Genomic DNA, 55,533 nt, shown 5'->3' on the forward strand with positions numbered 1-55,533 from the left:
AGCGAGACCTTGACGCCGTCAACCTTGTCCGAGTGCTCGCGGATGAGGCTGAGGAAAGTTTCGGTGGCGACAGAGACGTCGTCGGAACCCCAGTATCCTGCCAGCGCGGGGTCGAACATGGTGCCCAGCCAGTGCAGGATGACCGGCTGGTCAACTTCCTGAAGGAGCGTCGAGTAGACGTGCAGGTAGTCGTCGGCCCCGTTGGCAACCTTGGCCAGCGCCCGGGAGGCCATGAGGATGACCTTGGGTCCGGCTTCACTGACGACGGCGATCTGCTCGCGGAAGGCGTCGATGACAGCCTGGATACCTGCAGCCCCCGCAGGGAGTGCAGCGATGTCCAGCTGGTCGGTGCCGGCGCCGCAGGAAACAAGGTCGCGGACCGACTTGCCCGTAATGGCGGCGTTGCCCGCGGCCACCACGGAGGCGGCTTCCGCGCCCGTGCGCTTGATGAGCTGCTGGGTGGCTGCCCAGTCAAGGCCCATTCCGCGCTGCGCGGTGTCCATGGCGTCGGCAACGCCCAGGCCGTAGGACCACAGCTCGTGCCGGTACGCCAGGGTGGCGTCCCAGTCGAGCTGGGCGGGGGCGCCGGGGGTGTTGTCGGCTGCAACCTCGGGGATGACGTGTGCTGCGGCGTAGGCGCGGCGGGCCGCCAGCGGAGCGGTCGGCTTGACCCAGGAGGTGGCGGGCTGAAGGCGGTACTCGCGGGTGCCGCCGTCGTCGGTGGGAAGAATCAGTGACGTCATTAGAGGGTGATCTCCGGGATGTCGATGGTGCGGCGCTCTGCCGAGGACTGGAGGCCGAGTTCGGCAAGCTGCACGCCCCGGGCTGCGGAGAGCAGGCCGAAGCGGTGCTCACGGCCTGCGACGACGTCGCGCAGGAATTCTTCCCACTGCAGCTTGAAGCCGTTGTCCAGTTCAGCGTTGGCGGGGACTTCCTGCCACTGGCTGCGGAAGGATTCGGTGACGGGCAGGTCCGGGTTCCAGACGGGCTTGGGGGTGTGGGCGCGCTGCTGCGCAACGCACTTGTTCAAACCGGCGACGGCGGAACCGTGCGTGCCGTCGATCTGGAACTCCACCAGTTCGTCGCGGTAAACGCGGACGGCCCAGGAGGAGTTGATCTGGCCGATGACGTCGTCGCCGGCCGGGGTCTCGAGCTCGAAGATACCGTAGGAAGCGTCATCTGCGGTGGCCTTGTATTCCGTGCCTGCCTCATCCCAGCGTGCGGGGATGTGCGTGGCGGTCTTGGCGTTGACGCTCTTGACCTTGCCGATGATGCCTTCAAGGACGTAGTTCCAGTGGCAGAACATGTCCGTGGTCATTCCACCGCCGTCTTCCTTGCGGTAGTTCCACGACGGACGCTGGGCAGCCTGGACGTCGCCTTCGAAGACCCAGTAGCCGAATTCGCCGCGGATGGAGAGGATGCGGCCGAAGAAGCCTTCGTCCACCAGACGGCGGAGCTTCACCAGGCCGGGGAGGTACAGCTTGTCGTGCACCACGCCCGCGGTGACGCCGGCGTCCTTGCCGATCTGTGCCAGTTCGATGGCCTCTTCCAAGGTCTCGGCCGTCGGCTTCTCGGTGAAGATGTGCTTGCCGGCGCGCATGGCCTTTTTCAGGGTGGCGGCGCGGAGGCTGGTCATGGAAGCGTCAAAGATGATGTCAACGGTGGGATCGGCGATGACGGCGTCCAAGTCGGTGGTCCATTCAGAGACCTTGTGGAGTTCGGCGAGTTCGCGGATCTTCGCTTCATTGCGGCCAACGAGGATCGGCTCCACCTGAACCTTGGTGCCGTCTTCCAGGGTGAAACCGCCGGCATCGCGAATGGGGAGGATGGACCGCAGCAGGTGCTGGCGGTAGCCCATACGGCCGGTAATGCCGTTCATGGCGATGCGGATCGTCTTTGTTTCGTAGCCCATGTTTTCTCCAGTGCCTTGTGTGCCGGTCGCTGTGCGGAAGCCGGTGCTTGCAGTTCATGTGGGAAAGCGCATTCCCGTTGTCATCGATCATGCACCATGACGCGCCGGATTGGCAAGCGCTTTCCCAAAACTCTCGGAAGACTGACATAATTTCCCTAGCGCCAGTCCCGACGCTTGCAGACAAGGAGGGCCCCGTGGCCGCCAGCACATTGAGTGAAGTTGCCCGTTTGGCCGGGGTTTCCCTGGCCACCGCATCCAGGGTCCTCAACGGCTCGTCCCGGAAGCCCGCCGAAGACATTGCCGAACGCGTCCGCGAGGCCGCCGACAAGCTCGGCTACGTGCCAAACGCGCAGGCGCAGGCGTTGGCCAAGTCGAGTTCGGGCTTGATCGGACTGGTTGTCCACGACATCGCCGATCCCTACTTCTCTGCGATCGCGCGCGGAGTCCAGGAAGCTGCCCGTCAGCAGAACCGCATGGTGCTCCTGGCCACCACCTCCGGGGCTCCTTCGGATGAAAAAGAGGCCGTGGCCGCCTTCGCTGCGCGTCGCGCCGACTCGATCGTCATTGCCGGTTCGCGTTCCGTGCGGGCCGAGGACAAGCAAGGAAATGCTGAGCTGGCAGCGGAGCTGGACCGCTACTGCCGCAACGGCGGGCACGTGGGAGTTGTTGGCCATCCGGTGGTGGGCGCGTCCACGAGCGAGGGCTACCACGTGGTGAAAGTCCCCAACGAGGAACTGGCTGCCGGCCTCGCTGCGGAATTGTCCGCCACCCATGACGGTGCTTTCCTGATCATTGCCGGCCCCGAAGGGCTCTACACCTCGGACGACCGGGTCCGCGGTTTCCAACGTGGGCTGGCTGACGCCGGCAGGCCCGAAGCCGAGGTGATCCGCACAGGATTCAACCGGGCTGGCGGATACGAAGCCGGGCAGGCGCTTGCCGAACGGATCAAGTCTTCCGCGGAACGCCTTTGCATCTTTGCCGTCAATGACGTCATGGCCATCGGCGTTACCGCTGCCCTTCGGCCGGAGGGCGTGTGGATTCCCCGGGACGCCACCATTGCCGGTTTTGACGACATTGAAACCCTGCGCGACTTCCGGCCCGCACTGTCCACCGTGCACCTGCCGCTCGAGGATATTGGCCGGCTGGCTGCGGGAGATCCGGATACTCCGCCCGTCAGCGGCGCGGTCAAGCTCCGCCGCAGCACCGAAACTCCGGTGGAATCACAGGTATGACGACGGCGGGGCCACCAGCGCAGGCGCCCCGGGCGCTGACGGTGATTCCCGCCGTCGAACGTTCCACTGAAGCTGCACCAGCCATCCTGGTGCTTCCCGGCGGGGGTTACGCGAAGCAGGCAGAGCACGAGGCCGAGCCGGTGGCGGAATGGCTGGCATCGTTGGGAATCCACGCGTTCGTGCTGCGGTATCGGGTGGCGCCGGATCAGCACCCGGCTCCGTTGGAGGATGCCAAGCAGGCGATGCTGTGGATCCGCGGCGGCGACCATGGCCTGAAGGTTGACCCTTCGCGTGTCGGCGTCCTGGGATTTTCAGCCGGCGGACATCTCGCGTCCACGTTGTCCGTGGAGGTAGCCACCGGGGATCCTTCGCTGGATACCGTGGAGGCTGTGCCGGACCTCAGCATTCTCTGCTATCCGGTCATTTCGTTCGTGAATTCGGTCCATCAGGGGTCTGTGGACAACCTCGCTGGAGCGGGTGCCGCCCCTGGGGTCCTGCGGGAGCTCTCAACGGATCTTCACGTCACGCCGAGAACGCCGCCCGCTTTCCTCTGGCATACGGCCGACGACCAATCCGTCACCATCAGCCACAGCCTTGCTTATGCCGGCGCGCTCAGCCGGGCCGGTGTCCCGGTGGAACTGCACCTCTTCCCGCACGGCGTCCACGGTATTGGCCTGGCTTCGGGAACGGCCGGGGCTGATCAGTGGCCGGCGCTCTGCGCATCATGGCTCGGCCGGTGGGGCTGGGCTGCGTAACCGCGTTACGTAGTTGGCCTCAGTCCTCGCCCAAGGTGATCGTGTGCAGGAATGAGGCGTCGTTGATGACGTTGTCCGGAAGGTCGTCCTCGACGAATTCCAGCATGATGTCCAGGTCCTTGCCGTTTCCGCGCAGGACGTCAGTAACGGTCTGCCACAGCAACTTCCGGTTCCGCAGCGGGAAGCGTTCGGCAACCGGCCCCCAGGAGAAGCAGTGGACGCCCACCACGTGGGGGAGGACTTCGTGGAGGGACTCCAGCGCCTGCTGGTCTGAAAGTCCGACGGCGGGCTGCCAGTAAGTGCCGACGTTGGCATGGTTCACCCGGTGCAGTAACTCCAGGGTGGTGGCGGGGGAGTCGGTGAGGGTGTTGCCGTGATACTCAAACGCGATGGCGACACCCCGGGCGGCTGCGAGATCCGCAATCCGCTGCGTGTCCTTTACAACTGCGTCCCAGTGTTCCTGGCTGGCGCCGGCCGAACCCTGTTCGCCGGCCCACACCCGGATTCGCGGGGCGCCCAGTGCTGTAGCGAGGTCCAGGACCCGATCGAAATCCCCGAAGGCACCGCAGCGGTAGTACGAGCCGAGCGAGAGAACCGTGAGTCCCGCTGCTTCAGTTGCTCCCTTTGCGTGCGCCGCGGACTCCGCATCGCTGACGTGCACATCAGTGCCCCACTCGATGCCGGCCAGGCCCGCATTCGATGAAATGCGGACCACCTCGTCAATCCCGTGGGAGCGGAGAGTCACGGAACAGATGCCAGGCGTGAGGTCAGCCAGAGTGGTGAGGTCGATCATGCTTCACAGGATACCGGGAATGCGCTTACCCGGTAAGGTCGTATCGCCTGCTGAACAGAATGAACGCTGGGCTAGAGCTTGATCCAATAACGCCGGATCGCTTCGGTGACTCCCAGATCCGTAGCAAAACTCTCCGGCGGCCGGACGCTTTCAAGAACGCCGCCGCACGCCTCGATGGTGCGGGCGGACGCCACGTTCGGCTGTTTGCAGGTCACCAGCACGCGTTCCATGCCGAGGGAGCGACCCACTTGGAGGGCGCCTTTCAGTGCAAGCTTGGCGAGCCCCCGCCCCCGCGCGCTGGGCCGTATGCCGTAGCCAATGTTGCCTCCCACCTCAGTGAGGTAGTCATTGGCCAACGAGTGCCTGAGGCTGGCGGCCCCCAGGTACGCGTCGTCCTCGACAACCCAGATGGTGCTCTGATTGGCCAGGCCTTCAGGGGCTTGGAAGCTCTCCTTGGGCAACTCGTGCAGCAGGCGAACCCATTCCGCGAAGTCGCTGTTGTCGCGGAGATCCAGGTCGTATCTCGCAGCCACAAAAGCCGCCGAGCCATCCTGGTTAAGGGTGCCCCACTCGTCGTAGCTTTCCAGCCAGGACTCATGGAACTTTGCGGACGGCTGGACGAGCGTGGCGGGAGTCATGGGGTGAGCGTACTACGGTCGCTGGCTGCTTCCGGCGGCCAGACGGCTAGTTCGACTTACTCAGCGTCCGGCCCATGATGGCTTGCGTCAGGGCATCGATGACCTCGGCGTTGGCGAGTGGATTCCGGATCAACGTGAAGTCCACGTCGCCCACCGGCGGCAGCCCGAATCGCTGGGTGATGACCTTCAGGTCCTCGGGCACCAACGACGCCGGCATGACCGCCACTCCAATGCCGGCGCGCACGGCCGCGAGCACCCCGCTGATCTGCTTGGTGCTGCACGTGATCCGCCACGTCCGGCCCTCGGCTTCCAGGGCGTCGATGGCCAGTTTCCGGCTCAGGCTAGGCGCAGGGTAGGCGATCAGCGGCACGGGGGCGCCCGGTTCCAGCACTGTCTGCTCCACGCCGACCCACGCGAAGTTGTCGTGCCGGACCACCGTGCCTTCCTTGGCCCCGGCCACCCATTTCACGAACACCAGGTCCAGTTGCCCGGCGTTGAGCCGCTTGTACAGCTGATCGCTTTGGCTGACAGTGAGCTCGAGGTTGATCTGTGGGTAGAGCTGCCGGAACTCCCGGAGAATCCGGGGGAGGCCGGTGATGGCGAGGTCGTCGGCTGTCCCGAAGCGGAGGCGTCCCCGCATGGCCGAGCCGGAAAAGTAGCGGGCCGCGGAATCGTGGGCAGCAAGGATGTTGCGGGCAAAACCAGCCATGGCATCACCGTTGTCAGTAAGCCTGACTTCACGGGTATCCCGGGCCACGAGTACGCGCTTGGCGGCGGCCTCGAGCTTGCGGACATGCTGGCTGACCGTGGGCTGTGCGAGGCCCAGCCGCTCGGCTGCCTTGGTGAAACTCAGCGTTTCCGCGACGGCCAAAAAGGAACGGAGCTGGACAGGTTCGAACACGGAACTCCTCTAAGCGCAGGTCAACGCCGGGCCGGAGTACTGCGCCGTTTCCCCTCGTGCTGCAAGCAGATCATTGCATTCCGCAATGCTAGTTATAGGCGCAATACGCTTTCATAATTGCTGCTGGCAACCATAGCGTTAAACGCATCCCACCGAAACTCTCGATCCGAGGACTACTTTTGGCACCCCCACCGCCTTCAGCGGCAAACGTCAGCCAGCCCGTCATCGATTCCCTGTCCGCACCTCCGCCCGCGGACACCGTCACCCAGCCACTCGCCGTCGTGAGCGAAAAGCTGCCCTGGCGGCATACCTTCATCTCCCTGAAGGTCCCCAACTTCAGGATCTTCGCGATCGGCCACTTCATCGCCGTGATCGCCATCTGGATGCAGCGCATCGCCCAGGACTGGATGGTGCTGCAGCTGTCCGGTTCCGTCACCGCCGTCGGAATTACGGTGGCGTTGCAGTTCATGCCGTCACTGTTTCTGGGGCCATGGGGAGGCATGATTGCCGACCGTTTTGCCAAGCGCAAGATCCTCATCATCTGCCAATCGGCGGCGGCCGTGCTTGCCGCCGCGTTGGCGTTCCTGTCCCTGAGTCAGCGCGTTGAGGTCTGGCACGTGTACGTCATCGCCCTTGCCCTGGGCTTCGTGACGGTTCTGGACCAGCCGGCCCGGCAGGTGTTCGTCAACGAACTTGTTGGGCCCAAATACCTGCGGAACGCCATCAGCGTGAACTCCACGACGTTCCAGCTCGGCGGTCTGATCGGGCCTGCCCTGGCCGGTGTCCTGCTGACCGCCGTCGGTGCAGGCTGGGCCTTCGCCGCCAACGCTGTGGCCTGCTGCTCCACCGTTGCCATGCTGCTGATCCTTCGCAAGGACCAGCTGCACCTCAGCCAGCCGACACCCCGCAAGAAGGGCATGCTGCGCGAGGGGCTCAACTACGCACTCAGCAAGCCCACCATTTACTGGCCGTGGTTGATGGCCGGGTTTGTGGCCGTTTTTGCCATGAGCTTGCCCGTGTTGCTGGCCGCCTTTGCGGACCATGTGTACGACGCCGGTGCCGGAGGCTACGGCCTGCTGAACGCCATGGTTGCGCTCGGTGCACTGATCGGAGCAGTGGCGTCCACGCGGCGTCGACAGCTGCGGTTGCGATCGGTGGTGACGTCGGCGGGTTTGTATGGGCTCATGCTCTGTGTCTCATCGCTGATGCCCTCCATGGTGTGGTTCAGCGTCGCCATGGTCCTGGCCGGATTCTGGTGCCTTATGTTCCTCACTGCGGCCAATCAAATGGTGCAGACCAGCTCCAACATGAGCATCCGCGGCCGTGTCATGAGCCTGTACCTGGTGGTGCTGATCGGTGGCCAGGCCATCGGCGGCCCCATGATGGGGTGGCTGGCCGAGCACTTTGGTCCGCACCTTGCTGTCCTGATCTCAGGTGGCGTGCCGGCCATCGCCGCTGCTGTAGTCGCCGTCGTCCTTGCCCGGAAGTCTTCGCTGCACCTGAAGGTGGACCTGCGTGACCGGCGGCGGGTACTGCGGATCGTGCAGGAGACCCAAACGGCTTAACAGAGAAGGCAGCACCGGCGGCGAACCGCTGGCGCTGCCTTCCGCGTGGTGCTATGCCGTTGCGAGGTGCGGGTACTCCGCCGAGCGGCCCTGGAACTCCAGGACATCCGGGTTGCGGATGACGCCGTCGCGGATTTCGATGGCCCGGGAGATGGTCTCGTTGGCATCCCATCCGGCAGGGCCCGCCGCAACGGTGTCCAGGAATGGGAGCAAGGCTTCGCTGATTTCCCAGCTGGCTGAGTTCCAGAGATACGACGGGCTGTGGTCCACGGCGTAGTAGTTGACGTGCCCGCCCACACGGAACATGGGTTCGTCGAAGGTGGTGGTGCGTGCCCAGCTGAACCCCATTCCTTCGTCGCAGGAAACGTCCACAATCAGGCTGTCAGCCCGGAATTCCGTCAAATCCTCCGTGCGAAGGTACGTCAGCGGGGCGTTGGGGTCCTGAAGAGTGCAATTGACCACGATGTCCGCGGCGGCCAGGAACGGCGCCAAGGGCTTGCGCCCCTTGTCCGTGATGACTTCGCTGAGGAAAGGTGCGTTGCTGTCATGATCGAACTGCACAATCCGCACCGAGTGAATGGGTGACCCGACGGCGGCGACGCCACGGTTGGTCAGGACCTGGACGTCGTGGACGCCGTGGGCATTCAGTGCAGTGACGGCGCCACGCGCAGTGGCCCCGAAGCCAATGACGACGGCGCTCAGCCGGCGGCCGTAGTCGCCCGTGGAACCCGTGAGTGCCAAGGCATGAAGCACAGAGCAGTACCCGGCGAGCTCGTTGTTCTTGTGGAAAACATGCAGGCCGAAGCCACCGTCGCCGGCCCAGTGATTCATGGCCTCGAAGGCGATGAGCGTGAGCTTCTTGTCGATGGCCAGTTGCGTGATGGCCCGGTCCTGGACACAGTGCGGCCAGCCCCACAGCGTTTGGCCGTCGCGGAGTTCGGCCAAGTCCTGGGCCTGCGGCTTGGGCAGGAGGATGACGTCGCTGCCGGCGATCAATTCCTGCCGTGTACCGAGCCCACCCACCAGCGATTCCAGCGTGCTGTCAGAGACGCCGAACCGCTCGCCGTAGCCGAATTCAAACCTGAGCTGTTGGCGCACGTCCGGATCGATGCGCTCCAGATGCTGGGGATGGATGGGGAGGCGGCGCTCATTGGGCTTCAGCGAGGAAGCGAGAACGCCTATGCTCAGCTGGGCGGTTGGCGCGGTCACTTCTTGTTGCCGGTAGAGGGCTTTGCGGCCTCGGTGGCGGAGGACTCGGAAGCCCTCTTATCCGCACGTTTTTCCTTGATGGACTTACTGGATTTCTTTGATGCGGTTTGGCGCGGTGATTTGTCGCCCATGATGGCTCCCTTAGAGCGGAGCCGAAATGGCTCCTGACTCCTGACGATACACCTAGCACGGAGAAGCAGTGGCCGGGGTCACTGCCCTTGGGTCACTGCGCCGGCTCGGCCGCAGGACGTCCATGGGTGACGCGGTGGGTCACACGATCCGCGGTATCGTCCAGCGATGCCGCCTTTTCCACCGGCTCCAGGTAGAAGCGCGCGCTGTTGATGATGCCCTCGTCCACGCCGAAGATGATGACGCCCGTCATTTCGTGCGGCGTACCATCCCGCCACGCACCCTTCAGTTGCAGCTCGGTCCAGATGGAGCTGCCGTTGACGCTGTGCGAGAGGAGATGCGCCTTGATGTCCGGAACACCTGTGAAAAGTTGTTCCCAATTGCTGCGGATAGTGTCCCGGCCAGTGAAGCCCCTGGTGGGATGCGCCGGCGTTTCGTTGACGTAGCCCGGCGCAAAGCAGGCCGCCAGGCCTTCAAGATCGTGCTTGTTCGTGGCTTCCAGCAGGCGGTTGATGACGGCGAGCGGGCCCGCCTCACCAGCGTCGGTGAGAGTCATTGGAGGACCTCCCGGATAGGTGGATGTACGTACGAGTCTAGGCTCGTGAGACCCTCCGGTCGACGGGTGCGCGGCCCCGTTTGGTGAGTACCGCCGTCGGGCATTCAGTCCTTGGACGCAAAGAAACCCCGGATGGTGGGATCCGGGGTTTTCCTTGAGCGGGCGACGGGAATCGAACCCGCGTATCGAGCTTGGGAAGCTAGCGCTCTACCATTGAGCTACGCCCGCGCTGCCCGGGAATTTTCGCCCCGAGCGAGTCCTAGCTTAGCGCAGTTGTGGGGCTGCTCATGACAGGCGCGTCGGCCGCCTACTTGAACAGTTTCAGGCCGTTCCATCCGGAACCCACCTGACGGTACGTTGTCCACTGTCCCCGGCCCAGGCCGTAGTTGTACAGGTTACCGTCGGCGGTCTGTGCGGTGATGCCGCGGGTGCCCGCGCCAGTCAGCCCAAAGCTGGGGGCCAAGACGCGTATGTACTGCCAGCCGGTGCCCACGGTGGTGGCCGGTCCGTAGAAGCCTGCCCAGCCGTCACCGCGGTAATTAATCAGGGCACCGGAACCTGTCCTCGCCAGGATGTCGTTGGCGCCGTCGCCTTCCCAGTCGGCGATGGTCAGTTCCATGCCGTTCCAGCCTTTGCCGATGATCTGCGGCGCGCTCAGCGCACCACCAAAGGTGTTGGGGTAGTAGCGCAGCACACCGTCCGGGAAATAGCCGACGACGCCGGGCCGGCCATGCTTGTGCGTCCACTTACCCACAGTGATGGTCATGCGCTCCCAGCCACCGTTGCCCACCACAACCTGGTTGGCGAATCCGCCGCCCGGAAGGCCTCGATAGACCCCCAGAACGCCGTTGTTCCACTGCGCCAGGAGATCGTAGACGCCATCGATGTCCCAGTCCACCACGAAAGCCTGCTTCAAGCCGGTCCAGCCCGAACCGATCTGGACTGCCCCCGCGTAGCCGCCGGCCGCCGTCGCGGGGTAGCGCAAAAGACGGCCCGAAGAGTCGGCAGCCACCAGGTCGGCGCCGGACTTGATGCTTGCTGCGGCTGCTGTGTTGCCCGCAAAGTAGTGCTCCAGCGTCGGGAACCCGCGCCGGTTCATGTCGGTGGCCAAGGCTACGCCCACATAGCGCAAATGCCACGGCTCGTAGCTGTAGCCCGTGGTGCCCGTGTAACCGTTGGGGTAGCGGACAATGAAGCCGTATTTATGGGCATTCGCAGCCACCCACTTGCCTGCCGCAGTATCACCGAAGCAGGTGCTCAGGCCACAGTTGCCGGCGGCGTTACCGATGTCCATGGCGAGCCCTGTCTGGTGCTCGCTGTACCCGGGGCGGGCCGAAATGGTGTCCGCATAGGCCTGGCCGTAGATGCTGACGTAGTACGCATAAACCTGTTGCTGTTGCGCATAGGACCGGTAGCCGCTCACGATCGACAAGCCGCCCGTGCCAGCGTCTGCCGCGCCCTGGAACAAGCCGTTGAGCCACGCGGCAGCTTCCGCGCGCATGTACTGGCCCGAGCCACGTGCGTTGATGAGGTCCGACGGCGCGTAGCTCGCCGGATTCAGTGGCCGCGATTTGTTGACCAGGACCGAAGTATTGGCAGGGTCCCCGATGGGGTCAACGCTCGGCAACGGGTTCACTGTAGCGGGGACCCTTGTGGTTGCTGCTGTTTTTGCTGCAGCACTTACCGTGGGTACTGCCGCCGTGGCGGGAGCCGCCGTGACAACTCCGCCTGCCACCGCAATGGCGACGAAAACCGCGGACGCAGCCACCCGTCGTCGTGCCTTCACTGCAAAAGTTTGATGTCCCAGAACCCGCATAACGCCCCCAATTCGGTTTTTGCCAGCCTGGGGAACTCTACCCCGTGGTGCCATGCCCTGTCAGTCGTAACTTTGTGAAGCGCCAGATAACCATTCGGTCAAGGCTCGCCCCTTTTGTGCTCCAGTGCCGCGCGTGCTGACTATTCTGAAAGTGTTAGCTGCAGCGTATGGGGAACCGGGCTACGACATATCGAACCGTACGCCGAAAGAGGTTTCCATGGCATTTGCAGACTACGAAGTGGTGATCAGCCGGGACGCCATGACCGTGTACGGATTCCTCATGGACGGCATGAACAACTCCCTGTGGCGGTCCGGGATCCGCAGCATCTCACTGCGCTCAGGTCTCCGCGGCCACAAAGGCGCGCTCTACCAGCAGACCATCAATGGTCCGGGCGGCCGCCCCATCGCCGCTGATTTCCAGATCACCGAAGCACGGCCCGGAGCGGAAGTACGCTTCGCCGTCGTCGCGGGACCCGCCCGTCCTACCGGCGGCTACTACCTCAGCACCGAAGGCCAAACCACCCGGCTCAGGTTCGCCCTTGAATACCACCCCAAGGGACTGCAGAAACTGATGAACGGCATGATCCAGAAAACCATGGAAAGCGAAGTTGCCCAGTTGGAGCAGCTGAAGACCGTGATGGAATCACGCTCGGTGGTGTGAGCGCTCCTTTTTTGCTTTTTCGTCGGGTCGCCTATTGGGCGAGCTTGTAGCCGGTCCAGCCGCCACCCACCGCTATGGGCGTGGTCAGCCTTCCCGTAGTGAGGTCCCAGTACTCCAAGACCCCGTTGGTGCCCAGGCCCGCAATGCCGGTGGTGTTTGCCCCCGTGACGCCCCGCAAGGAACGCAGTCCGGAGTAATCAGTCCACGCGGCGCCCACAATGGGCCGGGCTTCCTGCTTGGGCGTCGCCAGGCCGCTGCCCCGGTACAGGCGCAAGGAACCATTGGGCTCAACGGTAAGCAGATCCTGGAAACCATCCGCGTTGTAGTCCACCATGCTGAGCCGGACGGCCTTGTTTCCCGTGCCGATCGCGGCCTGCGACCGGATGTACGTCATCCCTGCGTTCTTGTAGAGCCACAGCCCGCCGGATGCGTCCATCGCGACAATCTGGGGTAGCCGGTTGTTGGCGCACCAGTTGCCCACCGCAATGTTCAGGGACTGCCAACCGTGGCCCAGCACTCCAGGCGAACCGAAGCCGCCCGACTGCCTCCCCGGATACACCAGCAGTGCCCCGTCGGTGCGTTGGTAAATGAGGTCAAAGACGCCGTCACGGTCCCAATCATTGACGAACAGTTCCTTGAGCCCCGTGAAACCGACGCCGATCTTGCGCGCTGCGCCGTACTTTGCGTTCCCCAAGGAGGGGTAGGAATACACCGTTCCGTCCGCCGCGATGGAGACCAGATCTGCGGCACTCCTGATGGAGGCGGAGCTGAGGTTGACGGTGGGCGGCTGGTATTTGTCGCCCGGCTGGCATGCTCCGATGGGATCCGTAGGAGGTGTGACCGTTCCGCCGGGTGCATTGGTGGTTCCGGCCGGCAGCGAGGTGTAGCCAAAGAAATTCACCACACCCCACAGCGTGTAGCGGTTGGGTGTGGTTTGCCAGTTGCCGTCTGTGTAGGTGATGCCGATGCCCATGACGTTGAACCGGGGATCACGCAGCAGGGCATCGTGCCCCGGGGAACCCTTCCACCACTGCACCAACTGCGCCGCATCACGGTCCCAGCGGACAGCTATGACTTCACCTGCACCGTTGTTCGGATTAAGCGCACGCGGGTCCGTCCAGAAATTGGCACGGTGTTGGATCACTTCCCGGGTGGCGATGTTGTTCGACCAATCTTGGGCAAGGCTCGCCACTGTCGCGTGGTACTTCACCGGGGCCAGGCCCAGGGATGCGCGATAGCTGTTGATCGCGTTGAACACCGTCAGGATTGCGGCCGTGTTGCTGTCCGGGAGGAGGGCAAGGGCGCCGTTGTCCGGATCTGTTTCACCGTTGGGGGCTTTGCCGGGGAAGGGGGTGCTTGGTGTGGGGGAGGGGGTTGGCGCCGTGGGTGCGGCGGAGGCCGTCTGGGGTGGTACCGGTGTCGGCGTGACCGTGGGTGATGCCGACGCTGTCGGGGTCGCGGTGGCCGTTGGGGACGGCGACGCCGTGGGGCCAGCAGTCTGGGTTGGGGTCACCGACGGCGTGGGGGTGGCTGTTGGCGATGCCGACGGCGTTGGGCTGGCTGTCTGCGACGGCGTACCTGACGGGAGCGGGCCAATGGCAGGTGCTGACGGGGCCGGAGCCGCCGACGACGAGGACTGCGGTGGCGCCGGCTCCACGGGATCGGGGACGGTGGGTTCCGTGGCGCCCGGGTTTTCCGGGGACGCGCCTTCCGTCGGCGGACCGTCCGGACCCCACGACGGCCCAATGTTCGGCACAGGCGGCGGCGTCTCGATGACCGGGTCCAGGGCGATGGGCCTGCTTGGCGCACCGCTTTCGTAGCCTTCTTCGGGGACGGGCACGGTGGCGGGGTCGGAGGCTTCGCCGGCCACTGGGGTATCCACGGAAGGTGCGGCGTCCGGCGTCGTGCTTGACTCAGGTGCCGTCAGACCGGACTCGACGCTGGAGGAGGGGGTGGCGCTGCTGCCCGGACCCGCGTCCGTAGCCGGCAGGATCTGGCTGGAGGCGGCGACGCAGAGGGCCAGCGCCCCGGCCAGCACAATAGAAGCCGGCACTGCCAGTTTTTTCACGATTACCCCGCGAATGCTCGTTGCCCCCAGGTACGGGCGCGGTTCTACATGTCCGGGAACTATAGTCCCACGGGGCCGCCCGGACAATGCATGGTGACTTGGACGCATGGGGTATTTTTGATGCTGTGCTGATCTCTGACCGCGACATACGTGCCGAAATAGACTCCCAACGGATTGTTCTTGAGCCGTACGACCCCGCGATGGTGCAGCCGTCTTCCGTGGACGTCCGGATTGACAGGTTCTTCCGGCTGTTCGACAACCACAAGTACGCCCACATCGACCCCGCCGAGGAACAGCCCGAGCTGACCCGGTTGGTGGAGGTGGAAGGCGACGAGCCCTTCATCCTGCACCCGGGCGAGTTCGTGCTGGGCTCCACGTATGAAACAGTCAGCCTCGCCGACGACATTGCTGCCCGCCTTGAAGGCAAGTCGTCCTTGGGCCGGCTCGGACTGCTGACGCACTCCACCGCCGGCTTCATCGACCCCGGGTTCTCGGGCCACGTGACGTTGGAACTCTCCAACGTGGCCACCCTGCCCATCAAGCTGTGGCCCGGCATGAAGATTGGCCAGCTGTGCTTCTTCCGGCTGACGTCCTCGGCCGAGCACCCCTACGGTTCCGGTGAATACGGAAACCGCTACCAGGGCCAGCGCGGACCCACCGCCAGCCGCAGCCACCAGAACTTCCACCGGACGTCCATCTAGCCTCTGTTGCGCCTTCTGTCTGCGCCGAGGGGTTAGCTCTCGGCTCTTTCCCTTGCGCCGAGGGGTTAGCTCTCGCCTCTTTCTCTTGCGCCGAGGGGTTAGCTCTCGGCTCTTTGGGTGGCTTTTTCAGTCGAGACGTCGCCCCTCGATGAGGTCTTCTCAGCTCCACTAGTCCTCCACACTGTGGGTAACCTCTCAGCGCATCCTCAACCATGCCAACAATGGCTGATGAGGATTTCCGCTCCACTCCCTGCCGAGATTCGGGGCCGTTCATTCACGCTCGCCGAGCAGCGGGCGGCCGGCATCCCGGATCATCGTGCCTGGAATAACGATCTTCGCGTTGCCAGCAGGGGAGTCCGGGTTCCCTGGGGCGAACAACAGGACCCCGCACACACTGCCCGCCTCCTCACCGGCATAACTGAGGGAGCCATCTGTTGTCGGGAGACTGCTGCGATGCTGTGGGGATGCCCATTGCCCTTGAATGCCCAGCAGGATTTCCTGCTTCATCTGACGAGGTCCGACGGCACATTTCGGCCTCAACGCAAGGGAGTCAAGGGACATCGCATGGTGCTGGCTGTGCCGGACATCAGTTCCGTGGACGGGATTCCCGTGACCAGCCCCGCCCGCACGTGGCTGGATCTAGCTGCGGTGCTGGCTTTCGAGGACTTGGTCGCTGCCGCCGACTACTTCATCTGCAGCCAAACCCGAAGCTTTGGTCATAACAGGATTCCCCTCTGCTCTGCTGAGGATCTCAAGGCACAAGTCGATCGACATGCCGGGACGCGTGGCATTCGGAAGGCGAGGGCAGCGCTGGAGTTGACCCGTGTGGGCGCCGACTCTGTACCCGAGACCAGGCTGCGACTGGCGATCGGCAGAGACTTCCTGCCTGAACCGGTGCTGAGCTACGTGGTGCGTGATCCTTCGGGCCGCGAAGTGGCGTGGCCGGATCTCGCCTATCCCGACTTCAAGGTTGCGATCAATTACGACGGCGGCCATCACCTTAGTCCCGCTCAAAAGGAGTCCGATGTCCGACGCGAGGCGTCGCTCGCGGCAAACGGTTGGATTTCTGTCGTCGTTACCGCCGAGCATGTACGGGAACGCGGCTACGACGGCGTTGTCCGCCGCATCCGCGAGGCGCTCATACAGGGTGGATGGCCGCCGAGGGGTTAGGTCTCGGCACTTTGGGTGGGCCTTTTCGGGCGAGATGTCGCCCCTCAGCGCAGGGGAGGGGTGGAAGTTGGGGGCGTTAGGTGTTGAGGGGTTAGGTCTCGGCACTTTGGGTGGGCCGTTTTCGGTTGAGATGTCGCCCCTCGGCGAGGCCAGGAGGATGGGGAGGCCTGGTTAGGCTGGGGCGCGCTCAGGGGTCCGGGGCGGGGCGCCAGGGGCTCGGCGGAGGGCCTTGACCACTGGTTCCACGAAGCGGGCGGCCAGCGGACCCAGGATGGCCATGATGAGGACGTAGGCCGTGGCGAGTGCGGCGAGTTCGTCGGGAACTGCCCCTGAAGCGACGGCCAAGCCCGCGATGACGATGGAGAACTCGCCGCGGGCGATCAAGGCGGCCCCTGCACGGAAGCGGCCGGGCATAGCAATACCGGCGCGTTTGGCGGCCCAGAAGCCCGTGAGCATCTTGGTTGCCGCAGTGACGACGGCCAGGACAAGCGCCCATCCGAGGACAGGGGGAATCGACGTGGGGTCGGTGTTGAGTCCGAACGCCACGAAGAAAATTGCCGCGAAAAGGTCCCGCAGCGGCTCAAGGATGCGAGTGGCATTGTGGGCCGTTGCGCCTGAGATGGCGATGCCCAACATGAAGGCCCCAACGGCCGCGGAAACCTGGAGGGCAGAAGCGATGCCGGCTACCAGAAGCGCCAGCCCCAGAACGTTCAGCAGGAACACCTCGGAGTTCTCGCTGTGAACTGCCTGCGAGACGCGGTGGCCGTGCCTGAGTGCGATGACCAACACCACGGTGACAACGGCGAGGGCAATGCCCACGGTCTGCAGTCCGCCAAGGAAACCAACGCCGGCAAGGATGGCGGTGAGGATGGGGAGATAGATGGCCATTGCCAGGTCTTCGAAAACCAGGATGGAGAGAACCACGGGTGTTTCGCGGTTACCAATCCGGCCGAGGTCGGTGATGACCTTGGCTGCGATGCCTGACGAGGAGATATAGGTAACGCCACCCATGACGATGGCGCCTACCAGTCCCCAGCCGAGAAGGACGGCCAATCCTGCGCCAGGCAGGAAGTTGAAGACAAAATCCATGACACCGGCTTGCCATGATCGCCGGAGTCCCGTAACCAGCTCGGACGCCGTATATTCCAATCCGAGCATCAGCAGCAGGAGAATGACGCCAATTTCGCCGGAAAGATGGGCGAACTCGTGCATGCCGTCCAGCTTGACGAACCCGCCGGCGCCGAAGGCCAGTCCACCCACGAGGTAGAGGGGGATGGGGGACATGCCGATTCGGCCCGCTAGTCGAGCCAAGAGGCCGAGGCAGAAGACGACGGCCCCCAGTTCAACGAGGGCTAGTGCGAGCGGATCCATTCCGCTCAGCCGTTGCGAAGGATGTCGGCTGCCGAGTCAAGACCTTCCTGGGTGCCGACCGCTACGAGCAAATCGCCGGTGTGAAGTACGACGTCGGGTGCGGGCGAGGGGACAACCTCGCCTTCGCGCATGATCGCGACGATGGAGACACCACTGCGGGTGCGGATCTGCGCCTTGCCCATGGGCTGGTTGACGAAGGGCGAATCAGGAGTGATGGAGAACTGGCGGGTGACAATGCCGGGTATCTCGCGATGCTCTTCCGCCAAGCGCATGGCAATGTGCTGGCCGCCCAAGAGGTTCCCCAGCGTTGACGCTTCGTCGGCAGTCAAGGGAATTGACGCCTGGCACGTGTCAGGATCGTCCCACGTCGAGACGAAAAGCTCTGTTTCACCTTCCCGCAGCTCCACTACACCGATACGACGGCCCGAAGCCGTGACGAAATCCTTGCGGACCCCAAGGCCCGGGAGTTCGGTCTCATCCACGTTCATAGCTCCACCCTAAACTGTCCTGAACCGGTCCGGTACGGCCCTCGCACTCCAACCGGTCCTTTGTTGTTAACGCTCGGGAACCACAGCTATTTCCACTTTCGCCGGGGGCTTGACCGGCAGGATCACCAGGAGGCCGGCCAGCAGGACCACCATGATTCCGAGGATGCCCCAACGTTGGGCTTCACCCTCGGCAACCAGGGGAGAGGCAACGGCGATGCACAGGGTGAAGAGGGTGGGAGCGAGGAAACTGACGGCCCGGCCGGTAGTGGCGTACAAGCCGAAGAGTTCGCCGGCCTCGCCTTCCGGTGCAAGCCTGGCCAGATAGGCCCGCGAGGACGATTGCGCCGGGCCTACGAACAGGCAGAGCAGCAGGCCGAAGACCCAGAAAGTGTTGCTCCCCGGCCATTCGTTACCGAGGAACACGTAGTCGCCGTTGCCCAGCACCAGGATGAAGGTGCCGGCGATGAGGAGGCCGGCCAAAGACAGGACGATCACGGTTTTTGGTCCGATCCTGTCATCCAGGAAACCGCCGATGATGGCGCCGACGGCAGCGACCACGTTGCCAAAGATGGCGAAGAAGATGACTTCCTTGAGTTCGAAACCGAACGTACCTGCTGCAATGACACCGCCGAAGGTGAACACAGCAGCGAGGCCGTCGCGGAAGATTGCGCTGGAAAGCAGGAAGTAGATGGTGTGTGGGCTGGTCCGGTAGATGGCCCCGATCCGGCGTATCAGCAACTTGTAGGAGGCCAGGAACCCCAAGGAAGCGGCCTTCCTCGCCGGAACTTCAGGGACGGCGAACATCACTGGCAGGGCGAAGATGAAGAACCACAGCGCAGAGAAGACTGCCACGAGCCTGATGTTGAGGGAGTCCTGTGTTGAGGCACCAAACCAGTCGAAGGACGGCTGGACGAACAGTTGCAGAACCAGCAGAAGGGCAACGATTCCGCCCAGGTATCCCATGGCCCAGCCAAAGCCGCTGACCTTGCCGATGTTCTTGGGCGTGGAGATCTGCGCCAGCATGGCGTTGTAGTTGACGCCGGCGAACTCAAAGAAGACGTTGCCCAGTGCGATGAGGCAAACACCCAGTAACAGGAACTCGGGCTGGGGAAAGACAAAGAAGCAGAGCGCAGTGAGCACGGCAGTGGCGGCCGTGTTGACCCCAAGCCACAGCTTGCGGCGGCCGCCGGCGTCTGAACGCTGCCCGGTGACAGGAGCCAGCAAGGCAATGGCCAGGCCGGCGATGGCCAAGGCGGCACCCAGCGCAGCCGAGGCTGCGTCCTCTCCGCCGAAAGCATTGGACGTGAGGTACACGGTGAAAACGAACGTGGTCATGACCGCATTGAAGGCAGCCGAGCCCCAGTCCCAGGAAGCCCACGCAAGGATCTGGCCCTTCTTGGAGGCGACAGGTCCTGAGGCGAGCTCGGAGGTCGGTTGGGAGGCTTCGGGAACTACGGCCGCGTTCATAGCTCGATGCTATAGCGGAGGGGAGAACGGCGGGCGGATGACAGCCCGCTATGTGGAGAACAGGGATTGAAACGTAACCTCCAGCCCCCTTCTTTGGCGAAAAACGGTCTGTCCCCCTTGATAAACTAGCTAAACCGAACCCAACGTATGACCGCCTGCTCCAACTTTGACAATTCGTTCCTGACTTTGCGGAGAAAACAGTGATCACAGTTCTCGCCATCACCTTTGTAGCGGCAACTGTGGCGCCCTTGATCTTCAGCAAACTTGGCAGGAACGCCTTTTATGTCTTGGCAGCTGTGCCGGCGGCAGCGTTCGTTTGGCTGCTCTTCCAGTACGGCCCTGTATATTCCGGTGGCGGCATAGACGAAATTCTCCCGTGGATACCCAGCTTGAAACTTGAACTGGCCTTCCGCATGGATCCGTTGGCGTGGGTTATGTCCCTCCTGATCCTCGGAGTCGGTTCCCTGGTCCTGGTCTATTGCGCCCGGTATTTCAAGAACAAGGATGCGGATCTCGGCGGCTTCGGAGCCCAGTTGCTGGCCTTCGCCGGAGCCATGTTCGGCTTGGTGACCTCCGATGACCTCCTGATGCTGTTCATCTTCTGGGAGCTCACCACCATCCTGTCCTACCTGCTGATCGGCTACGCGCGTACCCGTTTGGCAGCACGCCGCTCGGCACTGCAGGCGCTGATGGTCACCACCGCTGGTGGCCTCGCGATGCTCGTTGGCCTGATCATCATGGGCCAGGCAGCGGGAACCTACCGCATCTCGGCTATTTTGGACCAAGCCTCAACCCTCATGACCGGACCCATGCAGGGTGCGGTGACGGCCGCCGTCGTGCTTATCCTGGCCGGTGCGGTGACAAAATCGGCGCTGGTCCCGTTCCACTTCTGGCTGCCGGGCGCCATGGCGGCCCCCACTCCCGTCAGTGCGTACCTGCACGCGGCGGCGATGGTGAAGGCCGGCATCTACATCGTGGCGCGCCTGGCGCCGGGCTTTTCCGAGTCGGAATTCTGGCTGCCGGTGGTCCTGGGGCTCGGGTTGGCCACCATGCTTGTAGGTGGGTACAGGGCCCTTCGCCAGACAGATATCAAGCTCATCCTGGCCTATGGCACCGTGAGCCAGCTCGGCTTTCTCACCATGGTGGTGGGGCTCGGACGCCCGGATGCGGCGCTTGCCGGGCTCGGGCTGCTCCTTGCCCACGGCTTGTTCAAGGCGGCGCTGTTCCTGGTGGTGGGCATCATCGACCACCAGTCGGGAACGCGCGATATTCGTAAGCTCTCCGGCGTCTTCCGCTCATCGCGCGCCCTTGGAGTAGTTGCAGCGATCGCCGCGGCGTCCATGGCCGGGGTACCTCCTTTGGCTGGCTTCGTAGCCAAGGAATCAGTCTTCGAAGCATTCGTTCACTACGGCACGGGCGATGACGCACCTGCATGGGGAACCTTGATTCTGGTGGGCCTGGTAATCGGATCCATCCTGACGTTCGCCTACAGCGCCCGGTTCATGTGGGGCGCGTTCGCCACCAAGCCGGGCGTTGAACCTACGCCGTTCAAACCCATCAAGCCTGCGTTCCTGGCCGCGCCTGCCATCCTGAGCCTGCTCACCATTGCCTACGGTGTGTGGCCGGCTCCCGTCGACACATGGATCCAGCCTTACGCGGCGCTGTTCGCCGATAGGCCGGACGCGGTCGACGCCGGGCACTTGGCTTTGTGGCACGGCCTCACCCCCGCGCTGGGGTTGACAGCGATAACGTTCGCGGCAGGTGCTGCGATGTTCTACGGACGCAACATCGTGTCCCGGGCACAAAGCCTGGTTCCTGACTGGATTGATGGCGACCGGGCCTACCAGCACACCATCGGCGCGCTGGACGACATCGCTGTTTGGGTCACAGGCCGTACGCAGCGTGGTTCGCTCTACTTCTACTTGACGGTCATCCTCACCGTAGCCTTCGCTGTACCTCTCGCCGCCCTGATTGCAGCCAACAAGCCCCTGCCGGAAGGCATCTACTTCATCGACCCCAACTCTCCGCTGCAAATGGTTGCCGGAGCGGGAATCGTGGTGGGTGCGTTGGCTGCTGTCCGGGCCAACAAGCGTTTCCTTGCGGTCCTCATGGTGTCTGTGACGGGCTACGGGATTGCCCTCATGTTTGCTTTGCAGGGCGCTCCGGACCTGGCATTGACACAGATGCTGGTGGAGACCATCGTCCTGGTGGCGTTCGTGCTCGCCATGCGCAGCCTGCCGGCTGAGCTCCGGGACCGGACCGGTGGCAGGCTTCGGGTGATCCGCGTGATCATCGGTGCAGCGTTCGGCATCACCATGATCTTCGTAGCGATTTACGCCATGGGCGCCCGTGTGGCCGCACCTGTTTCCTTGGACTTCCCACGGCTGGCGTACGAGGGCGGTGGCGGCTTGAACGTCGTCAATGTGACCTTGGTGGACATTCGCGCCTGGGACACGTTCGGCGAAATTTCAGTGCTCGCCATCGCAGCCACGGGCGTGGCCAGCCTGATCTTCGTTCGCAGCCGCGGTGATCGGATCAAGACCTCGGAGGCAGTGCCGGAAGGCAGCGTGGGGCGCCGCACCGGCGTCGACCGTGACTCCCTGGACGGTGCCACGCTGGCCATCGCCAAAAAGTTCACTGACGTCAGCCGCGACGCGTGGCTGGTGGCGGGCCGCACCTTGGCTCCAGAACGCCGCTCGATCATCTTCGAAGTGGTGACCAGGCTGATTTTCCACTCGATGATCGTCTTCTCCATCTACCTCCTCCTTGCCGGCCATAACTTGCCCGGCGGCGGTTTCGCTGGTGGCCTGACCGCGGGCCTTGCCCTGACCATCCGGTACCTTGCGGGCGGCCGGTTCGAGTTGAGCGAGGCTGCAACAGTCAGCGCCGGAACTCTCTTGGGGACGGGACTCGCGACGGCGGCAGCCTCGGGTCTGGTGCCGCTCTTCCTCGGCGGACAGGTGTTCCAGAGCGCGATCATCGAGTTCTGGCTGCCGGTCTTCGGAGACGTCAAGTTTGTCACCTCCACCATCTTCGACATCGGCGTGTACATCGTGGTGGTCGGCCTGGCGCTCGACGTTCTCCGCAGCCTCGGTGCCGAAATCGATGAACACTTTGAGGGCAAGGGCGCTCCCCTCGCAGAGGAAGACGCCGCCGACCTTGCAGGAGAAGCCGCTGAATCCGCCGCATCCGGGAAAGGTACCGCATGAGCATCAACCTGACCCTGCTGATCGTCATGGGCGTTTTGTACGCCTGCGGCATCTACCTGGTCCTGGAGCGGAGCCTGACCCGCGTGCTGTTGGGATTGATGTTGCTGGCCAACGCCACCAACATCCTGATCCTGACCACCGGCGGATACGCCGGGTTGGCGCCCTTGTTCACCAAGGAAACCAGCCCGGACGCCTATAGCGATCCTCTGCCCCAAGCACTGATCCTTACCTCGATCGTCATTTCCTTCGCCGTGACGGCCTTCATGCTGGGCATCATCTACCGCACGTGGGTCTTGGCGCGGCAGGACGAAATCCAGGATGACCTCGAGGACCGTCGCGTTGCGGAGACGCCAAGCTTCGATGCCGAGGACGACGCCATTGTGCCGTTGGAGACCTCGGAATTCGCCGTCACCCCTGCCAACACCTCGGACCACACCCACCCCGAAGCGACCGAGACCCCGAGCAAGGCACCAAACCAGGAAGGAGGCAGCGCGTGAATCTCGCAAACCTGTCGCCGCTAGCTGTCCTCCTGCCGATTCTGGGTGCCGCTCTCGCGTTCCTGTTGATCCGGCACCACACCGCCCAGCGTGTGGTGAGCATTGGCATCCTGAGTGCGACGTTGCTGCTCGAGTGCCTCCTGCTGATCTCCGTATGGGACGGCGGCACAACGTCGGTCACCTTGGGTGGATGGCTGCCTCCGTGGGGCGTGGTCCTGGTAGTGGACCAGTTCTCCTCGCTGATGTTGGTTGTCTCCACCGTGGTGAGCCTTGCGGTGTTGATCTACGCCACCGGTCAAGGCATGGCCGACGGAGACCAGGAAGCACCCGTCTCGATCTTCCACCCCACGTACCTGATCCTGGTGGCGGGTGTGTCCAACGCGTTCCTCACCGGTGATCTCTTCAACCTCTACGTAGGGTTCGAGATCCTGCTGACGGCGAGCTATGTGCTCATGACGTTGGGCGGCACGGGGCCGCGCATCCGTGCGGGCGTCACCTATGTGGTGGTGTCAGTGGTGTCATCCGTGTTGTTCCTCATCGCCATCGCCATGATCTACGGGGCCACGGGGACCATCACCATGGCGGACCTTGCCATCAAATTGGCGGAACTGGACCAAGGCACCCAAAACCTCCTCCACGTCATGCTGTTGGTGGCCTTCGGCATCAAGGCCGCCGTGTTCCCGCTGTCCTTCTGGCTCCCTGACTCCTACCCGACGGCACCCGCGCCGGTTACGGCCGTGTTCGCGGGCTTGCTGACCAAAGTAGGTGTCTACGCCATGGTCCGTACGGAAACGCTCTTGTTCCCCGGCGACACCCTGAATGTTCCACTCATGGTGGTGGCATTACTCACCATGGTGGTGGGCATCTTAGGTGCCCTGGCCCAAAGCGATATCAAGCGTCTGTTGTCGTTCACCCTGGTCAGCCACATCGGGTACATGGTGTTTGGTCTGGCCATGAGTTCCGTGGCAGGGTTGGGCGCCGCCGTCTTCTACGTGGCGCACCACATCACCGTGCAGACAAGCCTGTTCCTGGTCACAGGTCTCATAGAACGCAGGGGCGGCAGTTCGTCCATGGACCGGTTGGGTGGTTTGGCCAAGCTTTCCCCGTTACTGGCCTTGCTGTTCTTCGTCCCGGCCATGAACCTCGCAGGTATTCCGCCGTTCTCTGGCTTCCTGGGAAAGTTGGGCCTCCTGCAGGCCGGCGTGGATTTGGGAACACCCTTGGCCATCACGCTGGTGGTGGGTGGCGTGGTCACCAGCCTCCTGACGCTGCTGGCCATCGCCCGCGTGTGGAACAGGGCCTTCTGGCGCAAGCCCGAAGACGCTGAGTATCCGGACCCAGCTCTCCTGAATCCCCGGAACGTGGGCGTCTTGCCGCGGACCATGGTTGGTTCGACGGCGGGACTGGTAGTTTTCGGTGTCGCGCTGACGGTCTTCGCCGGTCCGCTCTTCCAGGTGGCTGACGGTTCCGCAGGAATCATGCTGGATCGTTCGGCCTATATCCACTCGGTCCTGGGCGACTCGGTCGAAGTGCCACCGCTTGGGCCGCCCGAGGAACTACAGACGGGTGATACCAAATGAGCCGTAAGCCCATTTCGTTCCGCACCGAACTCCCGCTGCTCATTTGGTTGGTCATTGTCTGGGGCGCATTGTGGCGGGACTTCAGTCCCGGAAACCTGCTGTTCGGTGCGCTGATAGCCGTGCTGGTAGCCAAGCTGTTCTACCTTCCACCAGTGGAACTGAGCGGCAGGTTCAACATCCTGCGTGCCATTCCCTTCGCCCTGATGTTCCTCGCCAAAGTGGTGGCAGCGAGCTTCCTGGTGTTGTTCCTGGCCGTGGTCAAGGGACCCAAGGTGCGCAGCGCCGTCGTCGCGGTTCCCTTGCGCAGCCACTCGGACCTGATGGTGACGGCCACGGGGCACGTCATCTCGCTGATTCCGGGCTCGCTGGTGGTGGAAGTGGACCGGTCGACGTCCACGCTGTACCTGCACGCGCTCAATATTTACGAAGAAGCGGACATCGACAAAATTCGCGAGGAAGTCCAGACCATTGAAGCGCGGCTGATCCGGATCATGGGCACGCGCGAAGAAGTGGAAGCCCTCAACGCCGAAGTACGTCCGGGAATGGAAGGGGCAGCACGATGAAGGAGATCATCCTTGTGGTCACGGCGGTGATCCTCAGCCTGGCTGCCGCGGGCGCGATTGTCCGCATCGCCATCGGCCCTTCCCTGCTGGACCGCGTGCTGGCATCAGACGTCTTGTTGGCCATCCTGGGTGCTGCACTGGCGATCGACATGGCGATGAACAGGCACCTCAACAACCTGATGCTGCTGGTAGCCCTCGCGGTGATCGGATTCATCGGATCGGTGACCGTTGCACGGTTCGTGGCTGAACGGAGGGAACAGAACAATGAGTCCTGATGCCAGCGGAGTGGATGTCGTGATCGACGCTGTCACCGCAGTGTTCCTGGTGGTGGGCGCCTTGATGTCCTTGGGCGCTGCCATCGGATTGCTGCGATTCCCGGACCTCATGAGCCGCATGCACGCAGCCACCAAGCCCCAAGTACTGGGACTGTTCCTCATGCTTGCTGCGATTGGCCTGCAAATGCGCACGTGGTGGGTTTGGCCGGTCTTGCTGGTGGCATGGATCTTCCAGTTGCTGACGGCACCTGTGTCCGCCCATATGGTGGGTCGCTCCGCCTACCGCACCAAGCATGGCCACCGCGAGATGCTCACCAAGGACGAACTCGAAGCTGTTGTGCAACGGGCGGCTGCGGGGCAAGAACCCCGGAACGACCGCTAAAGTCCCAGTCACAGCAAACGCGGGGTCGCCCTGCGTCCACTGGTGTTCATTCCATCAGGTGGAGGCAACGCGACCCCGCGTTGTTGGCTGTGGTTGCGGACTAGACGATGTCGTGTGACTTGGCGAAACGTGCAATGGCACGCTGTGTGCCACGGCTGGCCAACACCTGAATCAGGGTGCTGACGAAGGCTGAGATCAGCGCAAAAGTCAGTGCTGAACGCAAGCTCGTTTCCATGTCGTCGTTGCCCATGGGTGGTTTGTTGCCAGTTGCCTTTTCCCACCCTTTGTTGACGAGTTTGGTGCCTACGAAGCCCGCTCCGAGGCTCACTCCGGCACCGATCAGCTTGAAGAAGAGGTTCATGCCCCCAGCCTAGCCGTCCGTGGCCGACTCCAGAGTCAGCGTCGGCTTTCGCGCTCTTTCAGGAACGCTGCCAAGGACCCAACAGGGGCCAGCACGGGAACAACAGGGTGCTCTGCCAGCCAGGCAGCGTCCACGGAACCAAACTCAGCGATTTCCTTGAGCAGGTAATAGGTGGGCGGCATCAGCTTCAGCGTCCCGGCCGCTTCCGCTTCCAGAATTCCGTCCACGGGCATCCACAACGATTGCCACGCCTCCGTGGTTTGATGCCGGGGCTCGGCTCCCGGGGAGGGCTTGGCGAGGTAGAAGAAGGTGTCAAAGCGCTTCGGCATGTCCGTGGGCGTGATCCAGTTGGCCCAGGGGCGGACATCCTCGGCACTGATGGTGAGCCCGGACTCCTCCTGGACTTCGCGGATTGCGGCTGTGAGGACCGTCCCTGCGTTGGTTTCGGCCTGCGTTGAGGTGGTGTGGGTGCCGATGGAACTCGAACGCCAAGCGGCAGCGTGGCGTTGAAGCAGGCCCGCCGGGTAGTCCCAGCCTGACTCGTCCGCAGCATCCACACGGCCGCCCGGGAAGACCACCATTCCGGCGGCGAAGTCCATGGTGCTGACCCGGTGCTGGACGAACGCCTCGAGCCCGCCCGGGGCATCACGGAGCAGGATGACACTGGCAGCGAGCCGGGGCTCGGATATGGTGCCCTCGCCGGCAGGGTGATTTCGAGTGGGTGGGTTGTTCATGAAAGTGCCCCTTTGCCGCTGTCGAGTCTGCTGGATCATTCTCTCAGGTCTCGTTGTGGGGACGGATTTGCGTTGCTGGACTGGGAAACGGGGCGTAGAGCGGTCCCCGCATCGCCCGAATGTGACCACCGGCCGGCACCGGACCGTCGCCCGCAACACGCGCAGGTGTAAACTGAACCAGCCCATCAGGGCAGATTTAATAACGACAGGGGAGCGCCGCCGTCGGACCTTGCAGAGATGCAGGAGACGCGAGGGCGCTGAGAGTGCGGACAGCCGCAGACCCTCGAACCTGATCCGGTTAGTACCGGCGCAAGGGAGTCGAGCTTCTCAGAGTGTCCGGATCCGGGCGGCGCAGGCCGGTTGGAAATCCGGGGAGCACTTTCCCCTCCTGTAACCTCAGGAGGCAGAAAATGACCACGGTAAACGTGAAGAAGACCAGTTATAACTGGCGTGTTGTAGACATTGTTGTGGCGGCCTTGATCGCCATTGCAGGCGGCGTGATCTTCTGGGCCTGGTCCCAGGGCGCCGCGCTGGTATCCATTCCCATGAACGCGACGTATCCGCCGCTCACCGGCCTGATCGCCGGTGGCTGGATGATCCCCGCAGTCCTGGGCATGCTCATTATCCGCAAGCCGGGCGCAGCGTTGTTCTGCGAAACCGTCGCGGCCACCGGCGAACTCATCATGGGTTCCCAGTACGGCACCACCGTCCTGATCTCCGGCGTCCTGCAGGGTCTGGGCGCAGAGCTCATCTTCGCCGCTTTCCGGTACAAGAAGTTCAACCTGCCCACGGCCCTCCTCGCGGGTGCCGGTGCGGGCCTCTTCTGCGGCCTGAACGACTCCTTCCTCCCGTGGGGCTGGAACATCGCCTATGAGGCAATGGATAAGCTGGCGTACATCACTTTCACCACCGTCTCGGGCGCCATTATCGCCGGGGCGCTGTCCTGGGTTGCCACCCGCGGCCTGGCCAAGACCGGTGTCCTGAGCTCCTTCGCGTCGCGCAAGGCTGCGTCGGAGCCAGCCTTCAGCTGATGCCGGCTACGCAGAGCGGCAGCAAGAACAGCAGCCCGGTGCGGCCTGCCGCCATCTCCGCCGAGGGCTGGGGTTGGCGGCATGCCGGACGCTCGACTCCTGCCATTCATGGTCTGGACCTCCGGATTGAACCGGGCGAGCGGGTGCTGCTGCTGGGGCCTTCGGGAGCCGGCAAGTCGACGCTGCTGCACGCCCTCGCCGGTGTGCTGGGCGATGAGGAAGACGACTCGGACGAGTCAGGTTCACTGCTGATCGACGGCGTCGCGCCCCGGGAACAGCGTGGCCGCGCCGGACTGATGCAGCAGGACCCTGAAACACAGGTGGTTTTGTCGCGTGTTGGCGACGACGTCGCCTTTGGTGCCGAGAACCTTGCTGTGCCCCGGGATGAGATTTGGTCCCGCGTCCATGAAGCGCTCGACGACGTCGGGTTGCGTACCGCCGCGGGCGGCGGTTTGGCGTTGGAACACCCGACGGCGGCTCTCTCCGGGGGGCAGAAGCAGCGCCTTGCGCTGGCGGGCATTCTCGCGATGCGACCCGGCTTGATCCTCTTGGACGAGCCCACGGCCAACCTGGATCCGGTAGGAGTGCTGGAGGTTCGGGATGCTGTTCGGCGTTGCCTGGACAAGACCGGCGCCACCCTGGTGGTGGTGGAACACCGTGTGTCCGTGTGGAAGAACCTGGTGGACAGGATAGTAGTCCTGCAGCCGGGTACCCTGACGGCGGCGGGAACGGGCCAGGCAACGGGCGCGGTCCTTTTGGACGGCCCACCGGACCAGGTCCTGTCCGAGGCCCGCACCATGTTGATGGCTGCCGGCGTTTGGGTGCCGGGGTACGTTCCGGCCACCCGCCAACGACGCAGCCAAACCCCCGCCGAACCCCACGCCGCCCCACTGCTCCTCGCTGCCCAGGACCTCGCAGTTTCCAAGGAAAAGCCGCGGCGCAAGGGCTTCAAGACCATCCCGCCCCTCCCGGTGCAAACGGGAATCACCGCGCAGGTCAGGGCCGGCCAAGCACTGACCATCACCGGAGCCAACGGAGCTGGAAAGTCCACGTTCGCGCTCACGTTGGCCGGCCTTTTGGCGCCGGTTGACGGTACGGTGAGTGCCGCCGTCGAGCTTTCCAAGGGGGCAGGCATTGACCCGTTCAAGTGGAAAGCAGACCAGCTGATTTCGCGGATCGGGACGGTGTTCCAGGAACCGGAGCACCAGTTCGTCACGGGCAAGGTCCTGGACGAGCTCATGTTTGGGCCCAGGCATTTGGGCCACGGCGAGGAACGCGTGGACGAACTGCTGGAGCGGCTGCGGCTTACGCATCTGGTGGACGCCAACCCCTACACCCTTTCGGGCGGCGAGAAGCGGCGGCTTTCGGTGGCCACCGTGCTCGCCGCGCATCCCCAAGTGCTGGTGCTCGACGAGCCCACGTTCGGCCAGGATGCCAACACCTGGGCCGAGTTGGCATCATTCCTTTCAGAGTTGCTGGATGCCGGAACGGCCGTGGTCTCCGTGACCCATGACCAGGAATTCAGCGCTGTGCTCGGCGGCACGGAGCTGCGGCTCGGTCCGGTGCAGCATGGTGAAGCCACGCATCAGGAAGCGGGTGCGGCATGAGGGATGCACTGAACCTCCGCGGGAATCATGCCCTGCTGACCCGCGCCAACCCCTTGGCAAAGTTCGTGTCCGTTTTCCTGATTTCCCTGGTGCTGGCCCTGTCCATCGACTGGGTATCGGCGTCCACTGCTTTGGTTGCGGAGCTGGCATTGTTTCCGCTGGCCGGGCTTACTCTGCGTCTTTTGTGGCAGCGCGCGTGGCCGCTCATCATCGCGGCAGCAATCGGTGGCTGGAGCACGGCGATCGTGGCGGCGGACAGCGGAGCTGTACTGCTCGACGTCGGACTCTGGTCCATCAGCGAAGGTTCCCTTGAACTAGGGCTGGGTTTCATGATGCGCGGTCTGGCGATTGCCGTTCCGGCCATCCTCTTGATGACCTGCACGGACCCCACGGATTTGGCTGATGCCTTGGCGCAGAAAGCAAGGTTGCCGCATCGCTTTGTCCTGGGTTCCCTGGCTGCCATGAGGTTGGTCGGCTTGATGGCCGAGGAATGGCAGACCATCGGCATGGCCCGCCGTGCCCGCGGCGTCGGTTCCCACGGCAGCCCGTTCCAGCGCTTGAAGGCCACCCTCGGCCAGAGCTTCGGCCTGCTGGTCCAGGCGGTGCGGAGGGCTTCGCGGCTAGCAGTCACCATGGAAGCGCGCGGCTTCGGCGGCGGTCAACGGACGTGGGCGCGGGAGTCCACCTATTCGCTTCTGGACGTCTGGGTGGTCCTTGGCGGAGTGGTGATCGCTGCGGGCGCGGTGCTCGCGGCCGTGGGCGCAGGAACGTGGAGCTTCGTCTGGCGCTAGCGGGCCTGCTGTTCCTGGATCTCGTCAAAGCCTGCCCGCGTCAGGAACCCCAGCTGGGCTTCCTTCTCGGCGAGCTGGATGATGGGTCCCAGCTCAAAACAGGTGGCCTCCAAACGACGCAGGGCCTTGGCGTTGCGTGAATCCGGCTCCACCACAACCCGGTCCTTGCCCGGAAGGGAGAACATGTACTTGATCAGGGACGTACCGAGCTTCGGCGTGAAGTGCGGGATGGGCCGCGTGGCAGGGGCCAACAGCAAGTGCATGCCAATGTCTGCTTCGCGTGCGGGGTAGGCCTCGCCCACGGGGTCGTGCAGTGGCTCGTAGGTCTGGAAAAGGGCCATCGGTTCGCCATCAAGGACGGCCAGGAACGCGTGGTGGGTCTCCAGGGAATCAAGGAACTCGTAGATCCCCTGGACTTCTTCGCGGGAATTCTCCGTCATTCCCCAGAACTTGGCGCGGGGCTGGGTGACCCATTCGAAGATGAGGTCGATGTCCTCGGCGGGAACCAGCGGCACAAGCCGCAGCGCGCCCCATCCTTCGAGGTCTTCGGAGTAGATGGTGGTACGGACAGAGAAGTCCTGGGTGGTGGTGGTCATGGCTTCCTTCGGGGCTGGTGCGTAACTGACGACTTGCGGGAACAGGGTGAGTCAGGGATTGTCTTTGATCAATTCAGGCCAGTCAGTGACCACCGGGGCGAGTTCCCCGGCCGTCCAGAGCGGGAGTTGATCGGCAAAGTGCTGGTGGCCGGGCGTACCGGAGGCACCGAAGGGGACGATCCAGCGGCTGTTGCGCCGTTCGGACAGGTCCCAGACGTAGCGGGCCACGGGACCCCGGAAGCTTTGGTCGTCAACGCCCGGGAGGCTCTCGGTGCAGAGCACACAGCCCGTATCTCCGCTGAGGCCCGCCGTGGGTGCCGCTGATGCCAGCGGGCCGGGGAGGACATGAACGGCCAACAGTGTATGCCGGTCGCCCCAGGAGCGCAGCACGGACTCCTTCAATGCAGCGTCCTCAAGCGCTGCGGCGGCTTCCGCATCGACGCTGATGCCGAGTTCCGAGCCGCGTACCAGCAGGGTCTCAAGCGCAAAGCCGATCCGGGATGCCACTGACAACCACGGCCCGAACAAGGGCGAGTAGCCCGTTGGCTCCTTCACGGGGGCAAGCGCGGGATGGTTTGCCAGGCGCTGGACCACTGAGCCCCGCCACTCCGCAAACACTGCGGCGTGATGGCTCCCGGCATCCATGTGGCCATCCCACTCCAGCAGCAGCGAACGCAGCCCCGCGGCTTCCCGGGACAATTCATCAGCGTCCAGGCCGGACAACACCGACCGGAACAATGGCCACGGACCCAGGAGCGTGTCCGTATGGATAGCCTGCATGTCATCCACGGACAACGGCCCCGGAGCCGACTCGAGCAACCCCCGGATGCGCAACGCCCGATGCGCGGGGGCGAACTCCATGGCTACGGCGTCGCCGCCTCCCGCCGCGCGGTCGTTCGCGCTCACGGCAAACTGCTCCACCTCCGTGCGGGGCAGGATTACGTACTGACCGTCCCACTCATGGCGGGCTGAGAAGGCCGGGGCGGGCAACCTCCTGTTGGCGGGATTGCGCTGCGGAACAAGCCCGGCAACAAAGTGCCGCACTGCTCCGGACGTGTCCCCGGCCACCACGCTGTTGACGGGCTCCACCCAGGCATCGAACGCCGCTTCCACCTCTGAGACGCTCCGGCTCCGCAGCAGCGGCAGGAGGGCCTCAAAACCAAGCCGCCCCTCAACACGGGCAGGAAAGCGCAAACACAGCGCCTCGCCGTCGGGCGCTTCAGAGATCACGGAACCCCGCGCGGTCTCGATGACCTCCACGGTGACCGGCTCACCGTCGCGGACGGTGATGGTTTGGGCACTCACGACGGCGGTTTCCCAGCCATGCGCTCCGCGCGCCTCGACGCGTTCCCCGGTGGCGTCCGTGACCCGGCGCAGTTCTTCCTCGAAGAGGTCCTGGTAGTCGGCCATGGCGTTGGTGATGGCCCAAGCGGTATGCCCCGTGTGGGCGAAGTGCGGGAGGCCGGGGACGCCGGGGAACGCGAAACCGATGGCGTCGAAGTCCGGGCAAGCGAGCCGTACCTGCTGGTACACGCCGGGGAGTTCCATGAGGCGATGGGGGTCGCCGGCGATCAGCGGGAGGCCGCTCGCCGTCGTCGAGCCGTGCGCGGCCCAGGCGTTGCTGCCTGACCAGACGGGAGCTTCGATGCTGAACAGGCCCACGGCGTCGTCGCCCAATGTCCGCGCGATGTGGGCCCTGAACAGTTTGTTGGGGAACGTGGAGAAGAGGATGTGATGCACCAGGAAGACGCCCAGCGGCGTCCACGGATTCCATGGCTCCGGCGTGCAGGCGGACTCGTCGAATTCGGGGCCGCCGCGGAGTCCGTCTGCCAGCGCTTGGTTGATGCCGGCCACGTACTGTCCGCACCAACGCTGAGTCTCGGCGTCGAGGTTCTCGAAGCAGCGGCGCGCGGTGTCATCCAGCCGGGCTTGGCGTGCGAACCGGTCCCAGACCACAACGTCCGCACCCAGGACTTCAGCTGTGCGACCCTCGGAGCGCCACCGTTCCAGTTCAATCTGCCAAGAGCGGTCAGTGGCTGCGTTCATGCCTTGGAGGAAGGCGAGATCGTCGGAGGAATCCGCCCACAGGTGGGGGATTCCCCACTGATCACGGTAGGTTCCGGGGCCGCCTGCCGGGGCGGAAGGGTGCGTCGGGGCAGGCGTCATAATCTCTGGCCGCTTTCGAGCTTAGGTTAGGCTTACTTAAGCTCAAGATAAATGGCTTTGGCCTCGTTCACAAATCGTGGCCGTTCGTGAAGGAGTGTTGCTTGAAGCGCAATTGGGAAGGCGTCGTGCTCAAAGTCATGGGCGCCAAGGATTTCACGCTGGAAGTCACCGGGAAGGAAGAAATCACTCCGGACTTCCTCCGCGTGCACGTGCGCGACGGTGGACTGCTGGAGCGAAGCGGGCTGCATCCCACCATGTGGATCAGGCTGTGGTTCGATGATTCCGGCAAGGCCCATCAGCGTGCCTACACCCTGGTCAACGCTTCCCCTGCGGACGGCACGTTCAGCATGGACTTCGCGATGCACAACGGAGTTGCCGCCGACTGGGCCCGCTCCGTCCAGGCCGGAGACACCATCGACGCCACCGTGCAGGGCAGTTCCTTCACGTTCCCGCAGCCCGCTCCGCGCCGGATCTGGGTAGTGGGCGATCCCGCCTCCATCCCGGCCATCAACTCGCTGCTGGACGAGCGGGAACTTACTGCCGCGGGTGCGGCTCCCGTGACCGCCTGGATTGAATACCAGCACGACGCCGACCCCTCGCTGGAGGTGCGGACGTCAGAGTCCGACGTCGTCAGCTGGGTTCCGCGCAAACGCGACGGTGCCGCTTTGGTCGAGGAGGTCTGCGATGCGCTCACTGCGGAGACTGTGTCCGTGGCCAGCGACTTCTTCTGGATCGCCTGCGAAGCCTCCAGCACCCGCGCAATCGTGAAACACCTGCGGAAGACACTGGGCGTGGACAAGCACCGGATCGATGCCCTGGGGTACTGGCGCGTCTAGGAATCGCGGCGCTTCCATCGCGGTGTTAGGCGCTACTCGCGCCAGTTGAGGAAGCCCTTTTTCCCCTCCGGCGGGGTGAGGACCACGTCCCGCCCGTACTTCTTTTGTGCGTCAGCGCCGAAGAAGGCATCTGGGACGATGCGGATTGCCTTGGCCACCTTCCCGTCTTTCAGGAAGACGAACAACGCGGGGGAGGCCGTGTAGCGGTTCTCCTTGGTCAGAGGCTCGCCGAAGGCTGCTTCGATGTCCTTGGCCGGCGTTCCCTCCGTTATGAAACCCGCCTGGTCCCACTCGAAGTCCGTGGCGTCAGCCAGTTTCAAGGCCGTCCCGTTCTTCGCGGACTCGAGAACCTGGCTGTTGAGCTTCTCATTCGATTCGGGCATGACAGATCCTCCTAGTGAACAGGCGGCCAGGGCGCAGGCCAGGATGACAGTGAGCAGGCCGGCTACGGTGACGCGGCCAGCCAGGGTGATGCGGCCAGCGGAAGTCCGCGGCCGACGTCGGGCCTGTGTTTGGTGTTGGAACCTCACGAGGTGGTCCTCGACTCGTCGTTAAACTCTGGATCCTCGCCCGGGGCGGGCTCGGCGTTGTTGGCGTCGCCGGTTTGGTCCATGGGGACCTCATTGGACGGGTGGGGCAGCAGGTCCTGTCCCACCACCACAGTTTCGCCGTTGTTCACGGCTTCCTCGATCAAGTCCGCAAGCTCCTCAGCGCTGGCATCCGGGTTGGCTATGGCCACATTGCGGCCCACCTCATTGTTGTACAGATCCATGGCTTCGCGGGGCGCGGGGTTGCCGGGGAGTTGCTCGTGCGCAGTGGCGTAGTCCTCCGCCCAGTCCGCACCGAACTCCTTGACCATAAGCGCGTTCCAATATGCGTGGCGGAAGGCATCGTTCTGGTCATCGTTACGGTCGGCGCTGGGGAAGCGGTCGTCGGCAGTGCTGAAGGCGTCATCGTGAATGCCTTTGAAGGCGTTCATCTCGAAAGGACCCAGCCCGTTGAGGAGTTCCGCTTCCTTCTCGGTGACCTCCCTTTGGTCAACCACGAAGCGCAGGGGGTCCCAGTCCCCGGGCCACATGGTGGTCTCGGCGTCGCTGACCTGGTATTGGTCCAGGATTTCCTGCGGTGTTGGCTGGTCAGGGTTCGGATTGGCCGCGGTTTTGGTGGTGGCGTCGTTTCCGGGGTTGGTGGAATTGGCGGAGCTGCTGCCGGAACCGCCCGAGCCGCTGCCGGAACTGCCTGAATCACCGCTACCCTCCGTGGACGCGGAGGACTGCTGGTCGGCATTGGTGAGCACGGACTGTGATGCCTCTTCCAGGCCTCGCGTGGTCCTCTCCAGCAACGGCCTCAGGCGGCCCTGCCAATCTGCGGCAAAGCGCTTGGCATCCTGGCCCTGCCAGCCGCCGCCTTGGCCGGTCATGCCTTGGCCGATCAAGGAGTCGAGCTCCCGGGCCCGGCTGGTCAGCTGTGACGCACCGTTGGCCAAGGCCTTGGAGAGTGCTTTGAGTTGGTCGACGTCGGCGCCGTAGAAAGGCATGTTTCCCCCTGAGCTTTCCCTTAATGCTTTGGTATTGTCCCGCGGACCGCAATGGGGACTTCTGCCCGGTGGCGACTGAGGGAAAGCGTTCGCCCGTGGTGACCGGTCGCCGTCGCACCCTATATCTCACGGATCGGGTACGGTGTGACGTTTGCCGCTCAAACGGCGTTTTGTGCGCGACTTCTAGCTCACCTGTGATATTTCTTGGATATGACGCAACCTACCGCTGAACACGTAGGCCTTCTGCTCCGCAACGCCCGTGGCGAAAAAGGATGGACGCAGGGGCAGTTGGCTACCGAGCTTGGAACCAGCCAGAGCGCGATCGCCCGGATGGAGCAAGGTAAACAGAATCTCAGCCTCCGGATGATCGAACGGCTAGAGGCAATATTCGGCCGATCAATCGTCAAAGTGGGCAAGCCACAGATGACCCACCTCCGGGTGGAGGGCGGCAAGACCCTGTCCGGCGAAGTGGATGTCAACAGCAGCAAGAATGCCGGTGTCGCGCTTTTGTGCGCCAGCCTCATCAACCGCGGAACCACCACGTTGCGCCGCTTGGCCCGCATCGAAGAAGTCAACAGGATTGTTGAAGTACTGACCTCCATTGGCGTCGAATGCACCTGGCTCAACGGAAGCGACCTCCGCATCCGCAGGCCCGAGGTCCTGGACCTCGGTTCAATGGACGTGGACGCCGCCCGCCGTACCCGCAGCGTCATCATGCTGCTGGGTCCGCTCTTGGACGAGACCAGTGAGTATTTGCTGCCCTACGCTGGTGGCTGCGACCTCGGAACGCGCACAGTGGAGCCGCATATGCAGGCCCTGCGCCAGTTCGGGCTTGAGGTCGAAGCGAAGTCCGGGTTCTATTCCGTAGCTGCGCCCCCGGCCGATGACCACCACCGTTCCTTCGTCCTCACCGAACGTGGCGACACCGTTACTGAGAACGCCATCATGGCCGCCGCGCACCGCGAGGGCACCACCGTGATCCGCAACGCCAGCCCCAACTACATGGTCCAGGACCTCTGCTTCTACTTGCACGGCCTGGGCGTTGAAATCGAGGGCGTCGGCACCACCACGCTGAAGATCACTGGCCGTTCCGCCATTGATGTGGAGATCGAGTATTTCCCGTCCGAGGATCCCATCGAGGCCATGAGCCTGATCACCGCGGGCATCGTGACCAACTCCGAGGTCACCATCCGCCGGGTTCCCATCGAATTCATGGAGATCGAGCTGGCTACGTTGGAGCAGATGGGCCAGAACCTTGAAATCTCCGGCGAATACATGGCACGCAATGGCCGGACCCGCTTGGTGGACGTCACCACCAAGCCTTCCGAGCTCCGCGCGCCGCAGGACAAGATCCACCCCATGCCGTTCCCGGGCCTGAACATCGACAACCTGCCGTTCTTCGCTGTGATCGCGGGCAACGCCGAGGGCCAGACCATGATCCATGACTGGGTCTACGAGAACCGTGCCATCTACTTGACGGAACTCAACAAGCTGGGCGCCCAGGTGCAACTGCTTGATCCGCACCGGATCTACGTCAACGGACCCACTAAGTGGCGCGCTGCCGAAATCGGCTGCCCGCCTGCCCTGCGCCCCGCCGCCTGCTTGCTCCTGGCCATGCTCGCTGCCCGGGGCACGTCAGAGCTCCGCAACATCTACGTGATCGAGCGTGGCTACGAGGACCTGGCAGAGCGGTTGAACACCATCGGCGCCAAGATCGAGTACTTCCAGGACTAGGCTCCACGCGCACGCCCGCAACGGATCGGGGACGCGCCCGTTTCCGCCATCCGCCACAGTTCGCTCTGGTGCGGATGGCGGGAAGGGGTGCGGTGCCGCGGTCCTCGCTGCCCTTCCAGCCACTGTCCTCCACCGGCCTCCTGACGCAGAATGGAGCATGCGGACTTTCGGGGTCGAGGAAGAGCTGCTCATCGTCCATCCTGTGACGGGAGAGCCCCTTGCCCTTGCGGATGCGCTGCTTGCCGGCCACCACCAACCCGCATCCGCAACGAGCCTCAGCCACGAACTCAAGCTGGAGCAGATCGAAACCCAGACCCGCCCCTGCCACAGCTACGGTGATCTTCTGCATCAGGTCCGCCGCGGCAGGGCCATGGCCAACGAGGCAGCCCGTCAGCACGGAGCGCGGGTTGCTGCCATCGCTACCTCTCCGCTGGATTCGAACACCCACACCACCCCGGATCCCCGCTATGCCGCGATGCTGGATCGCTTCGGAATCATCGCCACGGAACAATTGACGTGCGGATTCCACGTGCACACCTCTGTCGAATCCCCTGAGGAAGGTGTGGTGGTGCTGGACCATATCCGGGACAAACTCGCCGTGCTCACGGCCCTCACCGCTAACTCACCCTACTGGCGAGGCCTTCCCACCGGTTTCGACAGCTACCGCACCCAGGCATGGAACCGCTGGCCCACCTCTGGACCGTCCGGCGTGTTCGGATCACTCACTGCCTACCGGCGCATCGTGAATCGGCTGTTGGAAACAGGCGTGATCCTGGATGAGGGCATGATCTACTTCGACGCCCGAATCTCCCGGAACCACCCCACAGTGGAGGTCCGCGTGGCCGACGTCTGCCTCCGCGCCGAGGACGCCGCGTTGATTGCGGTACTGGTGCGGGCTTTGGTGGAGACCGCTTCCTTGGAAATGCTCGACGGCGTTGAGCCCACCGCGGTGCCCACGGCACTCCTGCGGATGGCGAGTTGGCAGGCCAGCAATGCGGGCTTGCGTGGAGAGCTCCTGGACTTCGGTGATTTCCGCCCCCAGCCGGCGGCGGACGTCGTCTGGGCCCTGGTGGATTACGTGAGCCCAGTGCTGGATGACCAAGGCGAACTGGAGCTGGTCAAAGCGGGGATCTCAGCTCTGCTGGAGCGGGGGAACGGCGCGGACGAGCAACGGGAAGCTGCAGTGCGGTACAACAACAGGCAGCGCGGCAGCCAGAACCAGCCGGACGGTCCGCCCACCAGCGCTGCCCTGGCCGCCGTCGTCGGGCATGCAGCGAAGGTGACGGTTCGCGGAACCTCCGCCGACGCGCACAAGGAACCCGCGCCGATGCTGTCCCGAGTCAGGAGGCCTTAGGCCTTGTCGGTTTCCGTTTCTTCCCAGGCCATCAAGTAGGCGCCAGTGAGACCCTCCACCAAATAGAAGCAGAACGGCGGGATGTCCTTTTTTGCTACCAGAATGGCACCGTAGACAGGGGCGCTGATTGCGGCCGTAACGCCGATCCAGCGTTTTGTGGGCAAGGAAAGGAGACTCCCACCCAAGGCGGCCAACGCCACCACATGCAATCCCGAATAGGCCAGGAACGGCGCGTTGGATCCCCGGCGGTAGGCAAAACCCTCGAGGTCAGCTGCCCGCCGGGTGAGGCTGGAGACGAAGAACGGGGCACCCGCGAGCAATGCGGCGGCGGCAGCGTAAGCCCACTTCTTCGCTTTCCCGCGTGGTGAGTTGATGTCCGGAACGGCGTCCTTACCCGGAACTGCGCGGGCAAACGCGGCGAATCCCACCGGTACGGCGACGGTCCCTACTGCGGTTAGGTGCTGGCCCACGATCCAGCCGCGCCGTCCGGAGGTCAGCATGCGCAGGCGTTCGGCATCGTCCGGAGTGATGTAGACGCGCGAGACCGGCGAGATTCCCACGAACCACACCACCGTGCCGGCAACGATGACCGCTCCGGCACGGCGATAGGGATGGTTCCCGCTCATGGCAGCAAGGCTAGACCTGTTTGAGGGCCTTCTCCAGATCCAGGATGAGATCGTCCACGTCTTCCAGTCCTACAGACAAGCGGACCACGCCGTCGGTAAGCCCGATCGCGGCCCGGCCCTCAGGTCCCATGGCCCGGTGGGTGGTGGTAGCTGGGTGGGTGATGAGGGATTTGGAATCGCCCAGGTTGTTGGAGATGTCAATGACGCGGAGGCCATCGAGCAAGGCGAACGCAGCCTCTTTGGCTGAGCGCCCGGCCGAAGGAGACAGCTCGAACGTCAGCACAGTGCCGCCGGCCTTCATCTGTTTCGCGGCAAGCTCGTACTGCGGGTGGGACGTGAGCAGCGGGTACTTGACCCAGCTGATGGCAGGCTGCTGCTCGAGCCACTCCGCGATCTTCAAAGCGGATGCCGAGCTGTGGTTGACGCGCAGTCCGATGGTCTCCAAACCCTTGGTCAGCACCCAGGCATTGAACGCGGAAAGGGAAGGGCCGGTGTGGCGCATGAGCTGCTTGACGGGACCATCGATGAACTCTTTGGTGCCCAGGATCGCGCCGCCAAGGACACGGCCTTGGCCATCGATGTGCTTGGTGCCGGAGTACACGATCACGTCCGCGCCCAGCTCACCGCAGCGCTGCAACAGGGGAGTGGCGAAGACATTGTCGACAACGACGGTCGCCCCGGCGGCATGCGCCAGTTCGCTGACGGCAGCGATGTCGACGATCTCCTGCATGGGATTGGAGGGCGACTCAAAGAACACGGCTGTGGTCGGTTCAGAGAGGGCTTCACGCCACTGATCCAGATCCGGGCCGTCAACGAACACCGTCTCCACGCCCCAGCGGGGCAGGATCTCGTTGAGGATCACGAAGCAGGAGCCGAACAGCGAGCGGGCGGCCACCACGCGGTCGCCTGAGGCCAGCAGGGCACCCAGGGCGGTGAAGACCGCTGACATGCCGGATGCCGTAGCAAAGCACGCCTCGGTTCCTTCGAGCAGTCGCAGCCGCTCCTGGAAAGTGGCGACGGACGGGTTGCCGTAGCGGGAGTAAACGAAGCGTTCGTCCTCGCCCGTGAAGGCACGTTCGGCAGCGGCGGCCGATTCATAGACAAACCCGGAGTTCAGGAAAACGGGCTCGGACGTTTCCTGGAAATTGGTGCGGTCAAGGCCACCGCGAACGGCCTGGGTGTCAGGGCTCCAGCTGGCGGCGTCGGGATTAAAGGTCACTTACTCGGTCCCCAGATTCGTCGGCAGGCCACGGTTCTTCCAGCCGTTTACGGTGCGCTCACCGTAACGGTCCGGTTCGCCTTCGAAGCCCTCAAGGACGTTGTACGCAGTGAAGCCGGCCTGCGTTGCGGCGATGGCAGCGGAGATGGAGCGCTGGCCGGAGCGGCAGATGAAGACGAGCTCCACGGCGTCATCCTCGGGTGCCTGCTGCTGCAGGTCCTCGATGAAGCGGGAGTTCGGGATACCGCCAGCGAGGTTCCACTGGATGAACAGGGGATCATTCTCGGTGGCTTTGGTGTCCGGGATGCCGATGTGGGCCCACTCGCCCTCGGTGCGAACATCCACCAGGATGGCGCCTTCTTCGAGCTTGGCCCACGCGTCCTGCGGGGTCAGGTCACCTGCGTAGCTCATGCGTGGCCCTCGAATGCTTCTACATCGTCGTAGTTCTCAAGCTGGTCCACTGCGTTGGCGACGGCGGCATCAGCATTGGCGATCGCCGCGGGCAGCACAATCGCTTGGGCAACGATCACTTCCGTGCCGTTGAAGGTGGCTGCAGGGCTGCCATGGAGCACATAGCCCTCGACGAGGGAATTGTGGATACGCTCGCAGAAATCGCGGTTATCCGGGCCTGTAATCAGGCGGTAAGAGAGTTTTTCTTCAGTGGGTTCAGGCATTGCTGGTGCTCCTCAGTCACGCTTGCAGTTCGAGTTGTCGATACGCCGAGTAGTCACCTGAGGCACCCCGCCGGAGAGAGGGTTGCCGACCAGCAAGTCAGGGCTTTGCGCTGGTACTCATTACTCAAGAAAAACGTAACATCCACGGGCGTCGGGCCGCACTTGCGGGTGGCTGCATGGTCGTCATGTTGCGTAATCGGCGGCTGATCCATTACCGGTCCTTGAGCGCCCGCACTGCCGCGCCGACAGTGGGGTAGAAGTGGTCCGGCGTAAATCGGGCCGCCGTACCGAGGCGGATCAACTTGTCCTTCACAGGCCCTTTGAGCTCGGCAAACACCAGGTCCACTCCTTTTCTGGCCAACCATTCGTCCAGGGTTACCAGGTCATCCAACGCTGTGGTGTCGATCCCGGTGATGGGTTCGGCGGCAAGGATGATGTGGCTGATGGGCTCGGTGGACTCGTCCGGGGCCTCGTCGAGTTGCTCCCTCACAAAGCTGGCCAGAACCTGTCCGTTGCCGAAGAACAGTGGTGCATCAAACCGGAGGATCAAGAGCCCGGGGATGCGCTCGCCCTCGGGGTGCCGTTCAAGATCGTGATACCCGGGTAGGCCTTTCTCGGCGCCGAGTTCGGTTCTGTACGGATCCCATGCCCTGCGGACAAAATCCAGGAGTGCCAAGGCAATGGCCACCACGATTCCCTGGAGGACACCCACTGTCAGCACTCCAAGGAACGCAGCCAGCATCACCACGGACTCGCTGCGGCTCAGCCGCAGGAGCCGCCGGACGCCGGCAGGATCCGCTAGTGCAATGGCTGCTGCGATAACGACGGCGGCCAGGGTTGCCGATGGAAGGTACTCGGTTACTCCCGGAGCCAGCAGCATGAAGGCCAGCACCAGCACGGAGCCGACCACGCCTGTCATCTGGGATTTTGCGCCGGCATCCACGGCGACCGGTGTCCTGGAGGTACTGCCTGAAATGGGGAATCCGCCCAAGAGGCCGGTAGCAGCATTGGCTGCTCCAAGCGCTGCCATCTCCCTGTTTCCGGAGACCTTCTTCCCTTCCTTGGCTGCCAATGTTTGAGACAACACACCAGTGTCAGCGAAAGCCATGAGCGCGATGCCTGCGGCGGCCGGGAGCAGCATCAGGGCGTCTGCCCAGCCAATACCTCCCAGTGCGGGCATGGGCAGGCCCTGCGGCAGGACCCCGGTGACTTTCACGTCGTCGTTAAGCCCGAAGACCGCCGTCGCCACGCACGAGCCAACCACCGCCAACAGAACACCGGGTACCTTCCACTTCAGGAGCCGGGGGATCCAGATGAGAGCCAGTGACCCCACTCCCAAGAACAACGCGGTGATGTTGACCTCGCCGCGCAGTAACCCGGTGGTGACCTTTGCGAGCTTTTGCCAGATGTCGCCGTCGGCCGCAATCCCCAGAAACGCCGGGAGCTGCGAAAGGGCCACCAACAGCGCGATTCCGTTGAGGTACCCGAGCCGGATGGGTTTGGACAGCAGGCCCGTAATGGCTCCCAGTTTCAGTGCCGAGCCGGCAAGCATGAGTGCCCCGATCAACACGGCCAGCAAGCCGGCCAGCGCCACGGATTTCTCGCTGCTTCCCGCTGCCAGCGGCACAATCGCCGCGGCGATCATAGGGGCGAGGGCAGAGTCGGGTCCCAGGACCAGAATGCGGGAGGGCCCCACCACCGCATAAACCAGCAGCGGGACAACTGTTGCGTAAAGCCCGGTGACCGGGGGAAGCCCTGCTGCCTGTGCATAGGCCATTCCGGCAGGCACCAGCAAAGCAAACAGCGCAGCGCCCGCAACGAGATCGTGCCGCAGCCATTCACGCTTGTAGCCCTTGAGGGCCCAGACGCTGGACAGCCGGTCCTTGGCGGAGGGGCGGGTGGTTGCTGCACTCATACAGCGATCATTCCCGACCCCTGCTGTTTGTGGAACACGACATACGCCTTATGTGGAAAATCCGGACCGTCTCCAGCCGCGTTCAAATGTGACGCCCCGGGAGCATAATTGACCCAGTACGTCCCCCTGTAACTTCGCATGAAATCAGGTCGCGGTGAACGGACAGAGCAGTTCTACACTCAAGCCCATGCTGCATTTTGGATGGTTTGTGGGCCACGGATTCGGTGTCCAGGGGTGGGGGACGCCCGGCTACGCCCTGGGTTACGACTGGAAGAAACCCGCCCTGTACCAGGATGCAGTCCGTGCGTTCGAACAATCCGGGTTGGACCTCTTCATCATTGAGGATTCCCTCACCGTGCCGGACACGTATGGCGGATCGGCCGAAGTGTCCCTGGCGCATGCCTCCTTTGCGCCTAAACACGATCCGCTGGCGCTGGTCCCTTACCTGCTCTCCGCCACCGAGCACCTGGGAATCGTGCCGACCGTCAGCGCCTCGTTCTACCCGCCCTTCACGGCGGCCCGGCTTTTGGCCACGTTGCAGCACTTCTCCGAGGGCCAGTTGGGCTGGAACGTGGTGACGTCCGGCAGCGACCTCGCCGCCCAGAACTACGGGTTGGATCAGCAGATTGAACACGACCTTAGGTATGAAAAGGCGGAGGAATTCGTCGACGTCGTCAGGCGGCTCTGGCGGAGCTGGGAACCGGACGCGGTCCTTGAGGACGTCTCCGCAGGGGTGTTTGCCGACCACACCAAGGTGCACCCGATCAATCACCACGGTGACTTCTTCAAGGTCCGAGGTCCGCTGAACACGGCGCCGTTGCCGGAGGAACCCGTACTGGTCCAGGCTGGTGCCTCTCCCCGGGGCAAGGCGTTCGCGGGTGGTCATGCTGATGTGGCGATTGCGTTGGCCCGTGGTGTTGACGGCATGAAGTCCTACCGTGACTCGATTCGCGCGGAGGCCGCCAAAGCCGGCAGGAACCCCGACGACGTCAAGGTACTTTTTGTCCTGAAGCCCACCGTGGTTGGGTCCACCGCTGAGGCAGAGGAGTTGCGTGCCCGGCGTCGGGAGCTCACCCAGCGCGATATCGACAGCCAGCTCAACTCCATCTCCTACCTGTCGGTGATCGACTTCAAGCAGTTCGACCTGGACGCACCCCTCCCGGAACTGAGCACCAACAGCAATCAGGGGACGTTGGAACACTTCGCCAAGGCGGCACCTCCCGGTTCCACGCTGCGCCAGATCCTGCAGGCCCGCAGCGGCGGGGCCGGGGATTCGATCATCGGCACGGTGGGCGAGATTGCCGACTATCTTGAGTCGACCGGTTCCGAGGTGGGCGGTGACGGGTTCCTCTTCTCCGGCTTCGTGGACCCGGTGACAGTGCACGGTGTACTGGACAAGCTCACCCCTGAACTGCGGCGGCGAGGCCTGTTGAGGAAGAGTTACGGAAACGGCGGGTTCCGGCAGAATCTCCTGGACTTCTGATGGCGCCTTCCGAACCGCGGACCCTGGTGATTGGAACGGCACCGGTGCGTGCTGCCGACGTAGCACTGGCCGCCTCTGACCCTGCGTTTCACGTGAAACTCAACCATGATGCGTTGTCTTTGATCAGCCGATCCCGTGACGTACTGGAGCGCACCGCCGCCTCCGGGCAGCGGGTCTACGGACTCAATACGTTGCTCGGGTCCGGTCGGGACACCGCTGTGGAGGAGAAGTCGCTCCTGGCCTATCAGGTCCAGGTGGTCAGGTATCACAACAGCGGAGTGGGCTCGTATCTGGACCGTCCCGCTGCCCGCGCAGTGATCCTCGCCCGACTTGTCGGTTTCAGCCGCGGCGGCTCCGGTGTGCGGCCCGAAACAGCAAACTTCTATGCAGGACTCCTCAACCGCGGCGTCCTGCCCGCCATCCCGCGCGAAGGGTCGGTGGGCTCATCGGACCTCACCCAGCTGGCCGCCGTCGCCGCCGTCGCCATCGGTGAGGGCGAAGCCATCGATGCCGACGGCACCTTGGTTCCAGGAGCCAAAGCGCTCGCCGATGCCGGCCTTCAACCCCTCGTCCTCGCGCCCGGCGAGGCGCTTGCCTTGGTGAGCGCCAACGCGTATTCCGTCGGCGCCGGGACCCTGGCGTTGCTGCGGTTGCAGCAGCTGGCCCGGCTGGCCGACGTCGCGCTTTCCCTCTCGCTGGAGACCATCGCAAGGTACGACGGCGGCGGGAACCTCAGCCCGTTTTCGCCGGCCATCCAGGCGGCCAAGGCGGTGAACGGTCAAAGTGATTCAGCGGCAGCTGTGCGTCACCTGCTGAGCGGTGGCTGGATGGAGGATGCGCGTCCCGAGGTGTCGGTGCAGGATGCGTTGTCCTTCCGGGCCGCACCGCAGACGCACGGGGCGTTTCGATCCCTCGTGTCGCAGATGGGTGGTGCGTTGGAGGTGGAACTGAATGGTCGCGGCGACAATCCTTTGGTGGATGTCGAATCCGGGCTCATGGTGTCCGGCGGGAACTTCCAGCCGATGCAACTGGCTCTGGCATTTGAGGGTCTGAGGGTGGCGTTGGCCCACGTGGGGATTTCCAGTGAGCGCCGGATCGCCAAGTTGTATCCGCCGCAGCGGGCCATCCGAGCCAGGCACTTGCAAGCGGCATCGACCCAAGCCTCTGCTGAAGGGTCCGGGACCGGATCGGAAACCAACCCGGCCTCCGCGCTGGCCCAGGAGGAACTGCCCGGGCTGCTGTGGTACTCCGCGGCCGGGCTGTTGGCCGAACTCAAGTTCCTGGCCGCCCCGGCCACCCTTGGCGCCCCAACCTTGTCCGCCGACGTCGAGGACCACTCAACCCTGGCCCCCCTGGCCCTCCAGCAACTCGAAAAGTCGGTGGAGGTGCTGGAAAAGCTGTTGACGATCGAGGCGCTGACGGCGTCCTATCTGCTGCTCGAAGCGGGGGCTGCACAACCGCTCGGGAAGGGGACAGGCGTCGTCGTGGGTCGACTCGCAGATGTGCTGGCCGACAGGCCATCGGCGCCGGACCTTGTGGAACGGGCGCGGACTGAACTGCGCGCCGCCGTGGATCAGGTTTTCCAGGAAGCAGAGGAAGGGGTTGGGTCGTTGTGAGTACGGCGATTCGTCGGCAAGGAGCTCACGCAGCGGCCCGGCTGCCGGACGGGCTGGACGCCTCGGTCCTGGACAGAGTGGGTAACACGCCACTGGTGAAGCTGGAGTCGTTGGGCCGTGGACTGGGCAGCGCCATCCACATCAAGCTTGAGTCCGAAAACCCCGGAGGTTCCATCAAAGACCGGACCGCACTCAGCATGGTTCGGGCGGCCGAGAGGTCCGGGGAGCTGAAACCGGGAGCCACTATCGTGGAGAGCACCTCGGGCAACACCGGGATCGGTCTGGCGCTCATCGGCCACCTGACCGGACATCCCGTGGTGGTGGTAACGGGCGACACGATCTCCGAGGAGAAGCTCGCCGCGCTGCATAACTACGGCGCCCGCGTGATCCTGACGGATTGGAATGCGCCGTCGGAGTCGCCGGAGAATGCCCGAGCTGTGGCTGCGCGGATAACGGCAGAGACGCCCGGTGCGTGGCGGCCCATGCAGTTCGACAACCCTGCCAATCCCCAGGCGCACTATGAAACCACCGGCCCTGAAATCTGGGAGCAGACCGGTGGCCTGGTCACGCACTTCGTCGCGGGCATCGGAACAGGCGGGACCATCAGCGGGAACGGGCGGTTCTTGAAGGAACAGGTAGCTGCCCTGCGCCCGGGCGGCCATCTGGAAGTTGTTGGCGCAGACCCCTACGGCTCTGCCTACAGCGGCGGCCATCCCGGCGAGATCCTCGTGGACGGCGTGGGTAACTCCTGGCCGGAGCCCGAGTGGCCCAAGGCCTTCGACCGTTCCATCGTGGACCGCTTCCTCCGGATCCCCAACGACGAGGTCTACACCACCGTTCACCGGCTCCTCGAGGAAGAAGGGCTCGCGCTCGGCCCCTCCTCAGGACTCGCTGTCGCCGCGGCCATTCGGGTGGCACGCGCCGCGCCTCACGGCTCAATGGTGGTTGCCATAGCGCCCGACGCCGGAACGAACTATATGAGCAAGGCCTTCAACCCGGTGTGGCTGGCAGAGCACGGCATCCGGCTCGCCGCCGACACCCCCGCCGCCCGCGAGTAGGATCCTCTCTCACATCCCTCGGGTTTGGGGCGGATCCTCTCTCACATCCCTCGGGTTTGGGGCGGATCCTCTCTCACCTTCGGGTGCCCGGTCCCTTTTGCGTTAAGCTCCAACCATGCCCGAACAGGAACTAAAACCACGTCTGGCCGGCTACCTGGACAAGCAGCAGCCGGACCTCTATGCGACTCTAAGCCACTACTCCCAGCAGCTCGTAGACGAAGCTGACCGGCTGGGTATTTCACGCCGGACCCTTGAACTCATCAACTATCGATGCTCGCAAATCAATGGGTGCGCCTTCTGCCTGGACCTTCACCATCGTCGGGCCCTGAAGTACGGCGAAACGGAGCAGCGTTTGTCATTGGTGGCTGTTTACAAGGAAGTGCAGCTCTTCGAGCCCGCTGAAGTGGTCGCGATGGAAATTGCAGAGCAGATCACCCGGATGAGCTCGTCGCGGCCTAGCCCCGAGCTCTTCGAACAGGCCCGGCAGCACTACAACGACCAGCAGATCAGTGTGCTCTGCATGGCCGCCATCGGAATCAATGCCTTCAACCGCCTGTCCATTTTGAGCGAGCACCCGGTCCGCGCAGCCAAGAAGTAGGCCTGGAAAACACAGGCCCATTGAATAGGGGGCGTGCCTCCACCACCAACTTTGGGTAGCAGGGGCCTGTTCAACACACCCCTTGCACGGCGTGTCAGGGCTCCCGGGTTTCAAACCGGGTGGTGGCTGGCGCGGGGTGTGGCGTCCCGACCCTCTTTGAGGCGGAATCAGCCCCTGGTCAACCAGCAAAGGTTGTCCAGGGGCTGATCTGCGCCCAAACCAAGTCAGGACGCCACGGAACAAGGAGGCCTACGCGTCAACTGCCTTCTTGAGCGACCGTCGTCGGCCGTACTTGAAGTAGAAGACGGCGTAGCAAGCGCCTACGAACGGAACGCCGAACAGCAGCGCCGCCACCTGGTTGGGGTCGAACGCGATACCAATCAGGGACACCACGCACAGAGCGAAAGCCAGGATCGGAACCAGCGGGAACAGCGGTGCCTTGTAGGGAAGCGTGCTGAGGTCGCCACCGTTCTTGATGAAGGTCCGGCGGTAGATGAAGTGCGAGGCCACAATGGACATCCAGACACCCACGGTGGCAAAGCCGGCCACCGAGACGAGCACAAGGTAGACGGTGGCAGGTGCCACAACGCTGCTGATCAGGGAGGCCAGACCGCCAAGCATGCTCACGCAAAGCGCCACCATGGGGATGCCGCGTTTGGTGAGTTTCTTGAAGACCTGCGGTGCGTGGCCTTCGTCAGCCAACGAGAAGAGCATGCGGGCGCAGGAGAAGAGGCCGCAGTTGCCTGCGGAGAGCAGCGCCGTGATGATCACAAAGTTCATGATGTCCGCGGCGTAGGGGATGCCGAGCATGGAGAAAACGGTGACGAACGGGCTCTCGTCCACGCTGACTTGTTCGTACGGAATGGTGGCTGCAATGACCACGATCGCGCCGACGAAGAAGATCATGAGCCGGATGACGGTGGTCCGCATGGCCTTGGGTATGTTGGCGCCGGGGTTGGCCGTTTCGCCCGCAGCAACGCCGATCAATTCGGAACCCGAGAAAGCGTAGAAGACCGCAAGGCAGGTCACGAACACGCCGGTGAAACCGTTCGGGAACAGACCCTCCGGCGTGCTGAAGTTCTCCCCAAAGGAGGGGTACTCGCCCGCGGCGAGGGGGTGGAAGCCCGCCAGTGCGGCGCCACCTAGAATGATCAGGCCGACGACGGCGGCGACCTTGATGAGCGCGAACCAGAACTCCGATTCGCCAAAGACACGCGATGAAATGGCGTTCAGTGTGAACAGGACGGTGGCGAAGATGAAGCACCAGATCCAGACGTCGACGCCCGGGAACCATCGCTGCATGAGGAGGCCGGCCGCTGTGAATTCCGAGCCCAAGGCTACGGCCCAACAAAGCCAGTACAGCCAGGCAGTGGCGAAGCCCGTGGCGGGGCCGATGGTCCGGGCGGCATAAATGTGGAAGGCGCCGGAGACGGGGAACGCAACAGCGAGCTCCCCGAGGCAAGCCATCACCAGGTAAACCACCACGGCCCCGATGAGGAACGCCAGGACCGCGCCCAGAGGGCCGGCAGTGGCGATGGTGTATCCCGAACTGACGAACAGGCCTGAACCGATGACGCCGCCCATGGCGATCATGACCAAGTGCCGGGCCTCCATGGACCGGCGCAATCCTGTCTGTGAGGCGTCAGTGCGGGACTGTGCCTCTGTTGCCGATGCTTCGGCTTCTGTGGGGGAGCTGAGTCCCATATTCCCTCCGGGAAGTTAGCCAGCAAAGTCTGAAGTAGTGCCAGTCGGACGTGATCCAACTAACACGAGTACAAGATTCATCACATGACGAATGACCATTTCAAGGAGGATAAGGAACGCGATTGAACACGCAAACAGCTCTTGGCTGAGACTAAGAGTTCCTAATCATAAAGTCATGCGAGCGATTACTCTGCTTGTTATCTGTTAGGTTCCATGCGGAGCTCCATAGGGAGAGCCCCCAGAAAAACGACTTACTCGATCCCGGCAAACAGGTGGTTCAGCTCGGCAGTGAGCTGTTTGCGCACCTCGGGCGTGCCCACCTCTTTACCGTTGATGTGGTTCACGGGAGCGATCAGCCGGATGCTGGAAATCAGCCATACGGCATCGGCATCGAACAAGTCCTGTGGCTCCAAGGGGCCATAGCCAAGTTCCCAGCCAGCGGCCTTCGCTGCGGCGAACAATGCGCCCTGCGAGGTGCCCGGGAGGATGCCGCTATCAAGCTGGGGAGTGATGAGGCGACGAACCGTCCTGATGGAACCGTCGCCGTCGTCGACCGTTTCAAGGTGCGCCAGCAACACTGTGGACGTCGGGCCTTCCAGGACCCTGCCGTCAGTGGAGGTGAAGATGGCGTCATCAGCACCCTGCTTGTGGGCGTAGCGAAGTGCGGCCATATTCACGGCATAAGACAGCGTCTTCGCGCCCAGGAGCAGCCACGGCGCGCGCTCGCCGGCTTCGGTGTCGAAGCCACGGTCCAAAAGTACGACGTCGATGCCCGTCTGCCGCTGACGGCGGCTGCCCGCAGGCGAGGGCGAGGCCTGTACCCAGCACGTCGGGCTGGCGGCGCCTTCAACGCCACGGGTCACAATCAGCTTGACCACTACCTCGTCCTCTTCAGGCGTGGGGGCAGGGTGAACGTCGCGGAATTCCTTGATGGCTGTCTCGATGGCGCGGCGCCAGACATCCTGCCCAGGAAGCGCCAGGTCCAAGGCCGCCGCAGAACTGCCCAATCGGTTCAGATGAGCCTGGACTTTGCGGGGGTGGCCTTGCACAGCGAGGAGTGATTCGAATACGCCGTCGCCGCGGGTGGCACCCAGATCGGTTGCCATGAGTTGAGGCTGGCTGGAATCGGCAATACGACCATTTTCGAAGGCGGGATCCAGGAAAACGAGGACCGTGGGGGCAGGTGAAGTCATGGACCCAGCTTAGTGCGGACCCACTGGAGGGGACTTTGCCGGATAGGCTGTGGTCACTGTTGTTCATGAACTGTGGGGGTTTGTCGGGTGCTCTTTCCTTTTCCGTTTGGCCAGGAGTGGACCTGGTTACTGGGTGCATGGGCCATTGCGGAAGTCATAATGCGCATTGTGCTGCTGGGCGTCATTCCCGGCAACCGGCGTCCCACCACCGCCATGGCTTGGCTTTTGGCTGTGTTCCTCATCCCATCCGTCGGGTTCGTCCTGTTCCTGCTCTTCGGCAATTTCAAGCTGTCGCGGCGCCGGCGTGAGCAGCAGGAGGAGGTAAATCGCCGTGTTCGTGCGGTGACCTCCGATCTGGCTGATCCTGTCAGCGTCTATTCCGGGCCGGAATGGGTGAAGTCGGCGGGCGAGCTGAACCATCGGCTTGGATCGTTGCCTATGGTCGACGGCAACAAGGTGGAACTGATCCCCGGTTACGAAGAGTCCATCAAAGCCATGGCTGAAGCAGTCAAGGGCGCCAAGAGCTACGTCAACGCCGAGTTCTACATCATGAGCAGCGATTCCGTGACGGATGAACTGCTCACCGAACTGGAGAACGCGGCTGAACGTGGTGTGACCGTCAGGCTGCTCTTCGACCACATCGGAACGTTGCGCGTCAAGGGATACCGCCGACTGATCCGCCGGCTCAAGGCAGGCAAGATCCAGTGGAAGCGAATGCTGCCGCTGCTGCCTATCCACGGTCAATGGCGGCGCCCCGACCTCAGGAACCACCGCAAGATCATGGTGATCGACGGCGAGATTGCGTTCACCGGCTCGCAAAACTTGATTGAGCCTTCCTACAACAACCCCAAGCACCACAAAGTGGGCCGCAAATGGGTGGAGCTCATGTCCCGGCTGGAGGGTCCGATCGTGGCCACGCTTAACGTGGTGTTCGCTACGGACTGGCTCAGCGAAACCGACGAATCGCTGGAAGACCAGCTGCGCTTGCCCACCCAGCCGGCGCCGGGCCAGGTCACTGCCCAGGTAGTGCCGAGTGGCCCCGGGTTCGCCACCGAAAACAACCTGCGCCTGTTCAACACGCTGATTTACTCAGCGCAGCACCGGATCTCCATCTGCAGCCCGTACTTTGTCCCGGACGATTCCCTGCTCTACGCCATCACCACAGCTGCGCAGCGAGGTGTTGACGTGGAACTCTTCGTCTCCGAGAAGGGCGATCAGTTCCTGGTCCACCACGCCCAACGCTCCTATTACGAAGCCCTGTTAGGGGCCGGTGTCCGAATCTACCTGTACAGGGCGCCGTACGTCCTCCATGCCAAGCACTTCACCATTGATGACGAGGTAGCCGTTCTCGGTTCCAGCAACATGGACATGCGCTCCTTCTCCCTGAATATGGAGGTCTCGGTGATGCTCCTTGGCGCCGAGACCGTGAACCTCATGCGGGCTGTAGAGTCCACGTATCGCGAGGTGTCCCGTGAGCTTATGTTGGAAGACTGGATGGATAGACCCCCATTGGCCAAGTATGTGGATAACGTGGCCAGGTTGACCGCGACGCTCCAGTAGTTTGTGTGCAGCCAACGCCCTTAAGAGACGCTCTTAGGGGCGTTGGCTGTACAAAACTCAGCCCGGGAAGTCGGCGCCCAGTGTGGACAGCACGCCGTACGCTTTGGTCCGGATTTCCTCGTACTCGTCGTCGGCTACGGAGTCCGCGGTGATGGCCCCGCCCACGCCAAGGGAGAGCGTTCTGCCGCCGTTTGTGTCAGGGTTGACCACCAAGGTACGGATCACCACGGCGAGGTCGGTGGCCGCATTCAGGGAAAAGTAGCCAATGGCGCCCGAATAAATGCCCCGGGGCCCGGACTCGAGCTGGTCCAGGATGTCCATGGTGCTGATCTTTGGCGCTCCCGTCATGGAACCGGCGGGGAAAGCCGCAGCCAAGGCTTCCGCTCGGGGTGCGCCCGGCTTCAGGTGGGCGTCAATGGTGCTGACCATTTGGTGGACGGTGGCGTAGCTTTCTATCGCGCACAAGCGGCTGACCGTCACGGAACCAGGGATGGCAAAGTGGCTGAGGTCGTTGCGCAGAAGGTCCACGATCATGATGTTCTCGGCGCGGTCCTTCAGCGAGGTCTCGAGGTCGTGCCGCAAAGCAGCATCCTCGGAGGCGTCCGATGAGCGGCCCCGGGTGCCCTTGATCGGCTCGGCGCGCATGCCGCCGTCGGACAGAATCCGGAGGAAGCGTTCAGGCGACGTGCTCGCCACGACCAGTTCGCCGAACCGGAGGTAACTGGCGAACGGTGCCGGGTTTCGGCGTCGAAGGTTCAGGTAGCTGCGCCATGGGTCCAGATCCCCGGCGGGGGCTTCAAGAGTAGTGGTCAAGCAGATCTCGTACGAGTTTCCCTCGCTGATTTCGTGCTGGGAGACCGCGATCTTGCGCTTATAGTCCGTTGCGGAGTCCCGGCTCACGAATTCCGGGACGGCACCTGAGGGGACGGCGCCTGAAGAGACGGCAGCCGGAGCGGAGCCACCCGCAGCAGCCCCGACGGCGGTGCGGGCCGCGCGCAACCACTCGTCGGCGTCGGGCGCTTCCAGGGCGAGCAGCCAGACGGTCCGCTCCCGATGGTCCAGCACCACAGCGCGTCCGGCGAAGAGCAGTGCCGCGTCCGGGGTGTGCGAGGGGACATCGTTACCGCCGGTTTCGCGCTTGAGTTCGTAGCCGAGGTAGCCGAGCCAGCCGAGAGTGAATTGGCCGTCGTAGCCGCGGGGCGCGCGGACCGCCCTGCGGCCCCAGACAGTGTCCAGCCACCGGAAGAACGGCCCGGAGGTGGTGACCGTGGCTGTGCCCGCGGTGATGTGGGTGGTCCCCGACACGTGGCGTACCGACTGTCCGTACGTGCCGCCGTCGTCTGCCAGGATGCTGAAGCGGCTGCGGGCGGCGGCCTGGGACCTGCCGGCGACGGCCGAGGCGTTGGAGGAATCGAGCCAGATGGCGTTGCCGGACCGGGCGTAGAGGGACTCGAAGAGCAGCGCAGCATCAGGGACAGCTTCCAAACGCTCGGAGCGTAGTTGAAGGCCACGCCGTGCGCTGAGCTCGGGCGACAAAATCGAAGCAACTGAAGGCAGGTACATGAGAGCTTGCAGAACATCTTCCGGCGCATTGCCGTCGGCAAGGTTTTGCACGCGAACATCGGCGGCGCCGATGACCTGATCAGAGGAGAGCCACTCGTCCTCTTGGGCTGCCCAGCTGTCCCAGTACGGTTCGTAGGTGCTTCCGTCCCGCGCCAACGCACGACGACGGCGATCGTCACCGGGCGCTTCCACCCACACCACAGCGTCCAGCATGGGCCGGGCAGCGTCCGCCGCAGCGCCGACGCCCTCAACAATCACGATCTCGGCGGGCAGCGTGACGTTCAGTCCGCCGTCGTAATGCCGTTCCCAGTCCCAACTGGTCCATTCCGCGGCCTGGCCGGAGCTGAGCGGCGTCAGGACAGTGCCGACGTAGCGCTCAATGCCGGGCATGAGGCCGTTCCAGCCGGGGTAGATGTCCTCCAGGTGGAACAGCGAAACCTTGTGGTGCTGCCGCAACCGTGCCGCCAGTTCAACGGCCAGTGTGGTTTTTCCTGCACCGGACCTGCCGTCAACGGCGATGATCACGGGTGCAGGGGTCATGTCATAGAGGTTACCTGCTGGTGGTCGTTGTCAGCGGCGGCCTCCGCGGAGGCGATTGCTGCTTTGACGTGGTCCACGATTCCGGGGATGGCGGCTTTGATGAGCGTCCACGTGTTGTCGAAGTCGGTGTGGCCGCCGTACCAAGGGTCTTCGATGCCGAGGTCCAGTGAGCTGCGCCCTTCCATGCGGGGATCGAAGCTGCGGAACATTCGCACTTTTTCGAGTGAAGCGCGGTCCGTCGCTCCCTCTTGGAGCCAGCCGAAATGGTCAACGTCCAGCGCAAGGATCAGGTCCCGTTCCGCGAACCATTCGTGGCGCCATTCGCGGGCTACGTGGTCCTCGGAAGCGATGTGCTGGGCTGTAAGGACGCGGGCGGCGCGGGGGTCGATCGGATGCCCCACCTCGTACCCGGTGGTGCCCGCGGAGTCCACCGCTACGAGCTGGCCGAGCCCTTCCGCGTCGAAGGCTTCGGTGAGCATGAGGGCTGCCATGGGCGAGCGGCAGATGTTTCCAGTGCAGACCGTGATGATGCGGTATGGGCTCGTCGTTGAGTACATTCTGCAAGCATGATTGATGGCACCCCTTCTTGGCTAGGGGCCACTTCACAACTAAGTCACTTTTTGTGTCAAAACTGTCACAGAGTGCGCGGAACCTGCCTGGGTGATGCGGGTCGGATCAGTGTTGGTGGCTTCGGCAGCCAGCGCTGCAGCGGCCAGGTAAACGGTGCGTACGACGGCGGCGCGTCGCCTTTCCGCGCGGCCGGGGTCATTGCCGGCCATCAGTCCATCGAGTGCCGGCAGTACGGGTGCGGCGTCGCAGAGGCTCACGATGGTGATGAGCAGGTCTCCGGCGTCTTCCCTGGAGATGCCGGGGAGGGCAGTGATGGTGCTGTTGACCTTCGACGCGCAGTTGGCCATCCGCTTAGGCAGCCCAACCACCTCCGCGCCCCGTTCCAGCCCCTCCCAGAACAGGAGGCGTGGTGCCGTTGCGTCTTTCTGATGATGGTCGAAGAGTCGGCCCGCGTAGTCTGCCATGGCCTCTGGCCCGTTGCCTTCGATGGGTACTTCATCCATGAGTGAGCTCAGGGCGGCGACTATTA

The 55,533-nt window shown here is 63.7% G+C and carries 53 protein-coding genes, 1 tRNA gene and 2 riboswitches (2 of these 56 cut by a window edge); of the genes, 23 read left to right on the forward strand and 31 right to left on the reverse strand.

Annotated elements, in window-relative coordinates; genetic code table 11:
- On the reverse strand, positions 1–743 hold the 5' portion of the coding sequence (locus tag ABIE35_RS19345; protein ID WP_354517470.1) for a dihydrodipicolinate synthase family protein. 472 nt of this gene lie to the left of the window's left edge; only the first 743 of its 1,215 coding nucleotides appear in the window; it begins with the start codon at positions 741–743; its stop codon lies off the left edge, out of view.
- A complete protein-coding gene (locus tag ABIE35_RS19350; RefSeq protein WP_354517471.1) occupies positions 743–1,912 on the reverse strand; it encodes a Gfo/Idh/MocA family protein in 1,170 nt (389 codons plus the stop codon). The genes ABIE35_RS19345 and ABIE35_RS19350 overlap by 1 nt, the downstream gene beginning before the upstream one ends.
- A gap of 194 nt (positions 1,913–2,106) precedes the next feature.
- On the opposite strand from ABIE35_RS19350, the gene ABIE35_RS19355 reads away from it, so the two are divergent.
- Positions 2,107–3,144 carry a LacI family DNA-binding transcriptional regulator gene (locus ABIE35_RS19355; RefSeq protein WP_354517472.1) on the forward strand — a complete coding sequence of 346 codons (1,038 nt, stop codon included), beginning with the start codon at positions 2,107–2,109 and terminating at the stop codon, positions 3,142–3,144.
- Positions 3,141–3,899: an alpha/beta hydrolase gene (locus ABIE35_RS19360; RefSeq protein WP_354517473.1), complete on the forward strand. Its 759-nt coding sequence runs from the start codon at positions 3,141–3,143 to the stop codon at positions 3,897–3,899. The genes ABIE35_RS19355 and ABIE35_RS19360 overlap by 4 nt, the downstream gene beginning before the upstream one ends.
- Before the next feature lie 19 nt (positions 3,900–3,918).
- On the opposite strand, the gene ABIE35_RS19365 is transcribed toward ABIE35_RS19360, so the two are convergent.
- From ABIE35_RS19365 to ABIE35_RS19375, 3 genes are all read right to left on the reverse strand, one after another.
- Entirely contained in the window at positions 3,919–4,692 is a 774-nt protein-coding gene (locus ABIE35_RS19365) for a sugar phosphate isomerase/epimerase family protein (protein ID WP_354517476.1), read from the reverse strand.
- A gap of 71 nt (positions 4,693–4,763) precedes the next feature.
- A complete protein-coding gene (locus tag ABIE35_RS19370; RefSeq protein WP_354517477.1) occupies positions 4,764–5,330 on the reverse strand; it encodes a GNAT family N-acetyltransferase in 567 nt (188 codons plus the stop codon).
- Positions 5,331–5,376: 46 nt separating this feature from the next.
- Positions 5,377–6,231: a LysR substrate-binding domain-containing protein gene (locus tag ABIE35_RS19375; protein ID WP_026543322.1), complete on the reverse strand. Its 855-nt coding sequence runs from the start codon at positions 6,229–6,231 to the stop codon at positions 5,377–5,379.
- Between the two features lie 179 nt (positions 6,232–6,410).
- Here ABIE35_RS19375 and ABIE35_RS19380 point away from each other — a divergent pair, with 179 nt between their 5' ends.
- A complete protein-coding gene (locus tag ABIE35_RS19380) occupies positions 6,411–7,796 on the forward strand; it encodes an MFS transporter (protein ID WP_354517479.1) in 1,386 nt (461 codons plus the stop codon).
- A 51-nt stretch (positions 7,797–7,847) separates the two neighbouring features.
- On the opposite strand, the gene ABIE35_RS19385 is transcribed toward ABIE35_RS19380, so the two are convergent.
- The 5 genes from ABIE35_RS19385 to ABIE35_RS19405 all read right to left on the reverse strand — a co-directional run bounded on the left by ABIE35_RS19385 (position 7,848) and on the right by ABIE35_RS19405 (position 11,476).
- Entirely contained in the window at positions 7,848–9,005 is a 1,158-nt protein-coding gene (locus ABIE35_RS19385; protein WP_354517481.1) for a N(5)-(carboxyethyl)ornithine synthase, read from the reverse strand.
- The gene (locus ABIE35_RS19390; RefSeq protein ID WP_011776304.1) at positions 9,002–9,136 is read right to left on the reverse strand and encodes a hypothetical protein; all 135 of its coding nucleotides are present in this window, start codon (positions 9,134–9,136) and stop codon (positions 9,002–9,004) included. The genes ABIE35_RS19385 and ABIE35_RS19390 overlap by 4 nt, the downstream gene beginning before the upstream one ends.
- Before the next feature lie 92 nt (positions 9,137–9,228).
- A complete protein-coding gene (locus ABIE35_RS19395; protein WP_354517483.1) occupies positions 9,229–9,690 on the reverse strand; it encodes a nuclear transport factor 2 family protein in 462 nt (153 codons plus the stop codon).
- A gap of 157 nt (positions 9,691–9,847) precedes the next feature.
- Positions 9,848–9,918 (reverse strand) — tRNA-Gly (locus ABIE35_RS19400).
- A gap of 79 nt (positions 9,919–9,997) precedes the next feature.
- Positions 9,998–11,476 carry a M15 family metallopeptidase gene (locus tag ABIE35_RS19405; RefSeq protein ID WP_354517485.1) on the reverse strand — a complete coding sequence of 493 codons (1,479 nt, stop codon included), beginning with the start codon at positions 11,474–11,476 and terminating at the stop codon, positions 9,998–10,000.
- Between the two features lie 247 nt (positions 11,477–11,723).
- Here ABIE35_RS19405 and ABIE35_RS19410 point away from each other — a divergent pair, with 247 nt between their 5' ends.
- Positions 11,724–12,167: an SRPBCC family protein gene (locus ABIE35_RS19410; RefSeq protein ID WP_089596431.1), complete on the forward strand. Its 444-nt coding sequence runs from the start codon at positions 11,724–11,726 to the stop codon at positions 12,165–12,167.
- A gap of 31 nt (positions 12,168–12,198) precedes the next feature.
- On the opposite strand, the gene ABIE35_RS19415 is transcribed toward ABIE35_RS19410, so the two are convergent.
- Positions 12,199–14,220, reverse strand: a complete 2,022-nt coding sequence (locus ABIE35_RS19415; RefSeq protein WP_354517487.1) for a CAP domain-containing protein — start codon at positions 14,218–14,220, stop codon at positions 12,199–12,201.
- 140 nt (positions 14,221–14,360) lie between these two features.
- Here ABIE35_RS19415 and dcd point away from each other — a divergent pair, with 140 nt between their 5' ends.
- Positions 14,361–14,936, forward strand: coding sequence for a dCTP deaminase (gene dcd / locus ABIE35_RS19420; protein WP_011776299.1), 576 nt, complete (start codon positions 14,361–14,363; stop codon positions 14,934–14,936).
- 270 nt (positions 14,937–15,206) lie between these two features.
- On the opposite strand, the gene ABIE35_RS19425 is transcribed toward dcd, so the two are convergent.
- Entirely contained in the window at positions 15,207–15,443 is a 237-nt protein-coding gene (locus tag ABIE35_RS19425) for a hypothetical protein (protein WP_354517489.1), read from the reverse strand.
- 57 nt (positions 15,444–15,500) lie between these two features.
- Here ABIE35_RS19425 and ABIE35_RS19430 point away from each other — a divergent pair, with 57 nt between their 5' ends.
- Positions 15,501–16,106 carry an endonuclease domain-containing protein gene (locus ABIE35_RS19430; RefSeq protein WP_354517492.1) on the forward strand — a complete coding sequence of 202 codons (606 nt, stop codon included), beginning with the start codon at positions 15,501–15,503 and terminating at the stop codon, positions 16,104–16,106.
- Between the two features lie 171 nt (positions 16,107–16,277).
- Here the strand turns inward: ABIE35_RS19430 and ABIE35_RS19435 are convergent, their stop codons facing one another.
- The 3 genes from ABIE35_RS19435 to ABIE35_RS19445 all read right to left on the reverse strand — a co-directional run bounded on the left by ABIE35_RS19435 (position 16,278) and on the right by ABIE35_RS19445 (position 19,432).
- Positions 16,278–17,477: a cation:proton antiporter gene (locus ABIE35_RS19435; RefSeq protein ID WP_354517493.1), complete on the reverse strand. Its 1,200-nt coding sequence runs from the start codon at positions 17,475–17,477 to the stop codon at positions 16,278–16,280.
- Positions 17,478–17,482: 5 nt separating this feature from the next.
- Positions 17,483–17,965 carry a cation:proton antiporter regulatory subunit gene (locus ABIE35_RS19440; RefSeq protein ID WP_089596429.1) on the reverse strand — a complete coding sequence of 161 codons (483 nt, stop codon included), beginning with the start codon at positions 17,963–17,965 and terminating at the stop codon, positions 17,483–17,485.
- A gap of 66 nt (positions 17,966–18,031) precedes the next feature.
- Entirely contained in the window at positions 18,032–19,432 is a 1,401-nt protein-coding gene (locus ABIE35_RS19445; protein WP_354517495.1) for an MFS transporter, read from the reverse strand.
- A gap of 200 nt (positions 19,433–19,632) precedes the next feature.
- On the opposite strand from ABIE35_RS19445, the gene ABIE35_RS19450 reads away from it, so the two are divergent.
- The 6 genes from ABIE35_RS19450 to mnhG are packed head-to-tail and all read left to right on the forward strand — an operon-like array spanning position 19,633 to position 25,938.
- Positions 19,633–22,641 (forward strand): Na+/H+ antiporter subunit A, encoded by a 3,009-nt coding sequence (locus tag ABIE35_RS19450; protein ID WP_354517496.1) that lies wholly within the window; start codon positions 19,633–19,635, stop codon positions 22,639–22,641.
- A complete protein-coding gene (locus ABIE35_RS19455; protein WP_354517498.1) occupies positions 22,638–23,138 on the forward strand; it encodes a Na(+)/H(+) antiporter subunit C in 501 nt (166 codons plus the stop codon). The genes ABIE35_RS19450 and ABIE35_RS19455 overlap by 4 nt, the downstream gene beginning before the upstream one ends.
- Positions 23,135–24,718 (forward strand): Na+/H+ antiporter subunit D, encoded by a 1,584-nt coding sequence (locus ABIE35_RS19460; protein ID WP_354517499.1) that lies wholly within the window; start codon positions 23,135–23,137, stop codon positions 24,716–24,718. Before ABIE35_RS19455 ends, ABIE35_RS19460 begins: the two co-directional genes overlap by 4 nt.
- On the forward strand, positions 24,715–25,281 hold the full coding sequence (locus ABIE35_RS19465) for a Na+/H+ antiporter subunit E (protein ID WP_354517502.1): 567 nt from the start codon (positions 24,715–24,717) through the stop codon (positions 25,279–25,281). Before ABIE35_RS19460 ends, ABIE35_RS19465 begins: the two co-directional genes overlap by 4 nt.
- On the forward strand, positions 25,278–25,556 hold the full coding sequence (locus ABIE35_RS19470; RefSeq protein ID WP_089596423.1) for an MrpF/PhaF family protein: 279 nt from the start codon (positions 25,278–25,280) through the stop codon (positions 25,554–25,556). Before ABIE35_RS19465 ends, ABIE35_RS19470 begins: the two co-directional genes overlap by 4 nt.
- Entirely contained in the window at positions 25,546–25,938 is a 393-nt protein-coding gene (mnhG, locus tag ABIE35_RS19475) for a monovalent cation/H(+) antiporter subunit G (protein ID WP_354517504.1), read from the forward strand. Before ABIE35_RS19470 ends, mnhG begins: the two co-directional genes overlap by 11 nt.
- A gap of 100 nt (positions 25,939–26,038) precedes the next feature.
- On the opposite strand, the gene ABIE35_RS19480 is transcribed toward mnhG, so the two are convergent.
- Both ABIE35_RS19480 and ABIE35_RS19485 read right to left on the reverse strand, forming a co-directional pair.
- Positions 26,039–26,299: a DUF4235 domain-containing protein gene (locus ABIE35_RS19480; RefSeq protein ID WP_354517506.1), complete on the reverse strand. Its 261-nt coding sequence runs from the start codon at positions 26,297–26,299 to the stop codon at positions 26,039–26,041.
- 35 nt (positions 26,300–26,334) lie between these two features.
- The gene (locus ABIE35_RS19485; RefSeq protein WP_354517509.1) at positions 26,335–27,033 is read right to left on the reverse strand and encodes an NUDIX hydrolase; all 699 of its coding nucleotides are present in this window, start codon (positions 27,031–27,033) and stop codon (positions 26,335–26,337) included.
- A gap of 197 nt (positions 27,034–27,230) precedes the next feature.
- Positions 27,231–27,367: riboswitch (TPP riboswitch) on the forward strand.
- 76 nt (positions 27,368–27,443) lie between these two features.
- Between ABIE35_RS19485 and ABIE35_RS19490 the strand changes: the two genes are divergently transcribed.
- From ABIE35_RS19490 to ABIE35_RS19500, 3 genes are read left to right on the forward strand one after another with little or no spacing between them, the layout of a single operon-like run.
- Positions 27,444–28,064 (forward strand): ECF transporter S component, encoded by a 621-nt coding sequence (locus ABIE35_RS19490; RefSeq protein WP_354517511.1) that lies wholly within the window; start codon positions 27,444–27,446, stop codon positions 28,062–28,064.
- Complete coding sequence (locus ABIE35_RS19495; RefSeq protein WP_354517512.1) at positions 28,064–29,671, forward strand: ABC transporter ATP-binding protein; 1,608 nt, start codon at positions 28,064–28,066, stop codon at positions 29,669–29,671. The genes ABIE35_RS19490 and ABIE35_RS19495 overlap by 1 nt, the downstream gene beginning before the upstream one ends.
- The gene (locus ABIE35_RS19500; RefSeq protein ID WP_354517514.1) at positions 29,668–30,462 is read left to right on the forward strand and encodes an energy-coupling factor transporter transmembrane component T family protein; all 795 of its coding nucleotides are present in this window, start codon (positions 29,668–29,670) and stop codon (positions 30,460–30,462) included. The genes ABIE35_RS19495 and ABIE35_RS19500 overlap by 4 nt, the downstream gene beginning before the upstream one ends.
- Here ABIE35_RS19500 and ABIE35_RS19505 read toward each other — a convergent pair.
- Together ABIE35_RS19505 and ABIE35_RS19510 are read right to left on the reverse strand one after the other, a co-directional pair.
- Positions 30,459–31,058 carry a GNAT family N-acetyltransferase gene (locus ABIE35_RS19505; protein WP_354517516.1) on the reverse strand — a complete coding sequence of 200 codons (600 nt, stop codon included), beginning with the start codon at positions 31,056–31,058 and terminating at the stop codon, positions 30,459–30,461. The two genes, ABIE35_RS19500 and ABIE35_RS19505, sit on opposite strands and share 4 nt — an antisense overlap.
- A gap of 51 nt (positions 31,059–31,109) precedes the next feature.
- Positions 31,110–33,224 carry a penicillin acylase family protein gene (locus tag ABIE35_RS19510; protein WP_354517518.1) on the reverse strand — a complete coding sequence of 705 codons (2,115 nt, stop codon included), beginning with the start codon at positions 33,222–33,224 and terminating at the stop codon, positions 31,110–31,112.
- Between the two features lie 101 nt (positions 33,225–33,325).
- Here ABIE35_RS19510 and ABIE35_RS19515 point away from each other — a divergent pair, with 101 nt between their 5' ends.
- On the forward strand, positions 33,326–34,060 hold the full coding sequence (locus ABIE35_RS19515) for a siderophore-interacting protein (RefSeq protein WP_354517519.1): 735 nt from the start codon (positions 33,326–33,328) through the stop codon (positions 34,058–34,060).
- A 32-nt stretch (positions 34,061–34,092) separates the two neighbouring features.
- Here the strand turns inward: ABIE35_RS19515 and ABIE35_RS19520 are convergent, their stop codons facing one another.
- Both ABIE35_RS19520 and ABIE35_RS19525 read right to left on the reverse strand, forming a co-directional pair.
- Positions 34,093–34,443, reverse strand: coding sequence for a hypothetical protein (locus tag ABIE35_RS19520; RefSeq protein ID WP_354517520.1), 351 nt, complete (start codon positions 34,441–34,443; stop codon positions 34,093–34,095).
- A gap of 143 nt (positions 34,444–34,586) precedes the next feature.
- Complete coding sequence (locus ABIE35_RS19525) at positions 34,587–35,597, reverse strand: DUF6973 domain-containing protein (protein ID WP_354517521.1); 1,011 nt, start codon at positions 35,595–35,597, stop codon at positions 34,587–34,589.
- Between the two features lie 210 nt (positions 35,598–35,807).
- On the opposite strand from ABIE35_RS19525, the gene ABIE35_RS19530 reads away from it, so the two are divergent.
- A complete protein-coding gene (locus ABIE35_RS19530) occupies positions 35,808–37,331 on the forward strand; it encodes a UDP-N-acetylglucosamine 1-carboxyvinyltransferase (RefSeq protein ID WP_354517522.1) in 1,524 nt (507 codons plus the stop codon).
- A gap of 157 nt (positions 37,332–37,488) precedes the next feature.
- Positions 37,489–38,685 (forward strand): glutamate--cysteine ligase 2, encoded by a 1,197-nt coding sequence (locus ABIE35_RS19535; protein ID WP_354517524.1) that lies wholly within the window; start codon positions 37,489–37,491, stop codon positions 38,683–38,685.
- On the opposite strand, the gene ABIE35_RS19540 is transcribed toward ABIE35_RS19535, so the two are convergent.
- The 5 genes from ABIE35_RS19540 to ABIE35_RS19560 form a co-directional block, all read right to left on the reverse strand.
- Complete coding sequence (locus ABIE35_RS19540; RefSeq protein ID WP_354517526.1) at positions 38,682–39,311, reverse strand: hypothetical protein; 630 nt, start codon at positions 39,309–39,311, stop codon at positions 38,682–38,684. The two genes, ABIE35_RS19535 and ABIE35_RS19540, sit on opposite strands and share 4 nt — an antisense overlap.
- 10 nt (positions 39,312–39,321) lie before the next feature.
- The gene (locus ABIE35_RS19545; RefSeq protein ID WP_354517527.1) at positions 39,322–40,530 is read right to left on the reverse strand and encodes an O-succinylhomoserine sulfhydrylase; all 1,209 of its coding nucleotides are present in this window, start codon (positions 40,528–40,530) and stop codon (positions 39,322–39,324) included.
- Positions 40,531–40,941: a rhodanese-like domain-containing protein gene (locus ABIE35_RS19550; protein WP_159708158.1), complete on the reverse strand. Its 411-nt coding sequence runs from the start codon at positions 40,939–40,941 to the stop codon at positions 40,531–40,533.
- Complete coding sequence (locus ABIE35_RS19555) at positions 40,938–41,204, reverse strand: DUF1737 domain-containing protein (RefSeq protein ID WP_354517528.1); 267 nt, start codon at positions 41,202–41,204, stop codon at positions 40,938–40,940. The genes ABIE35_RS19550 and ABIE35_RS19555 overlap by 4 nt, the downstream gene beginning before the upstream one ends.
- Before the next feature lie 13 nt (positions 41,205–41,217).
- Positions 41,218–41,329, reverse strand: a riboswitch (SAM riboswitch).
- A gap of 86 nt (positions 41,330–41,415) precedes the next feature.
- Positions 41,416–43,119, reverse strand: coding sequence for a SulP family inorganic anion transporter (locus ABIE35_RS19560; protein WP_354517529.1), 1,704 nt, complete (start codon positions 43,117–43,119; stop codon positions 41,416–41,418).
- Between the two features lie 154 nt (positions 43,120–43,273).
- Between ABIE35_RS19560 and ABIE35_RS19565 the strand changes: the two genes are divergently transcribed.
- The 4 genes from ABIE35_RS19565 to ABIE35_RS19580 all read left to right on the forward strand — a co-directional run bounded on the left by ABIE35_RS19565 (position 43,274) and on the right by ABIE35_RS19580 (position 47,874).
- On the forward strand, positions 43,274–44,602 hold the full coding sequence (locus ABIE35_RS19565) for an NtaA/DmoA family FMN-dependent monooxygenase (RefSeq protein WP_354517531.1): 1,329 nt from the start codon (positions 43,274–43,276) through the stop codon (positions 44,600–44,602).
- Positions 44,602–46,218: an aromatic amino acid ammonia-lyase gene (locus ABIE35_RS19570; protein ID WP_354517532.1), complete on the forward strand. Its 1,617-nt coding sequence runs from the start codon at positions 44,602–44,604 to the stop codon at positions 46,216–46,218. The genes ABIE35_RS19565 and ABIE35_RS19570 overlap by 1 nt, the downstream gene beginning before the upstream one ends.
- Complete coding sequence (locus ABIE35_RS19575; RefSeq protein WP_354517534.1) at positions 46,215–47,276, forward strand: PLP-dependent cysteine synthase family protein; 1,062 nt, start codon at positions 46,215–46,217, stop codon at positions 47,274–47,276. Before ABIE35_RS19570 ends, ABIE35_RS19575 begins: the two co-directional genes overlap by 4 nt.
- Positions 47,277–47,391: 115 nt before the next feature.
- The gene (locus ABIE35_RS19580) at positions 47,392–47,874 is read left to right on the forward strand and encodes a carboxymuconolactone decarboxylase family protein (RefSeq protein ID WP_354517535.1); all 483 of its coding nucleotides are present in this window, start codon (positions 47,392–47,394) and stop codon (positions 47,872–47,874) included.
- Between the two features lie 249 nt (positions 47,875–48,123).
- Here ABIE35_RS19580 and ABIE35_RS19585 read toward each other — a convergent pair whose 3' ends face one another.
- Both ABIE35_RS19585 and ABIE35_RS19590 read right to left on the reverse strand, forming a co-directional pair.
- Positions 48,124–49,578: an amino acid permease gene (locus ABIE35_RS19585; protein ID WP_354517536.1), complete on the reverse strand. Its 1,455-nt coding sequence runs from the start codon at positions 49,576–49,578 to the stop codon at positions 48,124–48,126.
- Positions 49,579–49,829: 251 nt separating this feature from the next.
- Positions 49,830–50,771, reverse strand: a complete 942-nt coding sequence (locus tag ABIE35_RS19590) for an aminodeoxychorismate lyase (protein WP_354517538.1) — start codon at positions 50,769–50,771, stop codon at positions 49,830–49,832.
- A gap of 87 nt (positions 50,772–50,858) precedes the next feature.
- Here ABIE35_RS19590 and cls point away from each other — a divergent pair, with 87 nt between their 5' ends.
- The gene (gene cls, locus ABIE35_RS19595) at positions 50,859–52,331 is read left to right on the forward strand and encodes a cardiolipin synthase (RefSeq protein WP_502921399.1); all 1,473 of its coding nucleotides are present in this window, start codon (positions 50,859–50,861) and stop codon (positions 52,329–52,331) included.
- Between the two features lie 57 nt (positions 52,332–52,388).
- On the opposite strand, the gene pabB is transcribed toward cls, so the two are convergent.
- The 3 genes in view from pabB to ABIE35_RS19610 are tightly spaced (at most 51 nt apart) and all read right to left on the reverse strand, a layout consistent with a single transcriptional unit that may run on beyond the window.
- Positions 52,389–54,434 (reverse strand): aminodeoxychorismate synthase component I, encoded by a 2,046-nt coding sequence (gene pabB / locus ABIE35_RS19600; RefSeq protein WP_354517540.1) that lies wholly within the window; start codon positions 54,432–54,434, stop codon positions 52,389–52,391.
- Positions 54,431–54,991, reverse strand: a complete 561-nt coding sequence (locus ABIE35_RS19605) for a low molecular weight protein-tyrosine-phosphatase (RefSeq protein WP_354517541.1) — start codon at positions 54,989–54,991, stop codon at positions 54,431–54,433. Before ABIE35_RS19605 ends, pabB begins: the two co-directional genes overlap by 4 nt.
- Before the next feature lie 51 nt (positions 54,992–55,042).
- Positions 55,043–55,533, reverse strand: partial view of a TetR/AcrR family transcriptional regulator gene (locus ABIE35_RS19610; protein WP_354517542.1) — the 3' portion only. It continues 172 nt past the right edge of the window; the window shows 491 of its 663 coding nt (coding positions 173–663); the start codon falls outside the window, past its right edge; it ends in the stop codon at positions 55,043–55,045.

It is taken from the genome of Paenarthrobacter sp. 4246 (assembly GCF_040546855.1).
Lineage (GTDB): Bacteria > Actinomycetota > Actinomycetes > Actinomycetales > Micrococcaceae > Arthrobacter.

Excerpts from the sequence above, each read along its gene's own strand:
- ABIE35_RS19550 (WP_159708158.1), bottom strand. The coding sequence starts at position 40,941 with ATGAGCTACGCAGGTGACCTGACCCCGCAGGACGCGTGGGCCAAGCTC.
- ABIE35_RS19390 (WP_011776304.1), bottom strand. The coding sequence starts at position 9,136 with ATGGGCGACAAATCACCGCGCCAAACCGCATCAAAGAAATCCAGTAAG.
- ABIE35_RS19370 (WP_354517477.1), bottom strand. The coding sequence starts at position 5,330 with ATGACTCCCGCCACGCTCGTCCAGCCGTCCGCAAAGTTCCATGAGTCC.
- ABIE35_RS19360 (WP_354517473.1), top strand. The coding sequence starts at position 3,141 with ATGACGACGGCGGGGCCACCAGCGCAGGCGCCCCGGGCGCTGACGGTG.
- ABIE35_RS19485 (WP_354517509.1), bottom strand. The coding sequence starts at position 27,033 with ATGAACAACCCACCCACTCGAAATCACCCTGCCGGCGAGGGCACCATA.
- ABIE35_RS19430 (WP_354517492.1), top strand. The coding sequence starts at position 15,501 with ATGGTGCTGGCTGTGCCGGACATCAGTTCCGTGGACGGGATTCCCGTG.
- ABIE35_RS19585 (WP_354517536.1), bottom strand. The coding sequence starts at position 49,578 with ATGGGACTCAGCTCCCCCACAGAAGCCGAAGCATCGGCAACAGAGGCA.
- ABIE35_RS19365 (WP_354517476.1), bottom strand. The coding sequence starts at position 4,692 with ATGATCGACCTCACCACTCTGGCTGACCTCACGCCTGGCATCTGTTCC.
- ABIE35_RS19510 (WP_354517518.1), bottom strand. The coding sequence starts at position 33,224 with ATGACGCCTGCCCCGACGCACCCTTCCGCCCCGGCAGGCGGCCCCGGA.
- ABIE35_RS19445 (WP_354517495.1), bottom strand. The coding sequence starts at position 19,432 with ATGAACGCGGCCGTAGTTCCCGAAGCCTCCCAACCGACCTCCGAGCTC.
- ABIE35_RS19535 (WP_354517524.1), top strand. The coding sequence starts at position 37,489 with ATGCGGACTTTCGGGGTCGAGGAAGAGCTGCTCATCGTCCATCCTGTG.
- ABIE35_RS19520 (WP_354517520.1), bottom strand. The coding sequence starts at position 34,443 with ATGCCCGAATCGAATGAGAAGCTCAACAGCCAGGTTCTCGAGTCCGCG.
- ABIE35_RS19605 (WP_354517541.1), bottom strand. The coding sequence starts at position 54,991 with ATGTACTCAACGACGAGCCCATACCGCATCATCACGGTCTGCACTGGA.
- ABIE35_RS19525 (WP_354517521.1), bottom strand. The coding sequence starts at position 35,597 with ATGCCTTTCTACGGCGCCGACGTCGACCAACTCAAAGCACTCTCCAAG.
- ABIE35_RS19490 (WP_354517511.1), top strand. The coding sequence starts at position 27,444 with ATGACCACGGTAAACGTGAAGAAGACCAGTTATAACTGGCGTGTTGTA.
- ABIE35_RS19395 (WP_354517483.1), bottom strand. The coding sequence starts at position 9,690 with ATGACTCTCACCGACGCTGGTGAGGCGGGCCCGCTCGCCGTCATCAAC.
- ABIE35_RS19590 (WP_354517538.1), bottom strand. The coding sequence starts at position 50,771 with ATGACTTCACCTGCCCCCACGGTCCTCGTTTTCCTGGATCCCGCCTTC.
- ABIE35_RS19465 (WP_354517502.1), top strand. The coding sequence starts at position 24,715 with ATGAGCCGTAAGCCCATTTCGTTCCGCACCGAACTCCCGCTGCTCATT.
- pabB (WP_354517540.1), bottom strand. The coding sequence starts at position 54,434 with ATGACCCCTGCACCCGTGATCATCGCCGTTGACGGCAGGTCCGGTGCA.
- ABIE35_RS19540 (WP_354517526.1), bottom strand. The coding sequence starts at position 39,311 with ATGAGCGGGAACCATCCCTATCGCCGTGCCGGAGCGGTCATCGTTGCC.
- mnhG (WP_354517504.1), top strand. The coding sequence starts at position 25,546 with ATGAGTCCTGATGCCAGCGGAGTGGATGTCGTGATCGACGCTGTCACC.
- ABIE35_RS19350 (WP_354517471.1), bottom strand. The coding sequence starts at position 1,912 with ATGGGCTACGAAACAAAGACGATCCGCATCGCCATGAACGGCATTACC.
- ABIE35_RS19455 (WP_354517498.1), top strand. The coding sequence starts at position 22,638 with ATGAGCATCAACCTGACCCTGCTGATCGTCATGGGCGTTTTGTACGCC.
- ABIE35_RS19495 (WP_354517512.1), top strand. The coding sequence starts at position 28,064 with ATGCCGGCTACGCAGAGCGGCAGCAAGAACAGCAGCCCGGTGCGGCCT.
- ABIE35_RS19410 (WP_089596431.1), top strand. The coding sequence starts at position 11,724 with ATGGCATTTGCAGACTACGAAGTGGTGATCAGCCGGGACGCCATGACC.
- ABIE35_RS19570 (WP_354517532.1), top strand. The coding sequence starts at position 44,602 with ATGGCGCCTTCCGAACCGCGGACCCTGGTGATTGGAACGGCACCGGTG.
- ABIE35_RS19530 (WP_354517522.1), top strand. The coding sequence starts at position 35,808 with ATGACGCAACCTACCGCTGAACACGTAGGCCTTCTGCTCCGCAACGCC.
- ABIE35_RS19480 (WP_354517506.1), bottom strand. The coding sequence starts at position 26,299 with ATGAACCTCTTCTTCAAGCTGATCGGTGCCGGAGTGAGCCTCGGAGCG.
- ABIE35_RS19470 (WP_089596423.1), top strand. The coding sequence starts at position 25,278 with ATGAAGGAGATCATCCTTGTGGTCACGGCGGTGATCCTCAGCCTGGCT.
- ABIE35_RS19505 (WP_354517516.1), bottom strand. The coding sequence starts at position 31,058 with ATGACCACCACCACCCAGGACTTCTCTGTCCGTACCACCATCTACTCC.
- ABIE35_RS19440 (WP_089596429.1), bottom strand. The coding sequence starts at position 17,965 with ATGAACGTGGATGAGACCGAACTCCCGGGCCTTGGGGTCCGCAAGGAT.
- ABIE35_RS19500 (WP_354517514.1), top strand. The coding sequence starts at position 29,668 with ATGAGGGATGCACTGAACCTCCGCGGGAATCATGCCCTGCTGACCCGC.
- ABIE35_RS19435 (WP_354517493.1), bottom strand. The coding sequence starts at position 17,477 with ATGGATCCGCTCGCACTAGCCCTCGTTGAACTGGGGGCCGTCGTCTTC.
- ABIE35_RS19555 (WP_354517528.1), bottom strand. The coding sequence starts at position 41,204 with ATGCCTGAACCCACTGAAGAAAAACTCTCTTACCGCCTGATTACAGGC.
- ABIE35_RS19580 (WP_354517535.1), top strand. The coding sequence starts at position 47,392 with ATGCCCGAACAGGAACTAAAACCACGTCTGGCCGGCTACCTGGACAAG.
- ABIE35_RS19425 (WP_354517489.1), bottom strand. The coding sequence starts at position 15,443 with ATGAAGCAGGAAATCCTGCTGGGCATTCAAGGGCAATGGGCATCCCCA.
- ABIE35_RS19560 (WP_354517529.1), bottom strand. The coding sequence starts at position 43,119 with ATGAGTGCAGCAACCACCCGCCCCTCCGCCAAGGACCGGCTGTCCAGC.